Here is a 57,671-nt window from a genome sequence, read left to right on the forward strand (position 1 = left end):
GTCAGCGGCAGGTCGAGCCTGAGATCGTCGTCGCTCGGCGTGAACAGCGCATGGCGGGCCACTCGAATTTCGACGATGGCATCGCCGGTCGCCCCGCCATAATCGCCCGGGTGTCCCTGGCCGCGCAGGCGGATCTTCTCGCCATCGACCGTGCCGGCCGGCACGGAGACGTCCAGCGTCTTGCCGCTGGGCAGGGTCACCCGCGCCTTGCCGTCATGAACGAGCTGTTCGAGGGTGACGCGGGCGATGACATGAGCATCGGCGCCCCGTTTCGGCACGGGTCCTCGCGCGCCAGCACCAGCGCCAGCGCCAGGACCCCGGCCCCCGGCCGTGCGGGCTCGTCCGCCGAACCCGCCGAGAATATCGTTCAGGATATCATCGAAGCCACCGCCGCCGGGTGCGCCCTGGCGAAAGCCGCCGCGCGGGCCGCCGGCGTTGCGGAACAGATCGCTGTCGGCAAACCCGTCGAAGCCATGGGCCTGGAAGCGCGGCTTGCCCTCGGCGTCGATCTCGCCGCGATCGAACTGGCCCCGCTTCTCCTTGTCGCCAAGGATTTCATAGGCCTGGTTTGCCTCCGCAAAGCGCTCTTGCGCCTTGGGGTCTCCGGCATTCTGGTCCGGATGATAGGCTTTTGCGAGTTTACGAAAGGCTCGCTTGATGTCCGCCTCGCTCGCCGATTTATCGACGCCGAGAACGCTGTAGGGATCACGCATCGCTCCGACCGCGTTTGCTTGGGGGTCTTAAGGGTATACACCTGCCAGGTGCTTGAGAGCCATATGGGAATTTTTAGGAATAAAATCCAGATCTCCCGCCCGGGGATTTCGCGGCAGATACCGCTCGCGCGAAGCTCAGGCGTCGCTGTCCGGCGCCGGGGACGTCTTCAGTTCGATCACCGCCCAGTCCTGCATGGCATCGCGGCAGGCAACGCCGTGATAGGCGCGCACGCCGCCAATGGTGTTGGCCGTTGTTTCGAAGCGGGAACAGCCGGTTCCGCCGGTGACCTTGTCCTGCACCAGGGACAGGATCGTGCCGGAATTTCCGGTGATCGGATTGTTCCACGAGAGCGGCGGCGCGGTACGCTCGCCGTCGCTGGCCTCGGCGATGGTCCGGGCGATGATCACCCGGTCTTCCTGGCCGATATCGACATCCGCGGCATTTTGCTGGGCGTCGATGGAGCCTGTCAGGTCGAGCGGGACTTCGACATCGGCGCTGCCGACCGGCATGGAAACGCCGCTGCACGCGCTGGTAAGCAGGGCGCAGGAGATCAGCAGTGCAAGCTGTGGCTGGCGCAACCGGTCAAAAACGGTATATGTCGCTTGCTTGCACTGCATCGGGCAACCGTCCCATACCTGAACTTCGGTGACCTGCCGCCCGGCTCGATTCGCACCGCTTCTGTGAACGGAGACACCATGACGACGTCGAAACAGGATCAAACAGAAGCCTTAACAAAAGGTGACTTCGTTGAGGCAACGGAACCGTTTCAGCTTGTGTCTGAATGGTTTGCCGATGCGCAAGCCTCGGAACCGAACGATCCGAACGCAGGCGCCCTGGCGACGGTCGATCCCGATGGTCTGCCGAATGTGCGCATGGTGCTGGTGCGCGGCCTCGATGCGGGCGAGTTCGTCTTCTACACGAATTACGAAAGCGCCAAGGGGCGCGAGCTCTTGTCCGCCGGTAAGGCCGCCCTGGTCTTCCACTGGAAGTCGCTGCGCCGGCAGGTCCGGGTGCGCGGGCTGGTGGCGCCGGTCCCGGCGGAAGAGGCCGATGCCTATTACCAGTCGCGTCCGCGCGGCAGCCGCATCGGCGCTTGGGCCTCGCAGCAGTCGCGGCCACTGGAAAGCCGCTTTGCCCTTGAGAAGGAGGTGGCCCGCTTCACCGCCAGGTTCGGCATCGGCGAGATTCCCCGTCCCGAGCACTGGTCCGGGTTCCGGCTGACGCCGCTTGAAATCGAGTGCTGGCATGACCGGCCTTTCCGGCTGCATGACCGGGTGGTCTTTCGCCGCGAGGATGCCGCTGCACCCTGGCGCAAGCAGCGTCTTTACCCATGAGTGCGACAGGCGCGGGCGCGGACACGGAAGGCATGGCGAGCAGTGCCGCCATTCCGGAACTGACCACGGCGCGCCTGCGCCTGCGGGCGCACCGGATCGAGGATTTCGAGGAATGCGCGGCGCTCTGGGCCGATCTGGCCGTGGTGCGCCACATCACCGGCGCGCCGTCGACCCGGGAGCAGTCCTGGAACCGGCTGCTGCGCTACGCCGGTCACTGGGCGCATCTGGGCTTTGGCTATTGGGCGATCGAGGAGCGGGCGACGGGCCTTTACGTCGGTGAGGCGGGGTTTGCCGATTACCACCGCGATATCGTTCCCTCGCTGGAGGGCTGTGCCGAGATGGGCTGGCTGATCGCGCCGCGCTGGCAGGGGCGAGGCCTTGCCACCGAAGCGGTCAGCGCCATGCTCGACTGGGGCGACCAGAACCTGCCGCGTGACACCATCGCCTGCATGATTGCGCCGGACAACACGCCATCGGTCCGGGTGGCCGGGCGGGTCGGCTTCATGCCCTGGACTGTGAGCCGCTATCTGGACGAGACGGTCCAGCTGTACCGCAGGCCGCGTTTGCAGCCTGATGGGCTGCCCCCTAAAGCAGCTTCTTCCAGCGGAAATACAGAAACGTCAGCAGCACCGAGCCCAGCATGACGCCGAGCGAGAACGGGTAGCCGTAAAGCCACGACAGCTCCGGCATCTGGGTGAAGTTCATGCCGTAGATCGAGGCGATCAGGGTGGGCGGCATGAAGACCACGGCGAGAACGGAGAAGATCTTGATGATCTGGTTCTGTTCGAGATTGACCAGGCCGACGGTGGCATCCAGCAGGAAGTTCAGTTTGGCATCGAGGGCGCTTGCGTGCTCGCGGACCGAACGGATGTCGCGGCCGAGCGCCTTGCAGATCGCCTTTTGCTGACTGGTAAGCTGCACGAGCCGGGCATGGGTGGTCAGGTAGATGAACAGCCGCTCCAGGGTCGCGCAAGCATCGTGCATGCGCGCCACGGTCAGGCCGATGCGGCCGATCTTCTGGATCGTGCCCTGATATTCGCTGCTCTTGCGGCTGTCGAGCCCGCCGCCGAACACCAGGTTCGAGACCTTGTCGAACTGCGCCGATGCCTCCTCGATCACGTCGGCGGCCCGATCCGCGACCGCGTCCAGAAGCACCAGCAGGGCATCGGCGCCGCTGCGCGCGTTGGCGTTTTCCCCCTGTAGCCGCCGGGCGGCGATGGCGATCGACGATGGCTCGCCGTGACGAATACTGACGAACCGCTCCTTGGTGACAACGAAGGTCATGGAGGAGGCGGTCGGATCGGGATCGCGCGAGACCATCGGCATCAAGGCGGTCATCACCAGCGCGTTGCCTTCCTGATAGAGCCGCTCGGAGGTTTCAATCGCCGCCATCTCGTCGCGGGTCGGCAGATCGACACCGATCCAGCTGGAAACGGCGGCCCGCTCTTCGGCGGTCGGCGCCGCCAGATCCACCCAGATTGCGTCTGGCGGCAGCTGATCGTCCGCGCCGAGAGATGTCTGGACGAGCCGGGTCGGCCTGCGGCAATAAGCTGTGATCATATGCAAGAACCTCCTGATGCTCGCCTACAATGCTTTTGCGACGATCATCTTACAGAACCGCCCGTCCGGCACCCTGAAAGGCGCCGGCGCGAAATGCGCGAGGGAGACGGAAAGGTATGGCCGGTATGCGAATGCCGCCGCAGCCCCTGAACTGCGCATGGGGCAGGGCGATGGGCCCGATTGGGTCGCGCGCCCGCAGAGGTCGGCGCTGGAATGTTGTTTGTCGGGAATAACTGGAGAGGCGCCGCCTACACGGGCCGTTTGCACCGGGAGCGGCGCTGGCTTGCCCCGGGTGCGAAAACCGAGCCGTTCTGAAGCAAGCGGGAAGCCGCGCCGGTGACGGTGCGGCTTCCGGGGCAGCCTATTTGGGGCGGCGCGTTGCGGGCTTGCCGACGCCCTTCTTGCAAAGGGCTGCGGCGGTCACGGCGTTGATGCCCACCGGCTTGTAAAGCTTGTCGAGGTCGGGGCGGGGGGGGGCTTGGGTGGCTTTGTCTGACTTCGCGCTCATGATCACGGTCCAGAAGCAAGGGGCGGTGAGCCGTGGACTCATTTCCTTCGGCTCGTGCACAGTTCGAATGCAATTTGGTCGAAACTAAGGATGGCGCCAACAAATGTCAGAAGGCCAGTCACATTCCTTATCGCCTTGTAACTTTTTGCGAGACTACATTGCCAGCTAGGCTCTTAGAGGCAGGTAGTTTTCCGCCACACGGGCGGCGCGCTGGAACTGAAATCCCGGTCGGCAAGGCGCTGGAGGAGGTTCTCCATCGGCGAGCAACGTCGCGGTGAGCGAATCGGATGGCCTCGTTGGAAGGCGCCGACATGCGGGAAGGGCGCGCCGCCGGCAGGTCTCCGGTTTCCCTCTCCTTCAGTGAGGGTGCTGCGGCAAGCCTTGCTCGAAATTCGAGCGCGCGCTAGGCGCAAAGAGGCAAGTTTCTTCAGTGGGTTATTTGAATATAGATGTAGACTTTTAAGCTGGCTTTGGCGCTGTCGGTGTCGCTACGAACCTTGGGAGCCTTGCCGAAATTTGGGTGGAGGCAGGCGGGGCGGACCGACGGTCGAGGCATCCGACGGGGCAGTCTTGGAAGTATCCGAAGGAGCCTGGGCAGACCAGAGCGGTATAGATACGCTACCCGCCGACCGTTGCGACAAGGCGGGTCGGGGGTAGACAAATCGGACAAGCGGAACGCACGGGCCGCCATGCGGAGTGCGACCTCGCGCCGGACGTTCCCGAAGTCAAGCACACGGATATGTGATGTGCCAGGGCCGCGCTTTGCGTTCTCCGGAAGGGGGGCGGCTCCCTGTCGCCGCCACGCCTCAGTTCGCAGGGGCGCCCGGTGGGACGGCGTCATCCCCCTGGTAGATCTCGCTAAGGTCCTCCGGCAGCTCCTCCAGCCGCGCGGGGTCGGTTCCCGAGCCCGGATCGGCATCCGCTTCGGCGTCCGGTTTGCTGGCGGGCATTGGCGGCGGCCCCTGCCTTCGCGGGGCCTCGCCCGGGGCGAGTAGTGGCAGATCCTCCGGTTCGACGTCATCGTCGACCGGTTCGAGCACGCCATAGGCTTCCAGTAAGGTGGCGTCGAGCCCGTCGAGGAAGGCGCGGATGCGCCGCGCATTGGCGCCCAGGTCATGGCGCCCGTAGCGGGAGGCGGAGCGGATATCGAGACGGGCGCCGACCGGGTCGGGCTGGATTCTCAACGCGATGTCGTCACGAAAGCCGAACAGCAGCGATTTCGCTTCGGCCTGGAACCGGGTTGGCTCGTCCGGCAGCCCTGGTGGCAATTCCGCGGTGATGGTCCAGCCCATCCGCCCGGCAACGTTCAGCGCCGCCGCATGCAATTCGCCCGGCGCGATGCGGAACCGGCGCGAGACAAGGTCCGGATAGGCCTCGGCCTGCAGGGCGCCGGTTTCGAACGGGCGGAGTGCCCCTCCTGGAACGAGCGGGGGCAGGGCGGGCGGTGTCTCGATATCGGTGCTGACATCCGCGAGCAAGGGATGGCGCAGCAGCTCCACGCTTGCCCCGGCGACAGGAGCAAGGGCCACCGCTCCATAGAGCAGCGCGCGGCTGGCATCACGCCAGCCGCTGCCGCCATCGCGCCAAAGGTTGCTGAGGGCGATGCCCGCGCCGATGCAGGCGAAGGCGCCCAGCGAGAAACCGAGCGCCAGCAGAATGAACAGCTGCGGCGTGGTGATCAGCGCTGCGTGATGGGCAAGCGCTGCGATCACCAGCACAGGCACGCCCAGGCGTCCAACCTTGCGGCTGAGGATGGCGAGGCGCGAACTGCGGCGCGGGAGGACTTTATGCATGGCCGGGGTCAGCAATCCCGTTCGATAGACCGACCCCGGACTTAGCATGTCGGTGGCGCAAAGCGAACACCCGCGCGGCGCGCACCAATGCTATTGTGGGAAGGAAAAGTCGGCGAATTGCTCGCGCAAGGTGGTCTTGCGGATCTTGCCCGTCGCCGTATGCGGGATCTCCTCCACGAAGATCACGGCATTCGGCACCCACCATTTCGCCACCCTGCCTTCGAAATAGGCGAGAATATCCGCCTCGCTTGGGCTGTGCCCCTCGCGCGGGACGATCACCAGAAGCGGCCGCTCGTCCCATTTCGGATGAGCGACGCCGATGACGGCGGCCTCCGCCACATCCGGGTGATCGAGCGCCAGGTTTTCCAGGTCGATGGTGGAGATCCACTCGCCGCCGGACTTGATCACATCCTTGGCCCGGTCGGTGATCTGCATGTAGCCGTTTTCATCGATATGCGCGACATCGCCGGTATCGAAATAGCCTTCCGGATCGAGCAGGTCCGAACTGTCTTCCTTGTAATAGGCGGCGGAGACGGCGGGGCCGCGCACCTTGAGCCGGCCGAAGGTTCGCCCGTCCCAGGGGCGTTCGACGCCATCGTCGTCGGTGATCTTCATTTCCACCGTGAAGGGCGTGTGTCCCTGCTTTTCCTGAAGATCGAGCAGGGCCTCGCCGTCAAGATCGGCGACCTCCGGCTTGAGCGAGCAGGCGGTGCCGAGCGGGCTCATTTCCGTCATGCCCCAGGCATGGATCACCCGCACGTCATAGGTGGTCTCGAAGGCCTTGGTGATGGCCCGCGGGCAGGCCGAGCCGCCAATCACCACCCGTTCCAGATGGGGAAGCATCTTGCCGGTTTTTTCCAGATACTGCAGCAAGGCCAGCCAAACGGTCGGCACGGCGGCGGTCAGGGTGACCTTTTCACTGTCGAGCAGCTCCCAGATCGCCTCGCCATCCATGCGCGGTCCCGGCAGGACCATCGCGGCCCCGGAAAGCGGGCAGGAAAACGCCAGCGACCAGCCATTGGCGTGAAACAGCGGCACCACCGGCATCACCCGGTCGCGCGATGCAAGGCCCAGCATGTCTGGCACGGCGGCCGCCATGGCGTGCAGCACGTTGGAGCGGTGCGAATAGACGACACCCTTGGGGTTTCCGGTGGTGCCGGAGGTATAGCACATGCCCGCCGCCGCGTTTTCGTCGAGCGCCTTCCAGGCGAAATCATCGTCGGCCTCCGTCAGCCAGCTTTCATAGGCCACCACCGGCAAACCGGTCTCGGGCAGATGCGCGTCGTCGGTCAGGACGATGACCTGCTCGATCGTCGAAAGCTGTGGCCAGATCTTCTCGACAATCGGCAGGAAGGTGAGGTCGACGAACAGCAGCCGGTCTTCGGCGTGGTTGATGATCCAGGCGATCTGATCGGGAAACAGGCGTGGGTTGATCGTATGATAGATGGCGCCGATGCCCAGAAGCCCGTACCAGGTCTCCATGTGCCGCCAGGTGTTCCAGGCCAGGGTGGCAACCCGGTCGCCTTCCTTCACGCCATAGGCGTCGAGCCGCTTGGCCAGGCGCAGCGCGCGCTGGCGCATCTGCGCGTAAGTCGTGCGGTGGATCGGCCCCTCGACCGAACGGCTGACGATCTCCCGGCGTGGGTGGTTGCGCGCGGCATGGTCAAGAAGTCGGTTACAGGTCAGCGACCAGTCCTGCATCAGACCGGGCATGGCTGGGTTGGGCATGGGCATCTCCTCCTCTGCTGCCTCTTTGAGTTGCAGCATTCTCCGGACCCAATTTTATGACGAGTGGTTCTGCCGCTGTCCAGCGGTTGCTCATTGTCACAAAGGCCAAGATGGCATCTTCCGCCGATCCCGGAAAGGCGTTTCCGTAAAGGAAGTTGCGCTCTCCGGTGGTTGCGTGAAGATCGTCCGCCCGGAGCTGGAGCGAGGAGGGGGAAGGTTCAGGCGGCAGCGTTGACGGTGATCCAGTCGAGTGCCTGCGTCAGCGAGGCGGCAACGTGGTCGGCGTGCGGTGCCAGCACCTCATGACCGACGGTCCCCGTGGTGACCCCTAGGGTGCGCACCCCGGCGGCCCGGCCCGCATGCAGGTCATGCAGGCTGTCGCCGACCATCACGACGGCGCTGGGCTCAAGGTCGGTCTCCCTGCAGAAACCGAGGATCATGCCCGGGTCCGGCTTGGCGCCATAGCCGCTGTCGAAGCCGATAATCTGCGTGAAACGGGCATCGATCCCCAGTGCGGAGAGCTGGGCGCGCGCCGAGGCTTCCGCATCGTTGGTGGCGATGCCGAGGGCCAGGCCGAGGCGGGTAAGCGCATCGAGCACCGGCATCAGGTCATCGAACGGCGTGATATGCGGCAGGCTCATGTCGCCGATGCGGGCATTGATGTCGGCGGCCAGTTCCGCCGGGTCGGACAGGCCGAGGATCTGCGCATAGGCATCGGCCACATCGTCGTTGGAGCCGGCGACCATGATCGAATCCGGGGCGAAACGCTGTTCATGGAGATGATAGCCGCTGACCTCGGCCAGCCGGCCCATGATCCCGTCGTCGCCATCGGCAAGCTGGGCGATCAACGTGTAGAAGGTCGGTCCCCAGGTGCGCTGGAAATCGATCAGCGTGCCGTCCTTGTCGAACAGCACCGCCTTGATCCGGGTTGTCATGTCCGCTCCATAATATCGGTCAGGGCCAGAAGGTCCCGCATGGTGTCGAGAACCACATCCGCGTTCGCCTCCAGATCGGCGCGGCTGGCGGCGCCGGTGGTGACCGCCACGCGGATCATGCCGGCATCGCGGGCCGCGTGCATGTCGTGCAGGCTGTCGCCGACCATGGCGATTTCGCCCGGGGGCAGATCCACGTGCCGGGCAAACGCAAGAAGCTGGCCCGGCGCGGGCTTGCGGCCGAACCCGGAATCATACCCGGCGAGAAAGGCGAAACTGTCGCCGAGGCCGAGTGCGTCCATCTGGCGCCGGGCCGAGGCTTCCGTGCCGTTGGTGGCGATGCCGAGTGGAATATCGGCGCGGGCGAGCCGCTGCAGGGTGTCGACCACCCCATCGAAGGGCGAGACATTGGTGACGCAGCGCTCCAGCAAGGTCGCCTCGATGCGCGCCAGCATGGCATCCGGATCGCTTTCGCCGAGGATCTCCGCCCAGCCGGCGGCGTAGTCGGCCGGAGCCTGCACCTTCAGCACCGAGGGGCCGGTGAAGCAGGCGCGCACTGTATCGAACATGGCAACCTCCTCAAGGGTCGCCAGAATACCGGCATCGCCGGCGGCAAGGTCGCGCAGCACTTCGGCAATGGCCGGGCCCCAGGTCCGGTCGAAATCGGTCAGGGTGCCATCTCGGTCAAACAGAACGGCTTGGATGCGCATCTCGGGTCCCGCGAGGTTTGTCAGGAAACAACAGAAAAGGGCGTGACGGTCTCATGACATGCCCCGGCGCGCGGGTCAAAATATCAACGCTTTTTTGCGAGGGGCGCGCGCTCAGCGGCGGCGATACCGGGTGGAGGGGGCAAGCGGCCCGTCGCCACTGACCTGGTGTTGCTCGACCAGGAATTCAAGCTGGGCGAGAACCGAAAGCGCCGCCGCCGGGCGCAGGCGCGGGTCGAGCCCCCGGTAGATGCGCGCGACCAGCTCGGTGACCGTTTGCGGGCCGTCGGCGAGTTCGGCGAGGATCGCCCGTTCCCGGGTCTGCCGGTGCACCTTCAGCCCGGCAAGATAGGTGGCCGGATCGCGCACCGGCCCGCCATGCCCGGGCAGATACTGGCGGTCGGAACGGGCCTCTAGCTTGTCGAGCGAGGCCATGTAGGCGCTCATCGACCCGTCCGGGGGCGCAACGATGGTGGTCGACCAGGCCATGACATGATCGGCGGAAAACAGAGTGTCGTCGTAGTCGAGGGCAAAGCACAGGTGGTTGGCCGTGTGTCCCGGCGTTGCCACGGCGGTCAGCCGCAAGCCGTCGACCTCGATGGCCTCGCCATCCTTCAGCACCCGGTCGGGATGATAGTCCTCGTCGGAACTGGCATCGAGCGGGTTGATCTCTCCCTCGCCGAGCGGGCGGGCGGGGCGGTGCGGGCCGCAACCGATGATCGGTGCGCCGGTCCGCTCCTTCATGAGCCGCGCCCCGGGTGAGTGATCCTTGTGGGTGTGGCTGACAAGGATGGCGGTCACCGGCGCCGGTCCGGCTTCGGCGAGCAGCAGCTCGACATGCGCTTCATCCATCGGTCCGGGATCGAGCACGGCGACCTCGTCCCGGCCGATCAGGTAGCTGTTGGTGCCGTGCCAGGTGAAGGGATTGGCGTTGCGGGCGGTGATCCGGCGCACCGCATCGGAAATCCGCACCGCCTCGCCATGCTGCGGGTCGAAATCGCGGTCGTGCTTCAGATCGGCCATTTCACGGGTCCTCGCGCCAGCAGGTTGTGCAACCGCTCTAGACGATGTGCGGGGAAACAGGCAAGAGGCCGCCGTCAGCTGCGGTCGGAAGCCTGTCGCGGGGCAAGTCCTTTTGCCGGAAAGGTGTTCGGCAATCTTGCCGGCTAACAAGAGGATTGCGACTTTGGGATTACATGTCTAGGTTTTCCGATCGTGTGGCTGCACGGAGCGCGATCCACCGTCGCCGGCAGGGGAGGTACAGATGCCGGCCGACGGGAGGAATTTGCAATGGGTCGCGCGCTGGTTGTCACATGGCCGTTGTTGAATTCAACTATTGGCCGAGCCAGCGACGCGGGAGGAGAGATTTACCGGTCCGTCGTTGCCTCATGTCCTGCATAAAAAGGGAAGGTCCGTCATGTCCATTTCACGCCGTTCGATGCTGAAGGGCTCCGCCGCAGCATCCACGCTTCTCGCCGCTCCGGCGATTCTCAAGGCGAGCGATGCGCTCGCATCCTCCGGTCAGGTCAATGTGTTTGCCTGGGGTGATTACATCCAGGAGAACATGATCGACAAGTTCACCAAGGACACGGGCATCACCGTGAACCTGTCGACCTACGGCTCCAACGACGAGGCGGTGCAGAAGCTCAAGGCCGCTGGCGGCAAGGGCTTCGACGTTATTTTCCCGTCGGTGACCAACGGGCCGCAGTACTATCCGGACAATCTGTTGAAGCCGCTCGATGAGAGCAAGCTGACCCTCGACAACCTGATTCCGTCGATGTTGCGTGACAGTGTCCAGCTCGGCGGCACCTATCGCGGCAAGCGGATGCTGCTGCCGTTCGACTGGGGCACGGAGGCGGTCACCTTCGACAGCACCGTGTTCCCGATGGACGATGCGGATGTGTCGCTCGGGGCGTTCTGGACACCGGAAGCCGCCGGCAAGGTGACGTTCCGCCAGAAATCGGCGCTGACCGGCGTCGGCCTCTATCTCGACTCCATCGGCCAGGTGAAGTCGAACCGGATGCTCGATGTTTACAAGACCGAGGATGAGGCGCGCCGGGTCTACGGCGCGGTGGCGGCCTTCATCATCGAGAACAAGAAGAACATCGCCGCCTTCTGGAACAACGCCACCGAGGCCACCAACGCCTTCAAGCAGGCCGGTGCGGCGATCGGCCAGACCTGGGACACCACCGGGCTGCTTCTCAACCGCGAGGACGCCAAGTGGAAATACCGGATGCCCAAGGAAGGCGGCATCACCTGGATGGATTCCATGGGCATTCCGACCGGCGCGGAGAATCTCGATCAGGGCTATGCCTTCATCAATGCCATGCTCGACCCGAAGATGGCGGGCCTGTTCGCGGCCAATACCGGCTACAACTCGGCGGTGGCCGGCGCGGCCGATCATGCCAGCGAGAGCTACAAGAAGCAGTTCTCCGAGGTCTACAACGCGGAGAACCTGGCGAACCTGTGGTGGTGGCAGGCCGACCAGCCTTGGACCTCACCGGTGGTCGGCGAATACGTCGACGCGGTTACCAACGCCTGACCGAGTATCAGTGCCTGAAACGGGCAGATGAACCGATGGATTGCGGCTCCGGCCGCAATCCGCTTTTCCCGGAGGAGGGTCCGGGCGGGATTTTGGGGAGGAAGTGCGGGATGCACGGCAAGGACGTTGTGCTGGACGGCGTATCGATGCGGTTCGGGGATTTCACGGCCGTACAGCCGACCGATCTGACCATCGAGGCGGGGGAGTTCTTCTCCATTCTCGGGCCGTCGGGCTGCGGCAAGACCACGATCTTGCGCATCATTTCCGGGTTTCTCGACCCGACCGCCGGCGATGTGCGCATCGGCGGCGACACCATGACCGGCATTCGCCCCAATGCCCGGCCGACCGCGCTGATCTTTCAGAACCTGGCGCTGTTTCCGCTGATGAGCGTGTGGGAAAACGTCGCCTTCGGTCTGGAGGCGCGCGGCATCGCCAAGGGCGCGCGGCGCGAGCGCGCCGAGGAACTGCTGGCGATGGTCGCCCTTGACGGGCAGGGCGAGAAGAAGCCGACCGAACTGTCCGGCGGTCAGCGCCAGCGCGTCGCCATCGCCCGGGCACTGGCGGTGGAGCCCTCGGTGCTGTTGCTGGACGAGCCCTTGTCCGCGCTCGATCTGAAGCTGCGCCAGCACATGCGCGCCGAGCTGAAGGAGCTGCAGCGCAAGACCGGCGTGACCTTCATCTACATCACCCACGATCAGGGCGAGGCGCTGACCATGTCCGACAGGGTGGCGGTGATGAACCGGGGCGTGATCGAACAGGTCGCCTCCTCGGACGATATCTACAGCCAGCCGGCGACCCCGTTCGTCGCCAGTTTCGTTGGCGAGCAGAACGTGTTCCGCGGGCGGCTGACAGCGGTCAACGGTGAGGTGGCGGAGGTCGAAACCGCCCACGGCATCTTGCGCGGCCGGCCACGCAGCGGCGTTGCCGCCGGCGACGAGGTGATGGTCTTCGTCCGGCCCGAACGGGTTGGCCTTTCCCGAAACGGTGGCGAGGCCTCGCGCGACAACCGTCTGACCGCGACCATCGAGCGGCGCGATCTTGAAGGCCCCTTCGTCAATCTCCATTGCCGCGCCGGCGAGACGCCGGTGATGATCCACCTGCCGAACTCCGGCGAGAGCGGACCGGACCTTTCCGGCGATGCGGAACTCGGCTTCCAGATCACCGACGCGGTCGTCATGCCTGCTGGGGATCTTGCTCGTGACTAGCCTGATCCGAAGCTATGGCAAGGGGCTGACGGCGCTGTTTCTCGCCCTGACGGCGGCCTGGATCGTTCTCCTGATCGTCCTGCCGCAACTCAGGATGATCGAGCGCGCCTTCACCTTCACCGATCATGGTGGCGAGGCCGCCACCCTGGCGCAGACTATCGACCGCCACTACACGCGGTTGTTCGCGATCGACACGGATCTGCGCGACTTCAAGGCGCGCAAGGACGCGGCCAGCGCATTGGCCCCGGCGACGCCGGGCCTTGTTCCCAGTCCCTCGCTGGCGCCCAGCCCGTCGCTGACCCCGTCGCCGAGCCTGGTTCCGAGCCCGACCGCACCAAGTCCTTCGCTGACGCCAAGCCCGTCCATGACGCCTTCACCGGGGTTGGTGCCAAGCCCCGGCATGGCGCCATCGGCCGCGAGCGGCCCGTCGCCGGAAGAGTTGGACCGCCGGATCGCCGAGCTGGAGGCGGAGAAGGCGGATTTGCAGCAAAAGCTTGCGGTTCTGGAGGAAGAGGAGCGCAGCAACGACGCTGAAACCGGTTTCAACGAGACCTACTCGCTGAAGAACTTCACGGATATGAGCGAGATCCACCTGAAGATCTTCATCTCCACGCTGTTCTATGCGCTCTGCGTCACCGTGCTGGCGTTTCTCGTGTGCTACCCGGTCGCCTATGCGGTGGCGAGCACGCGCAGTGCCAACAAGCTCGCCTTCCTGATGCTCGGCCTGGTCATTCCCTATGCCATCAACGAGCTGCTGCGGATCTTCTCCTGGGTGATGATCCTGGAAAAGCAGGGCATCCTCAACGGGCTGTTCGATGCGCTCGGGCTGATCGACATGGGCGCGGGCGAGGGGGTGCGGTTCGTCGCCTCCAACGGCGCGGTCTTCACGGTGATGGTCTATGCCTATGTGCTGTTCATGGTGTTTCCGATCTACAACACCATCGACACGCTCGACCGCAACCAGATCGAGGCGGCGCGCGATCTGGGGGCGTCGATCTGGCGGATCCACTGGCGGGTGGTGCTGCCCCATGCCAAGCCGGGCATCGCTGTGGGCGCGATCATGACCTTCATGCTGTCGGCCGGCTCCATCGCCGTGCCGGAGATCGTCGGCCGGGGGCTGCACCCGGACTGGTTCAGCCAGGTGATCTACCGGCGCTTCTTCGAGGCCGATTCCTGGAACCAGGGAGCCGCCTATTCGCTGGCGCTGCTCGTCGCCTGTCTCGTCTTCATTCTGGTCAACATGGCCGTTTTCCGTGTCGGCATCAGGGATATCGCCAAATGAGCCTGTCCGAAGCAAACACACGGGGCGGAGTGTCGCCACAAACCGCCCGCCGGTCGCCGGTCGACTGGTCGGGGGCGATCCTCAACGGCTATCTGGTGCTGTTCTTCGCCTATATGTTCCTGCCACTGCTGTTCATGGTGGTGGCCGCTTTCAATGCCAATCCGACGCCTTCGGTGACGGACTGGCAGGGGTTTTCCCTCCGCTGGTTCACTGAGCTGCCGCAGGACGAGCGCTTCCTGCAAGGGCTTGTGCACTCACTTGCCATCGCCGTCGGGGTGATCGTCATCGCCATTCCGCTGGGACTCGCCGGTGCGCTGGTTCTGACCCGGCTGCAATCGCGCGGCACCACCGTGCTCTATACGGTGCTGGTGTCGCCGATTCTGACCCCCGGCATCGTTCTCGGCGCGACGACCATGATCTTCTGGCGCGACGCCTTCGGCGTTCAGGCCGGGCTTCTGACCGCGACCATCGCCCAGGCGGGGTTCATCGCCTCCTATTGCATGTTGATGTTCATGGCGCGGCTGCAGCGTCAGGACCGGGTGCTGGAGGAGGCGGCGCTGGATCTTGGCGCCTCCTCGGTGTTCGTGTTCCGCCGGATCACCCTGCCGTTTCTGATGCCGACGGTCCTCACCGCCTCGGTGATCTCCTTCCTGCAATCGATCGAGAACTACAACACCACCTTCTTCGCCATCGGGTCGAGCTGGACGCTGGTGACGGAAATCGGCGCGCGGATGCGCTTCGGCCTGTCGCCGGTGGTCAATGTCATCGGCGTGATCTTCGTGGCGATCACCATTGTCGCGGCGACCGCCTGGGTGCTGAGCCGCAGGCGGGCCGGCCCGGCCACCGGTTGACGCTTCCTCCGGGGCGCGGGACCATGCGCCGGATTCGTCGGACCTGAGCTGAAGGAGGAGGGGCGGGGTGGACACGCCATGCAGCTTCACGCGGCATCTGCCGCTGGAACGGGAGGCCGCCTTTGAACTGGTGGTCGACCGGTTCGCCGACTGGTGGCCGCGCGAATACACGTTTTCCGGGGAGGATCTGGAAGACATCGGCATCGAGCCGATGGCCGGCGGCGCCTGCTATGAACAGGCGCGCGGCGGCACGCGGATCGTCTGGGGAACGGTACTCTCGATCGAGCGGCCGCTTTATCTGCGCCTCGCCTGGCAGATCGGTCCGGGGCGGGAGGTGATCGCAGATCCGGCCGCCGCCAGCCGGGTGGTGATCGAGTTTCGCGCCGAGGGAGAGGGCACACGGGTGGAACTGAGCCATGGCGATTTCCTCCGCCACGGCGAGGGCGGTGAACACTACCGCAGCGTGATGGCCTCCGAGGGCGGCTGGCCCTTCTGTCTCGACAAGCTGGTGGAGGCGGCCCGTGCCCGTGCTCATGTCCGCCCCCGCCGCTGATCCGCGCCGGCCTCAGCCGGAGAGCGCGCGATGAAACTTCGCTTCCGCTGCCTGCCGGAGCTTTTCGGGCTTGTGCCGGAACCGGTGCCGGCACGCAGCAGCCTGCCCGAATGGCTGCGGGCCGCGCCGGCAATGATCCCGAGCGAAACCCTCGGCGGGGCCGAGGTGCGCGGCCTCAAGCAGTGCCCGCCGCTGATCGACGCGCTGTCGCTCGGTGTCATGTTCCGCCTTGCGACCGATGTCACTGTGCAGGAGGGGGAGCTTTCCTGGGACTGGGAGCCGCCGGCCAGTCTTGCCGCGCGCCAGACCCGCGCGCCGATTGGCCTGCATGTGCCTGAACAGGCCTCCGGGGTGCCATTCGGACTGCCGCCGGATCAGTTCGTCGTCAAGTTCACCAATTTCTGGACGGTGACCGCGCCGGAAGGCGTGTCGCTGCTGTTCACCCATCCGCTCAACCGCGAAGACCTGCCGTTCCGGACCCTGGCCGGCATGGTCGATTGCGACCGCTTCCGCGACGGCTTCGTGCATTTCCCGGCGATCTGGCGCGATCCGGGGTTCGAAGGCGTGTTGCCGGCGGGAACCCCGGTGGCTCAGGGCTTTCCAATTCGCCGGGAGGCGCTGGAGCTCGACTGCGCGCCGATGAGCCCGGCCGAGCTTGCGGCCCATGGTAAGGTGCAGGACGGCTTGCAGGACGATCCGGGACTTTATCGCAAGAGCTTCCGCGCAACCCGGGCGCAATAGGCGGTCAGACTGGCGCCGGCGGCGCGGTGAGAAGGGCGCCGGCACGCAAGGGAATGCGGCCGCGCGGTCCCTGGCTCATGGACTTCAGGAGGCGCGGGCGCAGCGCCGGATGGTCCCGGTAAAGCTCTTGCAGCGTGGCCGCTCCCTCCGGCTGCCCGAGCCGGAGCTGCGCTTCGGCAAGGCCGATGCGGCTTTCGAGATCGCCACCGGTTAGCGTATCGTGGCGGACAAAGGCCTCCAGCGCCTGCTCTGCCTGATCGAGCCGCAACCGCAGCCGCGCCAGATTGAGCCAGCCGTCGGCGTCCTTCGGGGCCTGCCGGGTATAGGCGTCGAAGGCTTCCGCCGCCTCGCCAAGCCGGCCCAGCTCCAGAAGAACGCTCGCCTGTTCGAACCGGGCATTGGCGTGGTCCGGGGAAAGGTCGAGCGCGCGGGACAGGGCGGCGAGTGCCAGATCATTGGCGCCGAGCCGCCGATGCACCAGGCCGAGATTGTAGCGCAGCGAGGCATTGGCCGGATCGGCGCGCACCAGCACCAGAAGGCACTTGCGGGCTGTGGCCCAGTCTTCATTGGCAAGCGCGGGGGAAAGCCGGCTGGCGGCCTGGCGCGGGGTCATCCTGCTTCCTTCCGAAATGCGGCGGGGAGGGCCCCTTCAAGGCGTCCCGACCGGGTGCGGCGCGTGCACGCCACCTTGGTCGATGCTGAACCGGCGTGACCGTAACATACGATGTGCACTGGTCAATTCCGTCTCGGCCTGGTGTTTCCGGTGGCTGTCTTGGGAATGTCATCTGCACTATGCTATGCCAAATGACGTGCCCTCAAGCGGTGTGTCTTTAACCCTCCAGCGAACGTTACACGGTCGCTGGGGCCAGCGTGATTATATGTCGATGAGCGAAGAAAACATGACCGGTGAGCGGTCGGCACGCCCTGCCGGCTTTCGCTCCGTGCTGCGGACCCGGCTGGCCGCGCAGCGCTGGGTGCTGGTCACCGCGCTGGTCATTGCGGGAGGGGCGCAATATGCGCAGGGCCTGAGGCTTTCCTGGGAGATCTGGATTGCCTTCGCTGTTCTGGTCTCGGCGGCCCTTTTGGCGCCGGGCCGCCGTCCGCTGATGCCTCGGCGTCTGCGCGGGCAACCGCAGGCGGCGATGTGGCCCGATACGGGCATGAAGCATCTGGCCGACGCCCTGCCGGCGCCCTGTTTCATCGTCGATCAGCGCGGGATCGTTCGCTATGCCAACGCTGCGGCCCGCGAGCGGTTCGGCGCTGCCCATCCCGGCGATCCGATTTCCTTCCGGCTGCGGACCCCCGCCCTGCTGGAAGCGCTCGACCGGGTCATCGCGGGCGAGGACGCCCAACGGATCGGCTGGAGCGAGAAGGTGCCGACCGAGCAATGGTTGGAAGCCTATGTGGCGCCGATCGCGCCGCTGGCCTCCGAGGGTCGTGCGCCGCGCCAGCCGGCGGCGCAGCGCTTCATTCTGGTGACGGTGCAGGATCTGTCCGACCAGCACCGGCTGGAGCGGATGCGGGCGGATTTCGTCGCCAATGCCAGCCACGAGCTGCGCACGCCGCTGGCTTCGCTCACCGGTTTTGTCGAGACGCTGATGGGGCCGGCCAAGGACGATCCGCAGGCGCGCGACCGGTTCCTGACGATCATGATGCAGCAGGGCGAGCGGATGCGTCGGCTGATCGACGATCTGTTGTCGCTGTCGCGGGTGGAGCTGAAGGCGCATGTGCAGCCGAACGAGATCGTCGACCTTGCGGCCTTGCTGCGCCACACCTGCGATGCGTTGAAGCCGGTCGCCGATGAACTTGGTGTAACCATCGACCTGAGCTGCCCTGACGGCCCGTGCCAGGTGCGTGGTGATCGCGATGAGCTGATCGAGGTGATCGAGAACCTTGCCGAGAACAGCCTGAAATACGGCGCCAGCGGCAAGCGGGTGGAGATCGATCTGGCCCCGGCCGGCGGCGGCGACGACGGGCCAGCCGCCTGGGTGCTCGGATTTCGCGATCATGGGCCGGGCATTGCGCCGGAGCACGTGCCGCGCCTGACGGAGCGGTTTTACCGGGCGGATATCTCCGCCAGCCGGGAGATGAAGGGTACCGGCCTCGGGCTTGCCATCGTCAAGCACATCCTGACCCGCCACAAGGCGCGGCTGGAGATCGAGAGCGTGCCGGGCGAGGGAGCGTTGTTTTCTGTCAGAATTCCGGCGGCGAGCTCGTCATGAAAATGCTGGACCGCCGGAAAAATCTTTATATAACAGGCGGATGCACTGTCATATAACTGAAACAGGATCTTCATATAAGGATCACGAGGCCGGACTACGGTCTGCCTGACCTTGCAAGGGTAAGCCTGCAAGGGGAATTTCAAATCCTGAAGATCCAGGGAGACGTCAGGTGAAAATCAAGGCTCTTATGAGTGCGACTGCTCTTGCGGTTGCCACCACCGTGTTCGCCGGCGGCGCCATGGCACGCGACCAGATCCAGATCGTCGGTTCGTCGACGGTGTTTCCGTTCTCCACGGCGGTTGCCGAGCAGTTTGGCCAGAAGACCTCGTTCAAGACCCCGGTGGTGGAGTCGACCGGTTCGGGCGGCGGCATGAAGCTGTTCTGTGCCGGTGTCGGCGAAGGCACGCCGGACATGACCAACTCCTCGCGCCGCATCAAGAAGTCCGAGTTCGAGACCTGCACCGCCAATGGCGTGACGCCGGTGGAAGTGAAGATCGGCTTCGACGGCATCGTGCTGGCCAACTCCAAGGCGGGCGCCACGTTCAACCTGACCCTCGCCCAGGTGTTCCTGGCGCTGGCCAAGGAAGTCCCGGTCGACGGCAAGCTGGTCGCCAACCCGTATGTGAACTGGTCGGACATCGATCCGTCCCTGCCGACCACCAAGATCGAAGTGCTCGGCCCGCCGCCGACCTCCGGCACGCGCGACGCCTTCGTCGAGATCGCCATGGAAGGCGGCTGCAAGGCCGTTCCGGGCGCCAAGGATCTCGGCCTGGCCAAGAAGAAGTGCCACGAAATCCGTGAGGATGGTGCCTTCATCGAAGCTGGCGAGAACGACAACCTGATCGTTCAGAAGCTCGAAGCCAACCCGAACGCGGTCGGCATCTTCGGCTTCTCCTTCCTCGACCAGAATGCCGACAAGATCCAGGGCTCGCAGATCGGTGGTGTTGAGCCGACCTTCGAGAACATCGCCGCTGGCGATTATCCGGTCTCCCGTTCGCTTTTCTTCTACATCAAGAAGGAGCATGTCGGCGTGATCCCGGGCATCGAGGAATACGCGGCCGAGTTCACCGCCGACGGTACCTGGGGTGACGAAGGTTACCTGTCGGAAAAGGGGCTGATCCCGCTTCCGACCGCCGATCGTGAAAAGATCGGTGCCGATGTGAAGGCGATGACCCCGCTTTCCATGTAAGACCAAACGGGGCGCGGCCGGCAACTTGCCGGCCGCGTTCTTTCAGCTGACCGGGTCAGCCCGGCCGGACGGCTCCACCGCACAGCGGATGCACCATGTTCACAACATCGCTCCTGCTTCTCGCGGTCGTCCTCGTGGCGGCCTATTTTGTCGGTCGCACCCGCGCGGTGCAGGTGGTCGGCGGGCACGTCTCGGACCTGCACTCGCTGCCCTCCTTTCACGGCGCCTTCCTCGCCATCGTTGCGGTGGTGCCGGCCTTCGTTCTTCTCCTGCTCTGGTCGATCCTGGCGCCGCGCGTTCTCGACACGATGATCCTGTCGACCCATGCCGATGCGGTTGCCGGTCTCGGGACGCCGGAGACGGAAGCCTTTCTGCGTGACGCCCGGGCGATTGCCTTCGGCGGCATTGTCGGCTTCACCGATGCGGCCAAGGAAGCGGCGGCGCAAACCTATGCCTCATTGAGCGCCACCGCCGATCTCATGCTCGGCGCGATAATGACGCTGCTGGCGGTCGGTGGCCTGTTCGGCGGCTATCGGGCGATCGCTCCGCGCTTCCGGGCCCGCCATGTGGTCGAGCGCGTGGTGATGGTGCTTCTGGTGATGTGCTCGGCGGTGGCGATCATCACCACCATCGGCATCGTCCTGTCGCTGATCTTCGAGAGCCTGCGCTTTTTCCAGAAGGTGCCGTTCTTCGACTTCGTCTTCGGCACGCACTGGAGCCCGCAGAGCGCCTTCGAGGGCGCCGGGGCCACGGGCGGCGACACCAACGCTGAGGTGTTCGGAGCCATTCCGCTGCTCGCCGGCACCATGCTGATCACCCTGATCGCCATTCTGGTGGCCGCGCCGATCGGCCTGTTCGCCGCCATCTATCTTTCCGACTATGCCTCCCGGCCGGTGCGGGCGATCGCCAAGCCGGTGCTTGAGGTGCTGGCGGGCATTCCCACCGTGGTCTACGGCTTCTTCGCCGCGCTGACCGTGGCGCCGGCCTTCCGCGGTGCGGGCGAGAGCATTGGCCTTTCGGTCTCCTCCGAATCCGCCCTGGCCGCCGGCGTGGTCATGGGCATCATGATCATCCCCTTCGTCTCTTCCCTGTCGGATGACGTCATCAACTCCGTGCCGCAGTCGCTGCGCGACGGATCGGCCGGTCTTGGCGCCACCAAGTCGGAGACGATCCGCAAGGTGGTGCTGCCGGCGGCGCTGCCGGGCATCGTCTCGGCGCTGATCCTCGCCATTTCCCGCGCCATCGGCGAAACCATGATCGTCGTCATGGCTGCCGGGCTGGCCGCGAACCTGACGGTCAATCCGCTGGAAGCGGTCACCACCGTCACCGTGCAGATCGTCACGCTGCTGGTCGGCGACCAGGAGTTCGACAGCGCCAAGACCCTGGCCGCTTTCGCGCTCGGGCTGCTGCTCTTCTGCGTCACCCTGGCCCTCAACATCTTCGCGCTGCGCGTTGTCCAGAAATACAGGGAACAGTATGACTGACATGGCCGAACGCACCCCGGTCGCCGACATGGCGGACAGTCTTCACACCTCCGAGGCCGCGCGTCGCCGTCTGGCGAAGCGCTATGCCGCCGAGCGGCGCTACAAGCTCTACGGCCTGGCGGCGGTGCTGGCTGCCGGCGCCTTCCTGGTGATCCTTCTGAGCACCATCGTTTCTCAAGGTTGGCCGGCCTTCACCCATTCCTATCTCTCCCTGCCGCTCGATCTCGGCGCGGAGAAGGTCGATCCGCAGGATCCGGGCAAGGCGGACTACAACGCCATCATCCGCGATGGGCTGAAGAGCGAGATGCCGTTTGCCGGCAGCCGCCGCGACCGGCGGGTGCGCAACGGGCTGGTCTCCAGCGGTGCCAACATCATCCTGCGCAACGAGGTGCAGGCGGATCCGGCGATGCTCGGCGCGCAAGGTCCGGTGAAGGTGCCGCTGTCCGATTTCGCCGATCTCTATCTCAAGGGGCTGGTCACGGGCAGCACCACCCGCGCCGGAACGGGCGCGGCCGGGGTGGTGGGCACCTCCGGTACCGTGAAGATCCTGTCCTCCTCCAATGATTTCCGCGGCATCCTGACCGAGATCAAGCAGGATCTGCGTGCTCAGGCGGAGGCGCGGCGCGCCGATGTGGAGGCGCGGCAACGGGGCCTGCGCAGCCTCGAAGCGCGCATTCCGACCCTTGAACAAAGGGTTGCCGATGCTGGTGCGGCGGACCGATCGCGCCTGGAGATGGAACTGTCGAGCGCCCGCAGCGCCCTGCAGTCCGTGACCCGCGAGATCGAGACGCTGGAGGCGGAGATCGCCGCCCTGACCGCCCGTGCCACGGCGGTGGACCAGCCGGAAGCCCTGACGACCGGGCTGGCCTCCTACCTGATCCGCATCAATGGCGGTATCGTCAAGGCGACGCAGGTCTCCTCTACCGTGATCGAGGGGCAAGCTTTCGTGCCGCTGCAAAGCGAAGCGGAGGCGGCACCCGGAAGCTGGCAGATCGAGCGGATCGACACGCCGGAAAGCGCCCGCAAGTTCATCGATCAGGAGATCGCCTACATCGAGTACCTGCGCGACAAGGGGCTGATCGAGCGTCAGATCAACACCATCTTCTTCACCGCCGGCGCCAGCCGCGAGCCGGAGATGGCCGGTGTGTGGGGCGCGGTGGTCGGCTCGTTCTACACCATGGTGGTGACCCTGCTCCTGTCCTTCCCGATCGGCGTTGCCGCCGCGATCTACCTGGAAGAGTTCGCGCCGAAGAACCGGCTGACCCATCTGATCGAGGTGAACATCAACAACCTCGCGGCGGTGCCCTCGATCGTCTTCGGTCTGCTTGGCCTGGCGGTGTTCCTCAATGTCTTCGGCATGCCGCGCTCCGCGCCGCTGGTCGGTGGTATGGTGTTGGCGCTGATGACCTTGCCGACGATCATCATCGCCGCCCGCGCGGCGCTCAAGGCGGTGCCGCCGTCGATCCGCGAAGCGGCGCTCGGCGTGGGGGCCTCGCGTCTTCAGGCGGTGTTCCACCATGTGCTGCCGTTGGCGATGCCGGGCATTTTCACCGGCACGATCATCGGCATGGCCCAGGCGCTTGGCGAGACGGCCCCGCTCTTGATGATCGGCATGGTCGCCTTCATCGTCGATATCCCGGGCGGTCCGCTCGATCCGGCGACGGTGATGCCGGTGCAGATCTACATGTGGGCGGACTTCCCCGAGCCTGCGTTCCAGCAGAAGACCTCGGCGGCCATCATGGTGCTGCTCGGGTTTCTGGTCGTGATGAACGCAATTGCAATTGTCTTGCGCAAGCGGTTTGAGCGGCGCTGGTGATCCGTTCTGGAAAGGACAGAGAAATGTCGATGGAAAAGGTCATGGACGCCAAGACCGATGGCGGGGCCGCAATGCCTGCCGGAGCCGCGATGGTGACCGCCGATGGCGTGCCGGTGAAGATGCGCGGCAGCAATGTCAATGTGTTCTACGGCGAGAAGCAGGCGCTGTTCGACGTGGGGCTGGACGTGCGTGATCGTCATGTAACGGCGCTGATCGGCCCTTCGGGCTGCGGCAAGTCCACCTTCCTGCGCTGCCTCAACCGGATGAACGACACGATCGACGTCTGCCGGGTGACCGGCACGATCCTGCTCGACCGGACCGACGTCTACGATCCGTCGGTGGATGTGGTGGAGCTGCGCGCGCGGGTGGGCATGGTGTTTCAGAAGCCCAACCCGTTCCCCAAGTCGATCTATGAGAACGTGGCCTATGGCCCGCGTATTCATGGCCTGACCCGTAACAAGAGCGAGCTGGACGACGTGGTTGCCACCAGCCTGCAGAAGGCCGGTCTGTACGAAGAGGTCAAGGATCGGCTCGACGAGCCGGGAACGGGCCTCTCCGGTGGTCAGCAGCAGCGTCTGTGCATCGCCCGTGCCATCGCCGTCAGCCCCGAGGTAATCCTGATGGACGAGCCCTGCTCGGCGCTCGATCCGATCGCCACGGCGAAGGTGGAGGAGCTGATCGACGAGCTGCGTGAGAACTACACGATCGTCATCGTCACTCACTCCATGCAGCAGGCGGCCCGCGTGTCGCAGCGCACGGCCTTCTTCCATCTTGGCAACCTCGTCGAGGAAGGCGAGACCAAGGAGATTTTCACCAACCCCCGGGACAAGCGCACCCAGGATTACATCACCGGCCGGTTCGGCTGAGGCCGGGCGCCCCGCCGGGGCGCTTCCGGTTCCCGTGTAAGATGCCGGGCGGCCTCTGGGCGCGCCGGCGTATCCTGCCGGTGGTCCGGCGCGATGGAGAATGACGATGCCACATACCGTGACCCTGTTTGACCAAGAGCTGAAGGCGGTCGCCGGCCGCGTTTCTGAGATGGGCGGCCTGACCGAGGCCATGCTCAGCGATGCCGTCTCGGCACTGACCCGGATGGACAAGGACCTTGCCCGGCGGGTGGTGGCCCAGGACAAGCGGGTCGACGCCCTGCAGTTCGAGGTCGAGGAACAGGCGATCCTGATCATCGCCCGGCGGCAGCCGGTGGCGCAGGACCTGCGCGACGTAATCGCCGCCATGCGCATTTCCAACGATCTGGAGCGGGTCGGCGATCTGGCCAAGAACATCGCCAAGCGGGTGATCGCCATCGACGGAAGCTTCGATTCCAAGAAGTTCGCGCTCGGCGTCGAGCACATGACCGAACTGACCCAGGCCCAGCTCAAGGACGTCCTGGACGCCTATGCCAACCGGGACGAGGAAACCGCCGTCTCCGTGCGCGAGCGCGATGACGAGGTGGATGCGATCTACACCTCGATCTTCCGCGAGCTGCTCACCTACATGATGGAGGATCCGCGCCAGATCTCGATCTGTGCCCATCTGCTGTTCTGCGCCAAGAACATCGAACGGATCGGCGATCACGCCACCAACATCGCCGAGAACGTCATCTACATGGCGACCGGGGTGCAGCCGATGGACGATCGGCAGAAGCAGGACGAGACCGGCGTTGTCGCCGAGCCGACCACCTGATCCCCTGCAACGATATCTGAGACCAGACGAGGTTACCCGGAATGCCGAAGGTTCTGATTGTCGAGGACGAAGAACCTCTGATCATGTTGTTGAAGTACAACCTTGAAGCGGAGGGGTATTCGGTCGACACCTGCATGCGCGGCGACGAGGCGGACATCCGGCTGCGCGAGAGCCAGCCGGACCTTCTGTTGCTGGACTGGATGCTGCCGGGCCTGTCGGGGATCGAGCTGTGCCGGCGTCTGCGGTCGCGGCCGGAAACCGAGCGGCTGCCGGTGATCATGCTGACGGCGCGGGGCGAGGAGTCCGAGCGGATCCGGGGGCTTGCCACCGGCGCCGACGACTACGTGGTCAAGCCGTTTTCGGTGCCGGAACTGATGGCGCGCGTGCGGGCGATGCTGCGCCGCGCCAAGCCCGAGGTGGTGTCCTCGATGCTGCGCGCCGGCGATCTGGAGCTGGATCGGGAAACCCATCGGGTGCGCCGGTCTGGCCGGGAGATCCATCTCGGACCGACAGAATTCCGCCTGCTGGAATTTCTGATGACCTCGCCGGGGCGGGTGTTCTCCCGCGAGCAGTTGCTGGATGGTGTCTGGGGTCACGATGTCTACGTGGACGAGCGCACCGTCGACGTGCATGTCGGCCGACTGCGCAAGGCGATCAATCGCGGCAAGGCGATGGACCCGATCCGCACGGTGCGCGGGGCTGGCTACGCCTTCAACGACCAGTTCGTGGCGGCGGCCTCCTGACGGCCGCCCCATCGCGAAGGCCTGTGTGAGCAGGCCTTCCCACTTGCTGAAACGACCCCCGGGTGCACCCAATGACAAAGCCCTTTCTCGGCGCCCTCAACGCATTGTGGTGAGTTCGTCTCTCATGCGTGCATTGAGGGGGCGATGGCTGGAGTAGCGCAGCCCTTGCCGTTCTTCACGGCGTCATCCCGGCCCCCGAGCCGGGATCGGAGAGCCAGAAGACGCGCGTTTTCAATGGGCTGGAGCCGAGAGGCCTGTGCCTCGCCGATCCCGGGTCGCACTGACGCTTGCCCGGGAAGACGCCCCTGGGGGGAAGCACGTTCACCCCGCCGGTTTCCGGCGGGGTTTTGTCGTTTCAGATGGCAAGCCGTTCGGCCGGATGGCTCCGGCCGGGCAGGATCAGCCGTTGGCGGCGCTCTTGTCGCGGCGACGGTCGCTGGCCGGCTGGTAGGCAACGCGGCAATGGTAGGCGCAATAGGGCACGCCCGGGTTCGACGGGTGGCCGCAGAAGTAAAAGTCTTCCTTGGTCGGATCACCGATCGGCCATTTGCAGGTGCGCTCGGTCAGGGTGAGGATCGTCGCCCGCTTGGCGATCGGCACCAGCTCGGCGACCGGCTGTGCCTTGGGCTCGGGCGCTGCAGCCGGCACGGCCTCCGCCTTGAGCGCGGTGGCGCCGATGCTCTGCGGCGCGCTCGGCGTCGGTGCGCTGGGGGCCTCTTCCACCGCCGTGTTGTCCTGGGTCGGGGCGCTCTTGGCGACCTTCCGGCTCTTCTGCGCGCTGGACGGCGCCTTGGCGCGCCCGGACAGGCCAAGCCGGTGCACCTTGCCGATGACGGCGTTGCGCGTGACGCCCCCCAGCTCTGCCGCGATCTGGCTTGCGCTCAGCCCGTCGGACCAGAGTTTCTTCAGAAGGTCGACACGTTCGCTTGTCCAGGACATGCGGAAACTCCGTCTTGGTTCGGACCGGCTCGGGACACGGAGGTTTGGTTAATACTTCGTTTATGACGCACCATCAGCGCGCCGCCCTCTTGCCGGATTTTGAGGCTTGTGCGAGTCTTATCTACGAGATGTCGTATTTGACTGATCAGACGCTACAATATGACGGGTTTCCTTCGCAAGCGAACCGGGCGATTCACCTGGGGATTGCTCCAGTTTTCCCCAAAAAACCGCCTTTTTGGGCAGGGGGAGGGCAATTGGGCCGCAGCGCCAATATGATTGACACCTGCGCCATGCCAAGGTGTATAACGTCGAGGAAACATCCGTGCCGCCTCATTCGGGCGGCATAGTGTTTTTCGGGCCGGATTTTCACCTCCGGCCGGTGGGCCGGAAACGCCTTGCCGAGGTGGTGAAAAAGATGGACCGGGACGTGCCGCGAAAGGTGTCGGTGCCCCCGCGAACCGGGGATCCGACACCGCCAGGAACCGCTTGCGGCGGCGGTAAATTCACAAAGAGGCGAGCAACGGAACCGGAAAGAGCCGGGGCCGGGGTGTTGGCCGTGGCGGACCCGGACGGGCCGCCGGACGATTGGAGCGAGAAGGACATGGTGGGCTCATCCCTCTATCAAACCTATGCGCGCGCGGACCTGGCGTTCGAACGCGGCGACGGGGTCTGGTTGGAGACGGCCGACGGACGACGCTTTCTCGACTGTGCCGGCGGCATTGCCGTCAATTCGCTGGGCCATTCCCATCCGGCGCTGGTCGCCGCGCTGACGGAACAGGCCGGCAAGCTGTGGCATGTCTCCAACATCTACACCATTCCCGGCCAGCAGACCTTCGCTGACAAGTTGACGGCGGCGACCTTCGCCGACCAGGTGTTCGTCACCAACTCCGGTGCCGAGGCGCTGGAGTGCGCGATCAAGACCGCGCGCCGCTATTTCTACGCCAAGGGCGAGCCGGAGCGGGTGGAGATCATCACCTTCGAGGGCGCGTTCCATGGGCGGACCCTTGCGACCATCGCCGCCGGTGGCCAGGAAAAGTATCTTGAGGGCTTCGGCCCCAAGGCGCCGGGCTTCGTCCAGGTGCCGTTCGACGACAATGCGGCGGTGAAGTCGGCGATCTCAGACCGGACCGCCGCCGTGCTGGTCGAGCCGGTGCAGGGTGAGGGCGGCATTCGCCAGATCCCGACCGAGCATCTGCGCGAGCTGCGCCAGATCTGCGATGACAACGGCATCCTTCTGATCCTCGACGAGGTGCAGACGGGCGTCGGCCGGACCGGCAAGCTGTTCGCTCATGAATGGGCCGGCATCACTCCGGATATCATGGCGATCGCCAAGGGCATCGGCGGCGGCTTCCCGATCGGCGCCTGCCTGGCGACCGAGGAAGTCGGCTCGGCTATGGTCGCCGGCACCCATGGCACCACCTATGGCGGCAACCCGCTGGCCATGGCGGTCGGCAATGCGGTGCTCGATGTGGTGCTTGAGGAGGGTTTCCTTGAGGGGGTCCAGCGCAAGGGGCTGGTGTTCAAGCAGAAGCTCGCCGGTCTCATCGACCGGCACCCGACGGTTTTCGAGGAGCTGCGCGGCAAGGGGCTGATGCTCGGCCTGAAATGCCGGGTGACCAACACCGACCTTCTGGCGCATATGCGTGCGGCGGGCGTGCTGTCGGTTGGCGCTGGCGAAAACGTGCTGCGGATCATGCCGCCGCTGATCATCAGCGAGGAAGAGATCGAGGAAGCGGTGGACCGGATCGAACAGGCGGCGACCGCGATGGAGACCGAGACCGCGAAAGGGGCGGCCGAATAATGAATGCTCAGCCACGTCACTTTCTTGACCTGACCGATGTCGACACCGAGGAACTGCGGTTCATCCTGGACGGCAGCCGCCGCCTCAAGGAGGCGCGCGGACCGGTGCGTATCAATGGCGGCGGGCCGCTGGCCGGCCGCGTCCTTGCCATGGTGTTCGAGCAGCCCTCGACCCGGACCCGCATCTCCTTCGATGTGGGCATGCGGGAACTGGGCGGCGAGACATTGATGCTGACCGGCGCGGAAATGCAGCTTGGCCGCGGCGAGACCATCGCCGACACCGCCCGGGTGCTGTCCCGCTTCGTCGATGCGATCATGATCCGGATTCTTGACCATGACGCCTTGCACGAGCTGGCGGAATACGCCACCGTACCGGTGATCAACGGCCTGACCAAGCGCACCCATCCGTGCCAGATCATGGCCGATGTGCTGACCTTCGAGGAAAAGCGCGGCAGCATCGCCGGCCGCTCGGTGGCCTGGACCGGCGACAGCAACAATGTGCTGGCCTCCTGGGTCCATGCGGCGGAAAAGCTGGACTTCGAGTTGCGGATCGCGACGCCGAAGGAGCTGGCGCCGCCGCCGGAGCTGATTGCGCACGCCCGGGACGCGGGTGCCGAGATCCGCGTCACCGACGATCCCTTCGAGGCGGTCAAGGGCGTGGATTGCGTCATCACCGATTGCTGGCTGTCGATGGGCGATGAGGAAGGTGGCGACCGCCACAACCTCCTGAGCCCCTATCAGGTCAACAGCCGGCTGATGGCCGAGGCCGACCCGCAGGCCCTGTTCATGCATTGCCTTCCCGCCCATCGCGGCGAGGAGGTGACGACCGAGGTGATGGACGGGCCGCAGTCGGTGGTGTTCGACGAGGCGGAAAACCGGCTGCACGCGCAAAAGGGTATTCTCGCCTGGTGTTTTGGAGCCTTGCAGGGCGCATGACGGTACAGGATGAATTGCAGCGGCTCGGCGTCTCCCCCGCCGGGCGGGACGCGGTTCTGCCTTTCGCGGTGGAGCCGCTCGACGTGCGCGGCCGGGCGGTGTTCCTCGGGCCGATGCTCGACGCCATTCTCGACCGGCACCAGTATCCGGTGTCGGTCTCCCGTCTGGTCGCCGAGGCGGCGGCACTGGTGTGCCTGCTTGGCACCTCGCTGAAATTCGACGGCCGCTTTACCTTGCAGACCACCTCCGACGGGCCGGTTTCCATGCTGGTGGTCGATTTCGACACGCCGGACGGCCTGCGCGCCTGTGCCGAGTTCGACGCCGAGGCGGTGGCCGCGGCGGAGGCACGCGGCGAGGCCGATGCGGTGGCGCTTCTGGGGCGGGGCCATTTGGCCATGACCGTCGATCAGGGCGCGAACATGAACCGCTATCAGGGGATCGTCGCGCTCGACGGCCATTCGCTGGAAGAGGTCGCGCATCAGTACTTCGCCCAGTCGGAGCAGATCCCGACCATCGTTCGTCTGGCGGTGGGCGAGATGCTCGATCGCCGCGAGGGCGACAGCCCGCGCCATTCCTGGCTGGCGGGCGGCATTCTGGCGCAGTTCCTGCCCGAAGCGCCGGAGCGGATGCGCCAGCCGGACCTGCACCCCGGGGACGCGCCGGAAGGGGTGGAGCCGCACGAACTGGACGAGGATGACGCCTGGCTGGAGGCGCGTGCGCTGGTCGGCACCGTGCGCGACGACGAGCTCGGCGATCCGGAAATGACCGCCGAACGGCTGTTGTTCCGGCTGTTTCATGAGCGCGGCGTGCGCATTTTTACGCCGCAGCCGCTGACCGACCGCTGCCGCTGCTCCGATGCGCGCATTCGCAAGATGCTCGCCGGGTTCTCGGCGGATGATCTCGATCACATGACCGTGGATGGCCGCATCGAGGTCACCTGCCGGTTCTGCAACACCCGCTACGATTACGAGGCGGGCGAGATCGTGCCGGGTGGGTCCGGAACCGACTGACCCGCCGCACGCACTGCCGATTTTCAGCCGCCGTCCGAGTGCCTTGCAAGGCGCTCGGGCGGCTTTCGTCTGTCATGTGCTGTGACAGGCGCTTCTCTTGCAACAAATTGATACAATATACCGGTTGCGCGCTGGCGGAGCCGCCCCAATAGTTCGCACGAACCAGACCCATGGCGGTGTCCTTGCGGACCGGCGCCCCCGCCGATCCGGATGGCCGTCGCCTGCGTAGGCATGCTGACGGTCCGGAGCCGACCGGGCGCGCGACGGCGTGAGAGAAGGGCGGATGTTGAAGGCACTCGACGAAGTCACCAGGAAGACCGTTGGCGAGATTTCCTTTCGCCGGGATGCGCCACAGGGGCAGGGATCGGCCCTGCTCCTGGGCCGGATCCTGCTGCAGGCGGCGCTCGCCGGCGCGATCCTGTTCGGCGCCTATCAGGGCATGACCTATCTGATCCTCAGCAAGGACGAGGTGCCGACCCGGGCCGCCCGCGAGACCGTCTACACGGTCGAGACCATGCCGGTCGAAATCCGCGATCATACCCCGATCCTGCGCCTTTACGGTGAGGTGGTGGCTGCCCGCACGGTCGATTTGCGCGTGCTCGTCGCCGGTGAGATCATTCGCGTCAACCCGGACCTGAAGGCCGGCGGCACGGTCGATGCGGGCGCCGAACTGATGGCCATCGATCCGTTCGCCTATGAAGGGGCGATCACCGAGGCCCGGGCCAATCTCGCCGAGGCCCGCGCGCGGCTGGCGGAAAGCCGGGGCGGTGTCGCGGCGGAGACCGCCAATGTGGAGCGGGCGCGCGAGCAGCTTGCCTTCGCCGAGCGCGATCTGGAACGCGCTTCCCAGCTTCTGTCCAGCGGTGCGGTGACCGAACGCACGCTCGATGAACGCCGCCTGCTTGTCTCCCAGCGGGAGCAGGCGCTGGAACAGCGGCGCAATGCGCTTCTGGTCGAGGAGGCACGGGTGGCGCAGCAGGAAGCGGCCATCGACCGGCTCCAGTGGCGTCTGGCGGAAGCGGAGAAGAACCTGGCCGACACGGTGCTGAAGGCGCCGTTCGATGCGGTGGTGAGCGCGGAAACCGCCGCCGCCGGCCGCCTCGTCAACGTCAATGATGTGGTGGCGACGCTCTATGACCGCGATGCGCTGGAAGTGCGCCTGACCCTGTCCGACAATCAATATGGGCGGATCCTGTCCGACGGCGGCAAGGTGATCGGCCGCCCGGTCGAGGTGCTCTGGTATATCGGCGGCGAGCCGGTTCGCTACACCGGCGAGATCGTCCGTCTCGGTGCGGAAGTGGCGCTGGCGCGCGGCGGCGTCGATGTCTATGCCCGGGTCGCGGTCGCGCCGGAGCAGATCGCACTGCGCCCCGGCGCCTTCGTCGAGATCCGCCTGGCCGATCGGACCTATCCCGGTACGGCGCGAATCCCCGAAGGGGCGCTTTACGGCACCGATCACGTCTATGTAGTGGTGGAGGGACGTACGGTGCGCCGTGCGGTGCGTCCGCTCGCTTTCGATGGCACCGACCTGATCGTGGAAGGCGAGCTTGCCGATGGCGATACGCTGGTCGCCACGCGCCTTGATGAGGCCGGCGAGGGGGTCAAGGTGACCGACCCGGCCCGGCCCGAGGTGGCTTCCGGCAAGGCCGCAGGTACGGCACCGGCGGCGAAGGGACAATAGCCATGCGCACGCCGGACTTCGTTCCTCGCAGCTGGATCGGTCATTTCCTGCGGCATCCCAACGCGGCCAATCTGGTGATGGCGCTGATGATCCTGTTCGGGGTGTTCGGGCTGGCCAAGCTCAACACCGAGTTCTTCCCGCAGATCGTCGTCAACAACATCAATATCTCCGTGTCCTGGCCGGGGGCGAGCGCGGAGGATGTGGAGAAGAACATCCTCCAGGCGATCGAGCCGGAGCTGCGGTTCATCGACAATGTCGATGAGATGATCTCCTACGCCCGGGAGGGCACGGCGACGATCCGCCTTGAATTCCTCGAAGGTGCCGACATGCAGAAGGCGCTGTCGGATGTGGATCAGGCCATCGCCGGGGTGACCACCCTGCCGGAGGACAGCGAAACCCCGACGGTCTCCCTGTCGAACTGGTTCGACCGGGTGGCGCGGGTCGCCCTGCGCGGTCCGTTCTCCGAGGATGCGCTGAAGAGCTACGCGCGCGGTATCCGCGACGATCTGATCGAGCGCGGCATCGACAAGGTGACCTTCTCCGGCTTCCGGGACACCGAATACGTGGTGCGCCTGCCGGAGCGGGAGCTGCGGCGCCTCGACATGACCATCGCCGATGTGTCGCAAAAGGTCGCCGAGAACACCCGCGATCTTCCCTCCGGCGATCTGAGCGGCGGGGTCGAACGGCAGATCCGCGCGGTGGCCGACACCACCTCGCCGGCGGCCATCGGCCGGATTACGGTCAAGTCCTTCCCCACCGGCGAGAAGGTGCAACTGCAGGACGTCGCCCGCGTCACCAAGGAGTTCGATGACGATCAGGTGATCGGCTATTCCGACGGCGTGCGCGCGGTGGAACTGACCGTGCAGCGCTCGGCCAAGGCCGACCAGCTCAAGGTCAACCGCATCCTTGACGAATATCTGACCGAAATCGCCCCGCAGCTGCCCCGCTCGCTGGAGCTGGTGAAATACGAGGTGCGCGCGGATTCGCTCAATCAGCGGATCATGATCCTGATCGAGAATGGCCTGTCCGGGCTGGTGATCGTCGTGATCGTGCTGTTCGCCTTCCTCAACGCCCGCATTGCCCTTTGGGTTGCCGCCGGCATTCCGGTGGCGATCCTGGCCACCATCGGCATCATGTGGGTGTCGGGTCAGACCATCAACATGATCTCGCTGTTCGCCCTGATCATGACCCTTGGCGTCATCGTCGATGATGCCATCGTTGTCGGCGAGCACACCGCGACCCGCTTTTCCATGGGCGATGGCCCGTATCAGGCGGCCGAGGAGGGGGCTGGGCGGATGCTCTGGCCGATCGTCGCCGCCAGCACCACCACCATCGCCGCCTTCCTGCCGATCATGCTGATCCAGGACACCATCGGCCAGATCATGGGCGCGCTGCCGCTGGTGGTGGTCGCGGTGGTGATCGCCAGCATCGTCGAATGCTTCTGGGTGCTGCCGGGGCATCTGGCCCATTCCCTGTCGCGCGCGCCGTCCTGGAGCTGGTGGCGGGTGGTGCTTCTGGCCGGCATGCCGGCGCTGTTCGTCATCGCGCTGGCGGGACGGGCCGATATCAGCGTGCCGCCCTGGCTCGACTGGCTCGCAGTGCCGGCGCGCGAGGGGCGGGCGTTCTTCGGCGTGGTGTTGTTCGATGCGGTGGTGCTGGTGCTGGCCTTCGTCGTCGCGGCGGCGCTGGAGTTCCTGTTCCTGGTGCTGCGGCGCATGCGCCAGCGCAGCCCCTTCGACGAACAGCCGGGCTGGTTCCGGCGCTCCTTCGATGCCGGTTTCGGCTGGGTCCGCGACGTGCCGTTCCGGGCCATCCTCCGGCTTGCCTATACCTGGCGCTATGTGACGATCGCCGTGGCGGTCGCCACCTTGCTGCTCGCCGTCGGCATGGTGCGGGGCGACCGGGTCGGCTTCCGCTTCTTCCCCTCGCCTGAGGCGGAGAACATCCGCGCCACCGTCGATTTCAGCGCCGGCATTTCGCTGGCCGACTCCGAGGCTGCCCTGTTGCGGATCGAGGAAGCGCTGCGCGCGACCGAACGCCAGCTTGTCGGCGACAGCGGGCAGAAGCTGGTGGTCGCCTCCTACGCGACCCTTGGCCAGTCCGGGTTCAACCGGGGGCGCAACGTCGCCAGCATCGATGTGCAGCTGACGCCGTCCGAGGACCGGGACATCCGCACTGCCGACATCGTCAAGGCCTGGCGCAAGGCCTTGCCGGAAATCCCCCGGACCAAGCGGGTTGCCGTCTACGAGCGGCGCGGCGGGCCTCCCGGTCGTGATCTCGACATTCGCCTGAAGGGCGAGGATCCGGTGGCGCTGAAGGCGGCGGCGCTGGAAATGCAGGAGCTCCTGACCGGCTATCCCGGGGTCGATGGCGTCGCCGACGATTTCCCCTATGGCAAGCCGGAACTGGTGATTGCACTCAGTCCGCGCGGCGAGGCGCTGGGCTTCACCGTGGACAATGCCGCAAGGCAGATCCGCAGCGTGTTCGAGGGCAGCATTCCGCGCCGCTTCGCGCGCGGCGAAGAGGAGATCACCATCCGCGTGGCGCAGGAACTGATCGGCGATGGCGGGGGCGGGGCCTTGCGCGATCTGTCGTTGAAGGCGCCCGGCGGTGAATATGTGCCGCTGCTGGAGGTGGTGACGCTTTCCGAACGCCAGGGCTTTTCGGTGATCCAGCGGCGGGATGGGCGCATCACCGTCAGCGTGTCCGCCGAGGTCGATCCGGAGGTTTCCTCCAGCATCAAGATCATCGAGGATCTCAGCGACGGCAAGATCCAGGCGATCGCCGACCGCCATGGCGTCGATTTCCGCTTCTCCGGCCGCGAGGAGGAGCGCAAAGGCGCCTTCGGCGATCTGCAACTGGGCACGATTGCCGCGCTGGCGATGATCTATCTGATCCTGGCGGCGATCTTCGCCAGCTACTTCAAGCCACTGGCAGTCATGGCGATCATCCCCTTCGGCGCCGTCGGCACCATCGTCGGCCATTACCTGATGGGCTTCGACCTGACGATCCTGAGCTATATCGGCTTGCTTGGCCTGTCCGGCATCCTGGTCAACAACTCGATCATCCTGGTCGCCCGTTTCGACGAACGCCGCAAGGAGGGCGAGAGCGTGGCCGAGGCGGCGGTCGCCTCCGGGCAGGACCGCCTGCGCGCGGTGCTTCTGACCTCGCTGACCACCATCGGTGGGTTGCTGCCGCTCTTGTTCGAGAAGAGCCTGCAGGCCCAGTTCCTGATGCCGATGACCATCACCATCGTTTTCGGCCTGTCGACCGCGACGGTTCTGGTGCTGGTGCTGGTGCCGGCGCTGATGGGGATCGGCGCCGATATCGCCAACCTGTTCCGCATCTCCCCGCCGGAAGACCGGGAGCCACCCGAGCCGATCCGCAACGTGCCGGCGGAATAGACCCGCCGGCCTTAGTGTCCGCTCAGCCTGCGGAAAGCAGGTCCCGGGCGAAGCGGGCAGCGCCAGCGGCGGCAGCGGTCAGGTTGCCGCTCCAGGTAGCGGGCGAGGCACCGCGCGGAGCAAGGTCGTGGTTGCCGTCGGGTAGCCACTCAAGGCGCACATGGTCGGGCAGGTCGATGCCGTCGAGCTCGGCGGCCGAGCCGAAGGGGTCGCGCTCGCCCTGGGCGATGAAGATCGGGCGGTGGCTCTCGCGCAGCGGCTCCAGTCGCCACACCTGCTCCTTGTTCTGGCCCGAGCCCTTGGTGTGGAACGGATAGCCGAGGCAGACGACACCGGCAATGCGCCGGGGCAGGGAGCCGCCACCGGCCAGCATGGCCGCGACCCGCCCGCCCATCGACTTGCCGCCGATCAGAAGCGGGGTGTCGCTGCTGTCGAGCACCTCCTGGGCGACCTTCTGGTATTCGCCGACCAGCTTGTCGGCGCGCGGGGGCGGACGCTTCGGCCCGCCATTGCGCCTTGCGGCCATATAGGCGAATTCGAACCGGGCCACCGCCAGCCCCTCGGCAGCGGCGCAGTCGGCGAACCGCGTCATGAAGCCGCTGTCCATCGCCGCGCCGGCGCCATGGGCGAGCAGCAGCGTCGCGATGGCGGGATCCTTGGGATGGGTCCAGAGCAGGTCGGTCATCTCTTGGCCTTTTCTCACGAAGGTTTGACGCAGTGTCCCGCTCGCCTATGTCACGTTCAACAACTATCTTTCAAGCTCCGAATGACGCGGGGGCCGAACGAGGCGGGGAAACGACTTGAGCGAAGCAACCATCCGGCTGATGATTTTTCTCGGCATCCTCCTGGGCATGGCTGTGTTCGAGGTGCTGGCTCCGCGTCGGGCCTTGCGCTTCGGCCGGCAGAGGCGCTGGGTCACCAATCTGGCGATCGTCGCCACCGACACGCTTCTCCTGCGGGTGGTGTTCCCGGCGGCGGCGGTGGGCGTCGCCATGTGGGCAGCGGCCAACGGCTATGGTCTGTTCGCCCTCGTGGACGCGCCGGTCTGGCTGGCTGCGGTCCTGGGCTTTGTCCTGCTCGACTTCGCGGTGTGGTTCGAGCATTGGGCCTCGCACAAGATCCCGCTGCTGTGGCGCATCCACAAGATGCACCATGCGGATCCGGATTTCGACGTGACGACGGCGCTGCGCTTTCATCCGCTGGAGATCATCGTGTCGATGCTGTGGAAGGCGCTGATCGTCGTCGCCTTCGGCATTCCGGTGACCGCCGTCCTGGTGTTCGAGGTGGTGCTGAACGGCGCGGCCATGTTCAACCATGCCAATGTGCGCCTGCCCGGCTGGCTGGACCGGGCGCTGCGGCTGGTGATCGTCACCCCGGACATGCACCGGGTGCATCATTCGGTGGTGGTGCGGGAGACGGATTCCAACTACGGCTTCAACCTGTCGCTCTGGGACCGGCTGTTCCGCACCTATACGCCGCAGCCAGAGGCCGGCCATGACGGCATGACCATCGGTCTGTCGGAGTATCAGTCGGATGCGCCCACCGGCTTTGCCTGGTGTCTGGCTCTGCCGTTCCGCAAGGCGGTGTCCGGATCGGCTGTCACAACGGCGGCGCCGGCGGACCCGGGATCAGTAAAAGCTGACAGGGAAATAGCGTAGATAGAGTTCGGAGTAGACGCCGCGCGCCTGCAACCGGCTCAGCGCATGGTTGACCGCCTGCTGGCGCAGACTGTCGTCGCCGCGAAAGGCGATGGTCAGCGCATGGTCGAAATACCCCGGCTCCAGCCACGGCCCCCCGGCGAAGGTGCAGCATTCGCTTGAGGTCTTGCCGTTCAGCCAGAAGGAGAGGGACAGCCCGTCGCCGAAATGGGCGATGGCCTCTTCCGTGCCGATGGCGGCCCGCGCCTCGGTCGGATCGCCAAAGGCGATGACCTCCGAGTCGGGGAAATAGGTCTTCAGGAAAGCTTCATGGGCGCTGCCCGCGACAACGGAAATCCGCTTGCCGGCGAGGGCCTCCGGGGTCACTTCCAGCTCGACCCCGCGCAGCACCACGAACCGGGCCGGCAGGCGCAGATAAGGATCGGAAAACCGCAATGTGCGCGCGTTTTCCGGAGTGGTTGCCAGTCCGGCGATGATGGCATCGCCTTCCTCGCGCACCAGCGCCGGCACCAGCGCATCGAACGGCTTGATGCGCAAGGAACAGGCGGCCTTCATCTCCTCGCACAAGGCCCGCGCCAGATCGATGTTGAAGCCGGTGAGCCGGCCAGATCCGTCGCGGAAGGAAAAGGGCGGGAAGTCGTCGCTGGCGAGAAAGCGGATCGTCTCCGGGGTGGTCGCCGGGCGGTCGCCGGTGCCGCGCGGATCCCAGAAGTTCGGCGTCACCACAGCATCGGCGGGATCTTGCGGCGATGCGGTTTGGGCAGGTGCGGGCGCTGTCGCCAGCAGTGTCGCGGCGATCATCAGAAAACCGAGGGTTGCAATCAGTGGGTGTCTGCGATCAAACTGCATGGCGTTTCTTGATAGTGCTTTTTGACATGAGGATGCCCCGCCTGACCTTGTCCTGCTCTGGCTGATTTAACACCCTGTAAATTTCACCATTTATCCGATCTTTCGGGGAAGCCAAGAGACGCGGGACAGAAGGATGCGGTTTGCCTCTGGATTGGAGGGTCCGTGCGACATGATGTGATCGAGGCATCTGCCCGGATCCGTAGTCTAGCACAAGAGCGCGCCCTGCCGTCCAGCGGTTCACCGTTGGCGCGGCGGGTGGTTCGTCCACGGTCGGCCGTCAAGCGGGACTGGCCGGAGGAGGTGGCGCTGCTGTGCGACAGGGGGCTGGCCGAGGCGGCGCTTGTGCCGCTGGCCCGGGAGGCGCGACGCCGCGCGATACCGCTCGGGCGGTTGTTGCTGCAGCGCGGCCTGGTGTCCAGCGATGCCTATTACTGCGCCTTTGCCGAGGTCTGCGGCGTTCCCTTCCTGTGCCGGGGCAGCTTTCGGGCGCGGCATGACCCAGCCTTCCCGCCGCCGCCCGCTTTCGCCGGGCCGCTGCCGATCGGCCGCACGGCACGCGGCGAGACGGTCGTCGCGGTGGCGCCTCCCGCCGGCGGTACCGCTGCCTTTCTGGATTTGCTGCGGCGGTTCCCGGACTTGCGCGCCCGGGTGCGCATCACCACACCGGAGGCGCTTGCCGAGGCGGTGGCCATCGCCGATCCGGGAGCGCGGCTGTCGCTGCTGCGGCCCGAGGTCTCTGCTCGCCGTCTGTTGACCCCCGGGCAGATGGCAACGGGCGTGGCGTTGTTGCTGGCGCTGCTTCTGGGAATGTTGCTGCCGCTTTCCGTGCTGCTCATTCTGGTCTCGCTGATGGTGACCGTTGCCGGCATGGCGCTTGGCGGCATCCGTCTCCTGGCCGGGGTCGGCGCGCGCGAAAGCCCGCGCCCGGGCCATGTGCTGGCGAATGTGGATCTGCCATTTTACACCGTGCTGGTGCCGCTTTACCGCGAGGCGCGGGTGGTCGAGCAATTGGTGGAGAGCCTCGCCGCATTGGACTATCCCACCGCTCGCATGGAAGTCCTGTTCCTGCTGGAAGTGGAGGATCGGGAGACCCGCGCGGTGCTGCTCCCGCTGCTTCATCCCCATATGCGTTGCATCGAGGTGCCGGAGGGCAGCCCGCGCACCAAGCCGCGCGCCCTTGCCCATGGGCTGGAGCTGGCACGCGGCGAACTTGTCACCGTGTTCGACGGGGAGGACCGCCCGGAACCGGCGCAACTGCGTCTGGCCGCCTCGCGGTTTGCCGAACTGCCCGACACCGTGGCAGCGCTGCAGGCGCATCTGGCGGTCGATCATCTCAGCCGCAATCTCTTTGCCCGGCAGTTCCTCTTGGAATACGCCGGGTTGTTCGACTGCCTGCTGCCTTTCCTGTCGGCGCAGGGCTTTCCCTTTCCGCTCGGCGGCACCTCCAATCATTTTCGCCGCGAGGCACTGGAGGAAGTCGGCGGCTGGGATCCGTACAATGTCACCGAGGATGCGGATCTGGCGGTACGGCTTTGCCGCGCCGGCTACGACCTGAGAATGCTGGGCAGCACCACCTTTGAGGAAGCGCCGATCGGCTGGCGGGCCTGGCACGGCCAGCGCACCCGGTGGCTGAAGGGCTGGCTGCAGACCCTGCTGGTGGCGGCGCGCGAGCCGCACGCGCTGGTCCGCGATCTGCGCGGCACGCTGCTGCCCATCCTCGGTCTTTATGTGCTGGCGATGGTGACGACGCTGGCCGCTCATCCGGTGTTCGTCGTGTTTCTGTTGCTCTACGGTCTGGATGCGGCGCCGATCCCGCTGGCCGGCACCCTGACGGGAGACTGCATCGCCGTGCTCGCCGGGGTCAGCGTAGTCCTGTGCTACGCCAGCATGACGGTGGTGACCCTGCGCGGCGCGGCCATGCGCCGCTGGCCGGTGCGGCTTCTCGATCTGATGGTGATCCCGTTCTACTGGCTGGTCCAGAGCCTGGCCTTCTATGCGGCGGTGGTCGATCTGCTGCGCCGCCCGCATGCCTGGTGCAAGACCGAACACGGGGTGGCGAAGCGGCCCGCGCACGGGCGGCCGCACACATGAGGCACGGGGACTTGCCGGCGGAGGGGAAATGTTGTGGATGGGGTCTGACACCCTGCGGCGAGCGCGGCAGGCGCGGGAGGCGGGGTCACGCTACACGCGGCGTCAGTCTTTTCAGAAGCTTCCGCCGGATTATGCTACCCATACCGGATTGATGACACGCGGTCCCTCCGCCCGATGACAGGATTGCCCTTTGCCTTCTTCCTTCCGCTTCGTCCATGCCGCCGATCTGCACCTGGGCAGCCCGTTCAAGGGCCTGTCCGCCCGCGATCCGGAGCTTGCCCGCCGGTTCGCCGAGGCAACGCGCAAGGCCTTCACCACGCTGGTGTCGCGCACGCTGGAGCTTGAGGCCGAATTCATGGTGATCGCCGGCGATGTCTACGACGGGGAGTGGCAGGACAACGCAGTCGGCCTGTTCTTCAACCGCGAGATCGCCCGGCTGGAGCGTGCCGGTATTCCGGTCTTCGTGCTGCGGGGCAATCACGATGCGGAGAGCGTCGTCACCCGCAGCATTTCCATGCCGGCGAATGTGCGCGGCTTCGACACCCGCAAGCCGCAGACCCACCTGCTTGAGCCGTTGCGCGTCGCGCTGCATGGCCAGAGCTTCGCGGACCGGTCGCAGGGCGACAATCTGGCCCGGAGCTATCCGGCGCCGGAGCCCGGCTGGTTCAACATCGGCGTGTTGCACACTTCGCTGACCGGGCGCCCGCCCCATGCCGACTACGCCCCCTGTTCGGTGGATGACCTGCGCGCGCGCGGCTACGACTATTGGGCGCTGGGGCATGTGCATGATCATGAGGTGATCGACACCGACCCGCATATCGTCTTTCCCGGCAATCTTCAGGGCCGCAGCATTCGCGAGACCGGAGCCAAGGGCGCGGTGCTGGTAACCGTCACCGATGGCCGGGTGACCGGCTGCGAGCGCATGATCGTCGATGAAGCGCGCTGGGCGCTCTTAGAGCTGGATATCTCCGGACTCGCCGATCTTGATGCCATTCTCTCCGCGCTTGAAGAGGCGCTGCGCCCGCATGTTCAGGCGGCGGAGGGCCGCGCCCTTGCCGTGCGGCTGCGGCTTGCCGGCGAAAACCCGCTGCGCGCCTGGCTCTTGGCCAACCGGGCGTTGCTGCGGGACGAGGCGCAGGCGGCCGCTGCCCGGGTGGATGCGGATGTCTCGCTGGAAAAGCTGGTGCTCGATGTGACCGGCGGCGAGGCGCCGACGCCCGGCACGGAAAGCGGCGATCCGCTGATCGACCTGGGCGGCATGCTCGCCGCGCTGCGGCACGATCCCGAGGTGCTTGCGGCGGTGGAAGAGGTCGTCGGCCAGGTGACGGCTAAGATGCCGCATGGCCTGGGCGCGGACCTCGACACCGGACCAGAGGCCCTTGCTGTCCTGATCGAGGAGGCGGGTGAGGTTCTGCTGCAGAAGGTCGGGGGCAAGGACTGATCCCATGCGTTTCGACCGGCTCGACATCCTGCGCTTCGGCGCGCTTACCGACCGCCAATTCACCTTCCGGGAGGGCGCCCGGCTGCATCTGGTCTATGGCGCCAACGAGGCGGGCAAGACCTCGCTGCTGGCGGCCATTTCCGATTTGCTCTTCGGCTTTTCCGAACAGCGCAAGGGCGTGCCCCGCTACGATTTCCTGCATGACGGGCCGAGCCTTCGGGTCGGCGCGACCATTCGCAACAGCGCCGGCGACAGCCTGTCGTTCCGGCGCCGGCGCGGGCGCAAGAACACGCTTCTGAGTCATGACGAGGCGGAAACGCCCTTGCGCGACGATGCGCTTCACCCCTTTCTCGGCGGGCTTGGGCGCGATGTGTTCCAGCGGGCCTTCGGTCTCGATTCCGCCCGGTTGCGGCTGGGCGCCGAGGCGATGTTGGCCGGCGAGGGCGATGTCGGCGGATCGCTGTTCGCTGCCGCCTCCGGCTTGCACGGGCTGGCTGGGGTCAAGGCCGGGCTGGAGGCGGAGGCGGGCGCCCTGTTCGCCCCTCGCAAGGCGAGGGACCGGCGGTTCTATCAGGTGCTGGAGCGCTACACCGACGCCCGTGCCCGGGAGCGGGACCGGCAGCTCAAGCAGAACGACTGGAAGGCGCTGAATGCCGCCATCGCCGAGGCCGAGGCGGGGCTGGAGGAGGCGCGCGACGATCTGACGGCCACCCGGCGCCGGCGCGCCCGGCTGCAACTCTTGAGCCGGATCAAACCGCTGCTTGCCGATATCGACGCGGTGGACCACGCGCTCTCCGCCTTTGCGGATCTGGCCGAGGTGCCGGAGGGCGTGGCCGCAACCCTTCAGGCCGCGCACGAGCGGGCCGAACGCAAGGACGCGGCGGCGCGGGAGGCGGCGGCGCGGGCGGCAGCGGCGCGGCAAGCCCATGCGCGTATTTCGGTCGATGCGGATGTGCTCGCCCGGGCCGAGGAGATCACCGCGCTGTTCGGAGAAACCGGCGCCTATCAGTCACGGCGGCAGGACCTGCCGCGCATTGAGGCGGAGCGTGATGGCTATGCCGCCGAGCTGCGCCAGCACCTGCTTCGGCTGGGGCTGACGGGTGAGGATGGAACGGCGCTGGAAACCGGTCTTGAAGCGCGCCAGCCGACCGATGCGGCGTTGGCCAGCTTGCGCGAACTGACCCGGGAGGGGCGCCGGCTGAATGAGGCGCTCGCCGGTTTCGATCGGGCCTTGCAGGAAGAGCGCGACGGGCTCGAGCGGATGTCGGCGGAAGGGCAGGGCGCTGCAACGGTCGAAGATCCGGCACCGCTGGTCTTGCGTCTGGAGGCAGTTGCACCGGACCTGCAGGCGCTGGACGCGCTGGCCGAACTGGAGCCCCGGCATCGGCGAGCCTTGCGCGAAGCGGAAGCCATGGCCGCCCGTCTGGTTCCGCCCTTGTCGAAGACGCAAAGCGCGGTGGAGGTGCCGTTGCCGGCACGCGAGGTGATCGCCGAGCATGGCCGGCGGCGGCGTGAGACCGCCGACGCCCTTGCCGCCTGCCGCGACAAGCTGGCGGCGGACAGGGCTGAGCGGGAGCGGTTGCAGGCGGAGATCACGGACGCGGAACGGCGCGGACCGGTGCCTTCGCGCGAAGCGATTGCTGAGGCGCGCGGCGCCCGCGATGCCCGCTTCGCCCGGCTTGCCGAGGGATTGACCGGCGGCGCCGAGGCGCTGGCGGCGCTTGGCGAGCGGGTGCTGGGCTACAGCACCCTTGTGGCGGAGGCGGATCGGCTGGCCGATGCGGCGCTGGCCGATGCCGACCGGGTGGCCCGGCATGCGGCCGCCGTAACCCGGCTTGCCGTCCTTGATGCGCAAGGGGCTGTGCGTGAGAAGGGGCTGGCCGACCTCGAAGCCCGGCGGGCCGAAGAGGAAGCCGCCTGGCGGGCGCTGTACGGGCCCATCGGCGTTCTGCCCGAAGCACCGGAGCGAATGCTCGACTGGGGCCGCGAGGTGGAGCAGCTTGCCAGGGCCGAGGCCGAGGCGGCCCAGCTTCAGGATCAGATCGACCGGCTGCACCGGCTTGCGGAGGGCGTGCGGCCGGAACTTTTGGGCATCGCTCGCGCAGGCAAGTTGGCGGATGTCGAAGACCTGCCGACCGCCGGTCTGGCCCGGGCGCTGTCCCAACATCTGCGCCAGAGGGCCGATGCCTGGACCGCTGGCCGCACTCTGGCCGGGCGCCGCGTGGATGCCGAAGACCGGCTGCAGCGCCGGCAGGAGGAGCGGGCGCGGGTCGCCGGGGGACGGGAGCGCTGGCAGGAGGCGTTTGCCCGTGCCCTGCCGGGAATTGGGCTCGCCGCCGATGCCTCGATTGCCGCTGCGGAGGCGGCGGTCTCCTTGTGGCAGGACATCCCGCGCATTCGTCAGGATCGGGATCGCAGCGCCCGCCGGGTTGCGGGGATGCAGCGCGACAATGAAGCTTTCGCGGCGCGGGTCAGGACGCTGGCGGCGGCGGTCGCGCCGGATCTGGAGGCGGATGCACCGGAGCGGATGGCCGATGCGCTGCGCCGGCGGCTTGAGGCGGCGCGCGAGGCAAATGCCCGTGAGCGCGACGCGCGCGGTGCGGTCGAGGCCGCCGAGACCCAGTTGAAGGCGGCACAAGAGGAAGCCCGGGCGGCCAGCGCGGCGCTGGCCGAGATCCGCGACGGCCTGCCTGCGACCCTTGACCCGGCGACGCAGGATCCGGCGGCGCTGGCCCGCCGGCTGCATGACCGGGACGAGAAGCTGGGTGAATTGGCCCGCCTCACCAGCCTGTTCGACAAGCAGACGCAAGGCGAGGACCGTGACCATCTGCGGCAGGAGCTTGCCGAGTTCGATCTTGAGGCGGCCTCGGTCGATCTGGAGCTGCTGGAGCGGGAGGAAATCCGCCGGCAGGATCACCTTGCCACGGTCTCGGCCGAACTGAAGACCCGCGAGGCCCGGCGCGAGGAATGGAAGACGAGCGAGGGGGCGGAGGGCGCCGCCTTCGACCGGATGGCAGCGGAAACGGAGCTGGCGGAGGTGGCGCGGGAATGGAGCGTCCTCAAGGTCGCGGCGCTGCTGCTCGGCGAGGCGATGGAGCGTCACCGGCAACAGGAGAGCGACCCGTTGCTGGAGCGGGCCGGGGACCTCTTCTCGGCGATCACCGGCGGTGCCTTCGCGGCGCTGCGTCAGGATTTCGGCGATGACGATCATCCGCATCTGGTGGCGCTGCGCCCTGAAGGGGAGACGGTCGCTATTGACGGTCTGAGCGAGGGCAGCCGGGACCAGCTTTACCTTGCCCTGCGGCTGGCGTTTCTCGCCGACTACGCCACCCGCTCCGAAGTCGCGCCGTTCATTTGCGACGACCTGTTCCAGACCTTCGACGACCAGCGCACCGCCAGCGGGCTGGAGGCGCTTGCCAAGGTCTCCGGTACCGTGCAGCCGATCCTGTTTACCCACCATAAAAGCGTGGTTGCCGCCGCCGAGCGGGTGCTCGGCGATGGCCTGGACCTTTTGGAGTTGTGATTATGCTGTTTTCTTACCTCAAGATATTTGCCTTCGCGCCCGCAACGCCGCGCCGACCGGGGATGAGGATGGCGGCCGCCGTGCTCTGCGCGGCCGTGCTCGCCGGACCAGTGGCGGCCGAGGCGGCAGACCCGACCGCGTCCACTGAGCGGCAGGAGCGGATCAAGGCGGCAATCGACGGGCTGGATGGGCTGGCGCAGCGCACCCTGGCGGAGTTCAAGCTTCCCGGCCTTGCCATTGCCGTTGTGCATGAGGGCAAGACCGTGTTTGCCCGGGGCTATGGCGTTCGCGAACTCGGCAAGGACGGCGCGGTCGACGCGGATACGGTGTTTCAGATCGCCTCCCTGTCCAAATCGGTGGCGGCCAGCGTTGTCGCGCAGCAGGTCGGGGAAGGGAAGGTTGCATGGGACACGCCGGTCAGCCAGCACCTTCCCTGGTTCACCCTGTCCGATCCCTGGGTCGGCGCGCATGTCACCATTGGCGATCTGTTCGCCCATCGCTCGGGCCTTCCCGATCATGCGGGCGACGATCTGGAACTTCTCGGCTATTCCCGGCGCGAGATCCTGGAACGGTTGGACCAATTGCCGCTGAATGCCTACCGCGACAGCTACGCCTACACGAACTTCGGCCTGACGACGGCAGCTGAAGCCGTTTCGGTTGCCGCAGGCACCGATTGGGCGAGCCTTTCCGAAAAGGTGCTCTATGAGCCGCTGGGGATGACACGGACCAGCTCCCGCTTCGAGGATTATCTGGCCCGAGACAATCGGGCGGTCGGTCATGCCTTCGCCGACGGCGTGTTTCGCGACCTGCAGCGGCGCAAGCCCGATGCCCAGTCGCCGGCGGGGGGCGTCAGCAGCACCGCGCGCGACATGGCGCGCTGGATGGCGATGGTGCTGGCCAATGGCCGGCATGGGGATGGGGAAGTCATCAAGGAAGCTGCGCTTCTGCCCGCCCTCTCGCCGCAGGTTGTCTCAAGCCGCTCCGAGACGGCGGACCGCCTGCCGTCCTTCTACGGGTTCGGCGTGGGCGTCGGCACCTCCGGCGACGGCAGTGTCATGCTCAGCCATTCGGGCATGTTCGTGCTCGGCACCGGAACCAACTACATGATGTCGCCGGCTCTTGATCTGGGCATTGTCGTTCTGTCCAACGGCGCCGGCGTCGGCGCGGTCGAGGCGGTCAGCGCCGAATTCATGGATCTGGCGATCAATGGCAAGGTGACCCGCGACTGGGCCGGTGGCTATCGCGGTCTGTTCGAGGCGCAAAGGCTGAACGCTCCGGCCGGCAGCACCGTCGGCAAGACGCCGCCTTTGACGCCCGAGCCGTCCGATGAGCTCGGCGATTTCGTCGGCTCTTACGTCAGTGCCTATTTCGGCGAGGCGCGGGTGGAGTTGGCGGAAGACAGGCTGGTTCTCATCCTCGGTCCGGACGAGCAGCGCTTCGAGCTGACCCACTGGTCGGGTAACAGCTTCGTCTTTCCGGTGTTCAACGAGGAGCAGCCCTATGGTTCGCGCTCGACCGTGACCTTCGAGCTGACCGAACAGGATCCGTCCATGCGGGTCGAATTCCTCGATGAAAACGGCCTTGGCCTGTTTACCCGCACCGTGCGGTAGCGCGAAAACACCGCACCCGCCCGGCATCGCCCGGGCGGGCGGAACGCACAGGTGCGACACACGCGGGCGTTCTTGCCGGCGGCGCTGGGCATCTTGCGATTTCAGGGAGATTTTGGAGCGGGTGAAGGGAATCGAACCCTCGTCGTAAGCTTGGGAAGCTTCTGCTCTACCATTGAGCTACACCCGCCTCGGCTGCCTATATCGTCTTGCCACCCGCACCCTGTCAAGGGCATAGGTGTCTGTCTCTCCCGCACCGGGCAGGAGTTGTCCCCGGGAAGTTTGCGGGGCGGCATTCGGCAAGCCCGGTTTGTGGGGCAAGGCGCTTGAATTCAGGCGCCGGATCGCCACCTTTGGCAGCGCCGGGACGCCTCGGCAAAATTGATCGACCCCTCGCGTGGCAACGGAGAAAAGGCAGAATGCGGGAACGGCTGACGGAACTGGTGCAGTCCAGGCGCTGGGAAGCGACGATCATCGCGTTGATCGTCATCAATGCCGTTACCCTCGGCTTCGAGACCAGCACCCAGGCGATGGCGGCCGCCGGGCCGGTGCTCGTTCTGCTCGACCGGCTGGTGCTGGCGATCTTCACCATTGAGATTGCCCTTCGCATCTATGCCCATCGGCTGGCCTTTTTCCGCGATCCCTGGAGCCTGTTCGATTTCGCGGTGGTCGCCGTCGCGCTGATGCCGGCCAGCGGCGCCTTCTCGGTGCTGCGGGCCTTGCGGATCCTGCGGGTGCTGCGGCTGATTTCCGTGGTGCCGTCGCTGCGCCGGGTCGTCGGCGGGCTGGTGGCCGCACTGCCCGGCATGGGCTCGATCGTGTTGCTCTTGTCGCTGGTGTTCTATGTCTTCGCGGTGATGACCACCAAGCTTTACGGCGCCAGCTTCCCGGACTGGTTCGGCACCATCGGCCGCTCGCTCTACACCCTATTCCAGATCATGACGCTGGAAAGCTGGTCGATGGGCATCGTCCGGCCGGTGATGGAGGTCTACCCGCTGTCCTGGCTTCTGTTCGTGCCGTTCATTCTGTGCACCGCCTTCACGGTCCTGAACCTCTTTATCGGTGTCATCGTCTCGGCGATGCAGCAGGAGCATGAACACACGGCGGAGGCGGATCGGCAGGCGATCCATGACGAGACCGGGCTGGTGCTCGATGAGGTCAAGGCGCTGAGGGCCGAGGTCCGCGCCTTGCGCTCCGAGCTCGCGCGGCCCGTCGCCGGACAGGGGGACTGAAGCGCGGCCCGGCACCGGTCCGGGCGACTGAGGCAGCGGTCAGGCGTCCAGCCGGGCCAGATCCTCTTCCGGGCCTTCCAGCGTCAGCGTCACGCCGGCTTGCGTAAAATCGCGTGCCGCGACCGTCAGGCCGAGTTGTTCGACCTGGCGTTCCAGCTCTGAGCTCGATGCGAAATCGGCGCTGACCTGCTTCAGGGCAACCCGCTGGAAGGGGATCGGCCTGGCGTTGGCGATCGCGTCCTGCGCGGCACCTGAATAGGCGCGTGCCAAGCCGCCACCGCCCAGCTTGACGCCGCCGAAATACCGCACGATCAGCACGGCGCAATTGATCAGCTCCGCGCCCTGAAGCACGCGCAGGACCGGCATGCCGGAGGTGCCCGCCGGTTCGCCGTCGTCCTTGCCGCTTTCCTCGATGCGGTCGTCGTCGAGAAGCCGGCGATGCGCGGTGACGATGTGGTTGGCCTTGCGGTGTTGCTTGCGCAAGTCCTCGAGTCGCTGCTCGAAAAGCGCCACCGGCACCAGATGCGCCAGAAACCGGGACTTGCGATCCTCCAGATACCCCTCATGTTCGCGGGTGATTGTCATGAGGGGCATGGTGCTATCTCGTGGTTTTCGCCGAAGCGGGAAGGGCGGCGGTCCCCTTTGGGGTCAACGCATAGACACCGCGTTCAACCCGTTCAAACCAGCCATAGTGATCGTCAGCCATCAATCTTGTTGCGTGGGCAACGCCGGTCGCCCTGGCCACCTCCGCTCCCCGGCTGGGGCCATTGGCGTCAAGATGTGCGGCGCAGCGCAGCGCGTCTTGCCGATAGGCTGTCACCAGCCTGACCCTTGTCGAGCCGCCGGTGTTCGGGTCGCCCACCCTGCGGGCGAATTCCCTGAGCAACCGGTCCTTGCGCGGCTTCGACTTGCGCGGGCTGAACGGGCCCGGATCCAGATGCACTTCAACCAACGCATCTGACAGTCGAACCGTGATCAGGCCGAGGCCGAGACGGCGGGCGAGTTTGAGATTGTTCTTCAGCGCCTGTTGAAATCGGCGGCCCGCCATTCGGGGGACTGCCACATAGACAGCATCGGTGATCGATTGCCGTGCAATCGCCTGATGGAAAAGACCTAGCGTGAAACCTGTTTTCAATTCCACGATCACGGGATCTTCCCCGCCTCGGCAGGCGACGACATCGGCGGCACCGACTTCGGCCTTGACCTCGTAGCCCTGCGCCGTGAGAAAGGCCTTTATCGGAGGGTAGAGTTCTGTTTCCAGAATGCGGGCCATATGTGAACTCGCACCCTAGGCACTCGCCTTGAAGTGCTTCGACAGCTTCAGCGCCTGGCCCTGGTAGTTGGAGCCGATCCCCTCGCCATAAAGGCTTTCGGGCCGCTCCTGCATGTGCTCATAAACGAGCCGGCCGACGGTCTGGCCATGCTCGACGATGAACGGCACCTCATGCGAGCGCACCTCCAGCACGGCGCGCGAGCCGCCGCCGCCGATCTCCGCATGGCCGAAGCCCGGATCGAAGAAGCCGGCGTAATGGACGCGGAACTCGCCGACCAGCGGATCGAACGGCACCATTTCGGCGGCGAACAGCGGCGGCACATGCACCGCTTCGCGCGAGACCAGAATGTAGAATTCATTGGGGTCGAGAATGAGATCGCCAGCGCCGCGATGGATGATCGGCTCCCAGAAGTCGAGCGGGTCCTGCGCCGCCTTGGCATCCATGTCGATCACGCCGGTGTGCCGCTTGCCGCGATAACCGATCAGGCTGCCCGGTCCGTCGCCGCACAGGTCGATGGTCAGTTGCACGCCGCCGCCGATCGCTTCCTGGCCGCCGGTGACCAGCCGCTGATCGGCGTGGATGGCGGCAAGGGCGGTGTCGTCGACGGTGGGGGCGCCGGAGCGAAAGCGGATCTGCGACAGGCGCGAGCCCTCGCGCACCAGCACCGGGAAGGTGCGCGGGCTGATTTCCGCGTAGAGCGGCCCGCGATAGCCGGCGGGCACCGTGTCGAAGGCACGTCCGTCGTCGGTGATCACCCGGGTGAAGACGTCGAGCCGGCCGGTGGAGCTTTTCGGGTTGGTGGTCGCCGAGACGTGTTCGGGCAGGTCGAGGCTCTCCAGCAGCGGCACGATGTAGACGCAGCCGGTTTCCAGCACCGCTCCGCGCGTCAGGTCGAAGGCATGCAGCTTCAGCCGGTCGAGCTTTTCCACCACCCGGGCGCCGGGGCCGGGCAGGAAGCTGGCGCGAACCCGATAGGCGAGCGGCCCGAGCCGTAGGTCGAGGCTGGCCGGCTGGACCTGATCCGGATCGGGTTTGCGCGGCGCCAGGATGGTGCCGGTGTCGAGCATTGCCCTGATTGCCTGTGCCGGCAGGATTCCTTCAGCGTGTGCCGTCATTTTGCTCCCCGAATGCGGTGTTCCGCCGTGCTTAGCGCAGGTTGGAGCGCTTGGCCACGCCGATATCCCGTTTCCGCGCGCGAAGTGGTCTCATAAGGGCTTTTCCTCAAGTTGACGCTGCGCGATTGTTGCCTTATCACAAGCGCTCCCGTGGTGATTTGAGCCGGCCGGCTTGCAGCCACGTTAAACAAGTAGCTAAAAAGGCCGGGTTGCAAAAACCCTGGCCCGTCGGCCGGGGTTTTTGCATTTGGAGGCAGGAATGACGACGGAAAAGACAAACTGGCGCCCGGCGACCGCGCTGGTGCATGGGGGAACCACCCGCTCCGCTTTTGGCGAGACATCGGAAGCGATGTTCCTGACACAAGGGTTTGTCTATGACAGCGCGGAAGCGGCCGAGGCGCGCTTCAACGGCGACGATCCGGGTTTCGTCTATTCCCGCTATGCCAATCCGACCGTGGCGATGTTCGAGGCGCGGATCGCCGCGCTGGAAGGGGCCGAGGCCGCCCGGGCGACCGCCAGCGGCATGGCTGCCGTCAACCTGGCGATGCTGGCCTCCTGCAAGGCCGGCGATCACGTGGTCGCCGCCCGGGCGCTGTTCGGCTCCTGCCGCTATATCGTCGAGACCCTGCTGCCGCGCTTTGGCGTGTCCTCCACCCTGGTCGATGGCACGGATCTCGATGCCTGGAAGGCCGCGATCCGGCCGGAAACCGTCGCCTGTTTCCTGGAAAGCCCGACCAATCCGACGCTTGAGGTGATCGACATCGCCGCCGTGGCCGAGATGGCCCATGCGGTCGGCGCCCGGCTGATCGTCGATAACGTCTTCGCCACGCCGATCTGGCAATCGCCGCTGAAGCTTGGCGCCGATGTGGTGGTCTATTCCGCCACCAAGCACATCGACGGGCAGGGACGCTGCCTTGGCGGGGTGGTGCTGTCGGACGAGGAATGGATCGCCGACGAGGTGATGCCGTTGATGAAGCACACCGGGCCGGCGCTCAGCCCGTTCAATGCCTGGGTCCTGCTGAAGGGACTTGAGACCCTGCCGGTGCGGGTCGAGCGGCAGACGCAGAGCGCGGCGCGACTGGCCGATCTTCTGGCCGATCATCCGGCGGTGCAGCGGCTGATCTATCCGGGCCGCGACGACCACCCGCAGGCGGAGCTGGCGCGGCGGCAGATGGGGGCAGGCTCGACCATGATCGCCTTCGAGCTGGCGGCGGGCAAGGAGGCGGCGTTCCGCTTCGCCAATGCGCTGCGCATCGTGCAACTGTCGAACAACCTCGGCGATGCCAAGAGCCTCGTCACCCATCCGGCGACCACCACCCATCAGAGCCTGACCGACGAGGCGCGGGCGGAACTGGGCATCTCCGACGGGCTGCTCCGCTTCTCCGTCGGTCTGGAGGATGTGGAGGATCTCGCCGAGGATCTGGCCGGGGCACTCGCCCGGGTATGACGGCGGCTTGTCTCAGTCGTCGAGCATCTGCATGACCATCGCCACCCGGGCCAGTGCGGAGATGGTGCACAGCAGGGCAAAGCCATAGGCAAGGGCGGGAAACCAGCCGGGAAACAGGCACATGGCGGCGAACACCGCGATGGTTTCCCCGCCTTCGGCGAGGCCGCCGAGATAATAGAGCGACTTGCGTCCTTGCGCCTCGGTGCTCAGCCGGCGTTTTTCCGCCATGATGGCAAAGGCAAGAAAGCTGGCGCCATTCATGTAAAAGGCGAGCAGAAGCGCGGCCGCCGCAAGCCCGTTCGCCTGCGGCGCGGCGAGGGCGAAGGCGAAGGGCACCGCGCCGTAGAAGAAGAAATCGAGGACGATGTCCAGGTATCCGCCCCGGTCGGTCTGTCGCCCGGCCCGGGCGAGCGCGCCATCGAGGCCGTCGGCCAGCCGGTTGAGGAGGATCAGCGCCAGCGCGATCCACCCGTGGCCGAAGACGATGGCGGCAGCGCCGCCAAGCCCCACGGCGAAGCCGGCAAGGGTGACCGTATCGGCATGAAGGCCGGAGGCGGCGAGCCTGCGCCCGGCTGCATTGAGCGGCGGATCGACAAGACGGCGCAGGATGGGATCGAACAACGGGACCTCCGGCAAGACAGCTCTGTTTCTCATGACCGAGACGGGTACGGCGCGCAAGCCACGAGGGTGTCACTTCCCTGTCAACGGCCCGTGCCGCCTTGGAGGCAACGTTTCGTCAAGGGTGGCGGGGCAGGATACCGGGCAAGGAACAACAGCCCGTTTTCGGCTATCGGCGGGAACGCCCGATCCGGGCTTGGAGGGGAAAAGACGTGACACAGACACCCTATCAGGCCGTGACCCGCGACATCCGCATCTCGGTCGAGCCGTTTTATCTGCGCGAGAAATCGGACCCGGAGCGGGGCTACCATTTCTGGGCCTATACCGTTGCCATCGAGAACCTTGGAATGGAAACGGTCCATCTGCGCTCCCGGTACTGGCGGATCATCGACGCCACCGGGCATGTGGAGGAGGTGCGCGGCGCGGGGGTCGTCGGCGAGCAACCGGTGATCGCGCCTGGCGAGCGGTTCGACTACACGTCGGGCTGTCCCTTGCGTACGTCATCCGGAATGATGATCGGTTCGTATCATCTTGAGGTTGTCGGCGGAGAGGCGTTCGACGCGGTGGTTCCGACCTTCTCCCTGGATGTGCCGGATGATGTTCGGAAGGTGAATTGAACAATCGCTCCGCACCCAAAACACATTAGACTGTTACAAATACGGAGAGGAAATTCAACTATTCATTGCAAAATGTATCGAGATGTTACTTTCAAATTTTCTTGAGTTCGGAGGGCTCTCGTTCGAATCTTTAGTATCTATTATGTTTTTTATAATACCTGAGGTTTAGTATGAGCGGTGATCTCTAGGGGTCGAGGGAGGGGTTGCAACCTGAGTGGTGAGCCGTCGATGGTGAGGACAGTGAACGTTGCCCAGTGCGACCGCGGCACGCGGCCGGACCAGCCCGATCTGGCGTTCGAGACGGCTTTCAACCGTTCGCCTGTCCGCATGTTGTGCTGCGACCGCGACTACATCATTCGTCACATCAACGATGCCTTTCTGCGGCATGAGTCCTTTTTGCGCGAGGAGACCGTAGGCCGCAGCATTGCGAAGGTGTTCGGCGAGGCTTTCTTTCGCTCCCGTAAACCGGCTCTCGATGTCACGCTGGCCGGCCAGCCCCAGTCGATGCTGGAATGGGGGACACGCCGGGCGAGCCGTGGCCGGCTTTTGCGGATCCGGCAGGAACCGGTGGTCGCCCCCGATGGTGATGTGACCGGCGTGTTGCTGATGATCGAGGACACCACCGCCCTGCACGATCTGACCAGCCGGGTCTCGATGCATGACGAGGTGTTCCGGCAAAGCTCCGAATGCATGGCGGTCATCGGCTCTGACTTCCGCTACCTTTGGTCCAATCCGGCCAATGCCGCCTCCTGGGGGCTGACCCATGAGGAGATTATCGGCCGGGACCTGGTGTCGGTGATCGGTGAGAGGCATTTTGCCGAACTTGCGCGGGAGAAACTGTCCGCCTGTTTCGGCGGAGAAACGCTGCAATACGAGTATGAGCACATCGACCCGACCGGCAAGCGGATCTTCTATGAGGTCCGATTGCAGCCGTTTCGCGAGGCCGATGGCAAGATCAAGGGGGCGGTGGTCAGCAAGCGGGACGTGACCCGCGCGACCATGATGGCCCGGCAACTCCGGCGCCAGGCCAGCGAGGATTTTCTCACCGGTCTGGCCAACCGCTATGCCCTTGAGGAGGAGTTGCGCGCCCGGCTCAAGAAGTGTCTGGCGAAGGGAGATGACGACTGGACCTGCATGCCGGCGCTGATCCTTGTGGATCTCGATGACTTCAAGGCGGTCAACGATCTGGGCGGGCATAGCGCCGGCGATGCGCTGCTGAGACAGGTCGCCGGGTTGCTGCGCGCGGCGGCGGGCGAGCGAGCCTGCGTGGCCCGGGTTGGCGGCGATGAATTCGCGCTCGTGCTCAGCGTTTCCGGCAGGGCGGAGGCGATTGCCATCGGCAACCGGATCGTGTCGATGATCGACATGGCCGGATTCAACTGGGAGGGAACCTATTACGCCGTTGGTGCCAGCGTGGGCATTGCCATGCTGGACAAGGACATGACCCGTCCGCTCACCCCCACCGTGTTCGATGTCATCAACTGGGCGGACAAGGCCTGTCTGGTGGCCAAGGAAAAGGGCGGCGCGCGGGTGTCGTTCTACCATCCCGACGACAGCGAGATGGTGGCGCGGCTGGAGGATGCGGGCAATCTTCGGGTCGTGCAGAAAGCCTTGCAGGAGGACAGCTTTGAGTTGTTCACCATGCCGGTGATGCCGATCGACGGACGCAGCCTGCCATCGCGGGAGGTGCTGTTGCGGATCGTCGGCGAAGATGGTGCGGTGCTGTCGCCCGCCTCCTTCATCGCTTCCGCCGAGCGACACGGGATGATGAGCCGCGTCGATCGCTGGGTGGTGACGACCGTGCTCCGGCGGCTGCGCTACTATCGCGAGCGGGTGCGGTTCAGCGTCAATCTGTCCGGTCAGTCGGTCGGCGATCCCCGCTTCAAGGCCTTCCTTCTCGATGCGCTGGATGCGGAGGGCGTCGGCATCGATCGGCTCTCCTTCGAGATCACCGAGACGGCGGCGGTCCGGTCCATGGAAACGGCCCAGTCCCTGATCAAGGCGCTGCGCGCGCGCGGCTGCGGCATCATTCTCGACGATTTCGGCTCGGGTCTGTCCTCCTTTGGCTATCTGCGTCAGTTTCAGGTCGACATGTTGAAGATTGACGGCGCGATCATCGGCGAAATCGTCGAGGACCGGGTGCAGCAGACCATTGTCGCCGGGATTGTCGCGGTTGCCGAGGCGATGAATGTCAGTGTCATTGCCGAGTATGTGGACAGCGAGGAGGCGATGATGATTTTGCAGGGTCTCGGCGTGCACTTCGTTCAGGGCTATCATATCGGCAAGCCGGAGATCTGGGAGGAGGACCCCGGGGGATGAGCGGGGTGGGGACAGCGGCAGGAACCAGGCGCAGGGCGGGGAGGGGCTGACCGTGACGGAGCGTTTTTCGGCGCCGGGTTCCATGCCGGAGGCTGCACAAGGTGCGGCCGGGCCGACGTTGGGAAAGGAAGCCCGGCTCGAAGACGTTCCGCCCATTTCTTGCGCGCAGACCCGGGGCGCTCCCGCGCAGGAGGTCGGCGGCGGACCTCTGGTCCAGCCGTTTTCCAGTGATGTGGCCGCCGAGGAGCCGGTTCCGGACTGGCCGCTGAGCATCGACCGGCAGACCTTGCGCAGCGCCATCATCGACCTGACCCGGGATGGCATTTTCGTCTGTGACCGGCAGTACCGCATCTGGGAAATCGACGATGCATTTGTCGGCGTTGCCGGTCGGACGCGCGCCGAGATCCTTGGTCATACGGTCGAGGAGGTGCTCGGCAAGGATGTATTCGAGCTGCGCAAGCCGTCGATTGACGCGGCTTTCGCCGGCCGGGCCTCGCAGGTGCGCGGCAATGGTCTGCGTCCGCCAACCATGGGCCGGGTCTGGGAAGTCTACCATCAGCCGGTGTTTTCGCCCGGCGGGCGCATCGAATGCGTGCTGATATCCGTTCGTGACGTCACCCGGTATCAGCGGCTCGATGATCGGCTGACCATGTATGAAGAGATCGTGCGCCAGACCTCCGATCGGGTGTCGGTGATCGGTCTCGACTACCGCTACAAGCTGACCAATATGGCCAACGCCCGGTTCTACAAGCGCAAGGTCAGCGAAATCGTCGGCTGTCACGTGCGCGACCTGATCGGCGCGGAGCGCTTCGAGGGTCGGGCGAAGGCCAATCTCGATGCCTGTTTTTCCGGGCAGTCGATGGAGTACGAGCACTCGCTCGCCTCGGCAGACGATAAGGTGACCTACCTGCATGTGCGCATGGAGCCCTACCGGGAGCGGGACGGAACCATCTCCGGTGCGGTGGTGGTGTTGCGCGATGTAACCGCCGCCAGCCTGCTGGCGCGCAAGCTGCGCCGCCAGGCGCGTGAGGATGCGCTGACCGGGCTGGCCAATCGCTACGCCCTGCTGGAGACCCTCGAAGGCTGCCTGGAGCGGGTTCAGTCCAGCGGTGGCAGCGCCGCTCTGATCAGCATCGACCTGGATGGCTTCAAGATCATCAACGACCGCGCCGGACACAGTGCCGGAGATGCGCTGCTCTGCCAGATCGCCGACATGCTGCGCACCTTCGCCGAGGAGGAGGGCATCAGCCCGGCCCGTCTGGGCGGCGACGAATTCGCGGTGGTGCTGAAGCGCGCCACGCGGGCCGGGGCGCTCGATCTGGGCAACCGGATCCTGGCCAACCTTGTTGCCATGCAGTTCATCTGGCAGGGTGAGCGCTATTCCGTCAGCGCCAGCGCCGGCATCGCCATGATAGAACGGCGGCAGGCCGAGGAGGGCCCGATCTCGGTGTTCGATGTGCTCAACCGGGCCGATCAGGCGTGTCTGTTCGCCAAGGAGGTCGGCGGTGCCCGGGCAATCGTCTACCGCCCGGACGCCTCGGAGATGGTGGCCCAACGGGTCGATATCGGCAATCTGCAGGTGATCAAGCAGGCGCTCGAACAGGACGCGCTTCAGCTCTACACCATGCCGATCAGGCCGGTGGTGGACGGCGGGCGCGCCTTTCGGGAGGTGCTCTTGCGCTTCGTTGACGAGGATGGGCGGGTGGTTGCTCCGGCGGCGCTGATCTCCTCGGCGGAACGCCATGGGCTGATGCCGAGGATCGATCGCTGGGTGGTGACCACGGCGCTGCGCCATATCGATCAGGTCGAGGCGGGTGTCACCTTGACCATCAACCTGTCAGGTCAGTCGATTGGCGACCCGGATTTCAAGGATTTCCTGGTCGCCGCGCTGGACGAACGGCCGGAGGTCGCCCGGCGGCTGGCGTTCGAGATCACCGAGACGGCGGCGGTGCGCAGCATGTCGACGGCTCAGAGCCTGATTGGCGCGCTACGGACGCGCGGCTGCGGCGTCATTCTTGACGACTTCGGCTCCGGCCTGTCGTCCTTCGTTTATCTGCGCCAGTTCCCGATCGACAGTCTGAAGATCGATGGCGCGATCATCGGTTCGGTGGCCGAGGACGAGGTGCAGCAGACCATCGTCGCCGGCATCGTTGCGGTGGCCCGCAAGATCGGCGTCGAGGTCATCGCCGAATATGTCGAGGATGCGCGGATGCTGGAGACCCTGCGGCGCCTCGGCGTGACGGCGGTGCAAGGATACCACATCGGCCGGCCCGAGCCCTGGGTGGCGGGCTCAGGCGCCATGAACCCGGCGCCGGCTCTCCGGAAGGAGCACGCGGACAACGCCGGGGGGCAGGATGCGCTGGAACGCGGGTCTCAGGCGGCGCGGTAGCGCGCCTGTGCGCCGCGCTCGATGGCGGCGACGGTCAGCTTGTCGAGATCAAGTGCATCGCGCAGCATCTGCAACAGCCGCAGCTCTTCCTGCTTGACCATCAGATCGGCGACGGCCACCTCGACCGCGACCGCATA

Annotated in this window: 47 protein-coding genes, 1 tRNA gene, 2 pseudogenes and 1 riboswitch (2 of these 51 only partly in view); of the genes and pseudogenes, 31 read left to right on the plus strand and 19 right to left on the minus strand. The window is 65.9% G+C overall.

Translation table 11 applies throughout. The features are described from left to right. Together LC062_RS05935 and LC062_RS05940 are read right to left on the minus strand one after the other, a co-directional pair. Positions 1–713: the 5' portion of a DnaJ C-terminal domain-containing protein gene (locus LC062_RS05935; protein ID WP_224910109.1), read on the minus strand. 265 nt of this gene lie to the left of the window's left edge; 713 of the gene's 978 nt are visible here — the first part of the coding sequence; it begins with the start codon at positions 711–713; its stop codon lies off the left edge, out of view. Positions 714–848: 135 nt separating this feature from the next. Further along, positions 849–1,331, minus strand: coding sequence for an RT0821/Lpp0805 family surface protein (locus tag LC062_RS05940; RefSeq protein WP_224910110.1), 483 nt, complete (start codon positions 1,329–1,331; stop codon positions 849–851). Between the two features lie 78 nt (positions 1,332–1,409). Here LC062_RS05940 and pdxH point away from each other — a divergent pair, with 78 nt between their 5' ends. Both pdxH and LC062_RS05950 read left to right on the plus strand, forming a co-directional pair. Further along, positions 1,410–2,048, plus strand: coding sequence for a pyridoxamine 5'-phosphate oxidase (gene pdxH, locus LC062_RS05945; protein ID WP_224910111.1), 639 nt, complete (start codon positions 1,410–1,412; stop codon positions 2,046–2,048). A gap of 32 nt (positions 2,049–2,080) precedes the next feature. After that, positions 2,081–2,692, plus strand: a complete 612-nt coding sequence (locus LC062_RS05950; protein ID WP_224910112.1) for a GNAT family N-acetyltransferase — start codon at positions 2,081–2,083, stop codon at positions 2,690–2,692. On the opposite strand, the gene LC062_RS05955 is transcribed toward LC062_RS05950, so the two are convergent. From LC062_RS05955 to LC062_RS05985, 7 genes are all read right to left on the minus strand, one after another. Beyond that, a complete protein-coding gene (locus LC062_RS05955) occupies positions 2,634–3,608 on the minus strand; it encodes a magnesium transporter CorA family protein (protein ID WP_224910113.1) in 975 nt (324 codons plus the stop codon). The genes LC062_RS05950 and LC062_RS05955 overlap by 59 nt on opposite strands. A gap of 361 nt (positions 3,609–3,969) precedes the next feature. Next, entirely contained in the window at positions 3,970–4,116 is a 147-nt protein-coding gene (locus tag LC062_RS05960) for a hypothetical protein (RefSeq protein WP_224910114.1), read from the minus strand. A gap of 806 nt (positions 4,117–4,922) precedes the next feature. Further along, on the minus strand, positions 4,923–5,909 hold the full coding sequence (locus LC062_RS05965) for a DUF1499 domain-containing protein (RefSeq protein ID WP_224910115.1): 987 nt from the start codon (positions 5,907–5,909) through the stop codon (positions 4,923–4,925). A gap of 90 nt (positions 5,910–5,999) precedes the next feature. Further along, positions 6,000–7,622, minus strand: a complete 1,623-nt coding sequence (locus LC062_RS05970; protein ID WP_224910330.1) for a long-chain-fatty-acid--CoA ligase — start codon at positions 7,620–7,622, stop codon at positions 6,000–6,002. 233 nt (positions 7,623–7,855) lie between these two features. Further along, positions 7,856–8,572, minus strand: coding sequence for an HAD family hydrolase (locus tag LC062_RS05975; protein WP_224910116.1), 717 nt, complete (start codon positions 8,570–8,572; stop codon positions 7,856–7,858). Continuing rightward, the gene (locus tag LC062_RS05980) at positions 8,569–9,279 is read right to left on the minus strand and encodes an HAD family hydrolase (RefSeq protein WP_224910117.1); all 711 of its coding nucleotides are present in this window, start codon (positions 9,277–9,279) and stop codon (positions 8,569–8,571) included. Before LC062_RS05980 ends, LC062_RS05975 begins: the two co-directional genes overlap by 4 nt. Before the next feature lie 111 nt (positions 9,280–9,390). Continuing rightward, positions 9,391–10,299 (minus strand): MBL fold metallo-hydrolase, encoded by a 909-nt coding sequence (locus LC062_RS05985; RefSeq protein ID WP_224910118.1) that lies wholly within the window; start codon positions 10,297–10,299, stop codon positions 9,391–9,393. 394 nt (positions 10,300–10,693) lie between these two features. On the opposite strand from LC062_RS05985, the gene LC062_RS05990 reads away from it, so the two are divergent. The 6 genes from LC062_RS05990 to LC062_RS06015 all read left to right on the plus strand — a co-directional run bounded on the left by LC062_RS05990 (position 10,694) and on the right by LC062_RS06015 (position 16,450). Further along, entirely contained in the window at positions 10,694–11,818 is a 1,125-nt protein-coding gene (locus LC062_RS05990) for an extracellular solute-binding protein (protein ID WP_224910119.1), read from the plus strand. Between the two features lie 110 nt (positions 11,819–11,928). Next, positions 11,929–13,023, plus strand: coding sequence for an ABC transporter ATP-binding protein (locus tag LC062_RS05995; protein ID WP_224910120.1), 1,095 nt, complete (start codon positions 11,929–11,931; stop codon positions 13,021–13,023). Continuing rightward, positions 13,016–14,305, plus strand: a complete 1,290-nt coding sequence (locus LC062_RS06000) for an ABC transporter permease subunit (RefSeq protein WP_224910121.1) — start codon at positions 13,016–13,018, stop codon at positions 14,303–14,305. The genes LC062_RS05995 and LC062_RS06000 overlap by 8 nt, the downstream gene beginning before the upstream one ends. A 29-nt stretch (positions 14,306–14,334) precedes the next feature. Beyond that, positions 14,335–15,156 carry an ABC transporter permease gene (locus LC062_RS06005; RefSeq protein ID WP_224910122.1) on the plus strand — a complete coding sequence of 274 codons (822 nt, stop codon included), beginning with the start codon at positions 14,335–14,337 and terminating at the stop codon, positions 15,154–15,156. Between the two features lie 67 nt (positions 15,157–15,223). After that, a complete protein-coding gene (locus LC062_RS06010) occupies positions 15,224–15,709 on the plus strand; it encodes an SRPBCC family protein (RefSeq protein WP_224910123.1) in 486 nt (161 codons plus the stop codon). A gap of 30 nt (positions 15,710–15,739) precedes the next feature. Continuing rightward, on the plus strand, positions 15,740–16,450 hold the full coding sequence (locus LC062_RS06015) for a hypothetical protein (protein WP_224910124.1): 711 nt from the start codon (positions 15,740–15,742) through the stop codon (positions 16,448–16,450). Positions 16,451–16,454: 4 nt separating this feature from the next. Here LC062_RS06015 and LC062_RS06020 read toward each other — a convergent pair whose 3' ends face one another. Beyond that, positions 16,455–17,063 carry a tetratricopeptide repeat protein gene (locus LC062_RS06020; RefSeq protein ID WP_224910125.1) on the minus strand — a complete coding sequence of 203 codons (609 nt, stop codon included), beginning with the start codon at positions 17,061–17,063 and terminating at the stop codon, positions 16,455–16,457. Positions 17,064–17,334: 271 nt separating this feature from the next. Here LC062_RS06020 and LC062_RS06025 point away from each other — a divergent pair, with 271 nt between their 5' ends. From LC062_RS06025 to phoB, 8 genes and pseudogenes are all read left to right on the plus strand, one after another. Then, complete coding sequence (locus LC062_RS06025; RefSeq protein WP_224910126.1) at positions 17,335–18,672, plus strand: ATP-binding protein; 1,338 nt, start codon at positions 17,335–17,337, stop codon at positions 18,670–18,672. 187 nt (positions 18,673–18,859) lie between these two features. Next, entirely contained in the window at positions 18,860–19,861 is a 1,002-nt protein-coding gene (locus LC062_RS06030; RefSeq protein ID WP_224910127.1) for a PstS family phosphate ABC transporter substrate-binding protein, read from the plus strand. Positions 19,862–19,956: 95 nt separating this feature from the next. After that, positions 19,957–21,345, plus strand: coding sequence for a phosphate ABC transporter permease subunit PstC (gene pstC / locus LC062_RS06035; protein ID WP_224910128.1), 1,389 nt, complete (start codon positions 19,957–19,959; stop codon positions 21,343–21,345). Positions 21,346–21,373: 28 nt separating this feature from the next. Beyond that, positions 21,374–21,820: pseudogene (locus LC062_RS21540) on the plus strand (DUF3333 domain-containing protein); the annotation flags it as partial. Between the two features lie 537 nt (positions 21,821–22,357). Further along, positions 22,358–23,161, plus strand: a pseudogene (gene pstA / locus LC062_RS21545) (phosphate ABC transporter permease PstA); the annotation flags it as partial. A gap of 71 nt (positions 23,162–23,232) precedes the next feature. Beyond that, entirely contained in the window at positions 23,233–24,027 is a 795-nt protein-coding gene (gene pstB / locus LC062_RS06045) for a phosphate ABC transporter ATP-binding protein PstB (RefSeq protein ID WP_224910331.1), read from the plus strand. A gap of 100 nt (positions 24,028–24,127) precedes the next feature. Beyond that, a complete protein-coding gene (gene phoU / locus LC062_RS06050) occupies positions 24,128–24,841 on the plus strand; it encodes a phosphate signaling complex protein PhoU (protein ID WP_224910130.1) in 714 nt (237 codons plus the stop codon). A 41-nt stretch (positions 24,842–24,882) separates the two neighbouring features. Then, positions 24,883–25,584, plus strand: a complete 702-nt coding sequence (gene phoB / locus LC062_RS06055) for a phosphate regulon transcriptional regulator PhoB (RefSeq protein ID WP_181760390.1) — start codon at positions 24,883–24,885, stop codon at positions 25,582–25,584. A gap of 399 nt (positions 25,585–25,983) precedes the next feature. On the opposite strand, the gene LC062_RS06060 is transcribed toward phoB, so the two are convergent. After that, the gene (locus tag LC062_RS06060) at positions 25,984–26,523 is read right to left on the minus strand and encodes a GcrA family cell cycle regulator (protein WP_224910131.1); all 540 of its coding nucleotides are present in this window, start codon (positions 26,521–26,523) and stop codon (positions 25,984–25,986) included. Between the two features lie 601 nt (positions 26,524–27,124). On the opposite strand from LC062_RS06060, the gene LC062_RS06065 reads away from it, so the two are divergent. The 5 genes from LC062_RS06065 (at position 27,125) to LC062_RS06085 (ending at position 35,354) form a co-directional block, all read left to right on the plus strand. After that, entirely contained in the window at positions 27,125–28,324 is a 1,200-nt protein-coding gene (locus LC062_RS06065) for an aspartate aminotransferase family protein (RefSeq protein WP_224910132.1), read from the plus strand. After that, complete coding sequence (gene argF, locus LC062_RS06070) at positions 28,324–29,259, plus strand: ornithine carbamoyltransferase (RefSeq protein ID WP_224910133.1); 936 nt, start codon at positions 28,324–28,326, stop codon at positions 29,257–29,259. The genes LC062_RS06065 and argF overlap by 1 nt, the downstream gene beginning before the upstream one ends. Next, on the plus strand, positions 29,256–30,269 hold the full coding sequence (locus tag LC062_RS06075) for an Hsp33 family molecular chaperone (protein WP_224910134.1): 1,014 nt from the start codon (positions 29,256–29,258) through the stop codon (positions 30,267–30,269). Before argF ends, LC062_RS06075 begins: the two co-directional genes overlap by 4 nt. A gap of 283 nt (positions 30,270–30,552) precedes the next feature. Further along, positions 30,553–31,950 carry an efflux RND transporter periplasmic adaptor subunit gene (locus tag LC062_RS06080; protein ID WP_224910135.1) on the plus strand — a complete coding sequence of 466 codons (1,398 nt, stop codon included), beginning with the start codon at positions 30,553–30,555 and terminating at the stop codon, positions 31,948–31,950. Positions 31,951–31,952: 2 nt separating this feature from the next. After that, a complete protein-coding gene (locus LC062_RS06085; protein WP_224910136.1) occupies positions 31,953–35,354 on the plus strand; it encodes an efflux RND transporter permease subunit in 3,402 nt (1,133 codons plus the stop codon). Positions 35,355–35,376: 22 nt separating this feature from the next. On the opposite strand, the gene LC062_RS06090 is transcribed toward LC062_RS06085, so the two are convergent. Continuing rightward, positions 35,377–36,039: an alpha/beta family hydrolase gene (locus LC062_RS06090; RefSeq protein ID WP_224910137.1), complete on the minus strand. Its 663-nt coding sequence runs from the start codon at positions 36,037–36,039 to the stop codon at positions 35,377–35,379. Between the two features lie 166 nt (positions 36,040–36,205). Between LC062_RS06090 and LC062_RS06095 the strand changes: the two genes are divergently transcribed. Then, positions 36,206–37,012 carry a sterol desaturase family protein gene (locus tag LC062_RS06095; RefSeq protein WP_224910332.1) on the plus strand — a complete coding sequence of 269 codons (807 nt, stop codon included), beginning with the start codon at positions 36,206–36,208 and terminating at the stop codon, positions 37,010–37,012. On the opposite strand, the gene LC062_RS06100 is transcribed toward LC062_RS06095, so the two are convergent. Continuing rightward, positions 36,983–37,861: a transporter substrate-binding domain-containing protein gene (locus LC062_RS06100; RefSeq protein ID WP_224910138.1), complete on the minus strand. Its 879-nt coding sequence runs from the start codon at positions 37,859–37,861 to the stop codon at positions 36,983–36,985. The genes LC062_RS06095 and LC062_RS06100 overlap by 30 nt on opposite strands. 255 nt (positions 37,862–38,116) lie before the next feature. On the opposite strand from LC062_RS06100, the gene LC062_RS06105 reads away from it, so the two are divergent. The 4 genes from LC062_RS06105 to LC062_RS06120 all read left to right on the plus strand — a co-directional run bounded on the left by LC062_RS06105 (position 38,117) and on the right by LC062_RS06120 (position 46,526). After that, positions 38,117–39,952: a glycosyltransferase family 2 protein gene (locus tag LC062_RS06105; RefSeq protein WP_224910139.1), complete on the plus strand. Its 1,836-nt coding sequence runs from the start codon at positions 38,117–38,119 to the stop codon at positions 39,950–39,952. 190 nt (positions 39,953–40,142) lie between these two features. Further along, positions 40,143–41,393, plus strand: a complete 1,251-nt coding sequence (locus LC062_RS06110) for a metallophosphoesterase family protein (protein ID WP_224910140.1) — start codon at positions 40,143–40,145, stop codon at positions 41,391–41,393. A 4-nt stretch (positions 41,394–41,397) separates the two neighbouring features. Beyond that, positions 41,398–44,916, plus strand: coding sequence for a YhaN family protein (locus LC062_RS06115; RefSeq protein ID WP_224910141.1), 3,519 nt, complete (start codon positions 41,398–41,400; stop codon positions 44,914–44,916). A gap of 68 nt (positions 44,917–44,984) precedes the next feature. Beyond that, complete coding sequence (locus tag LC062_RS06120; RefSeq protein ID WP_224910142.1) at positions 44,985–46,526, plus strand: serine hydrolase; 1,542 nt, start codon at positions 44,985–44,987, stop codon at positions 46,524–46,526. A gap of 113 nt (positions 46,527–46,639) precedes the next feature. Here the strand turns inward: LC062_RS06120 and LC062_RS06125 are convergent. After that, positions 46,640–46,713 (minus strand) — tRNA-Gly (locus LC062_RS06125). 229 nt (positions 46,714–46,942) lie between these two features. On the opposite strand from LC062_RS06125, the gene LC062_RS06130 reads away from it, so the two are divergent. Continuing rightward, positions 46,943–47,755, plus strand: coding sequence for an ion transporter (locus LC062_RS06130; RefSeq protein ID WP_224910143.1), 813 nt, complete (start codon positions 46,943–46,945; stop codon positions 47,753–47,755). A 39-nt stretch (positions 47,756–47,794) separates the two neighbouring features. On the opposite strand, the gene LC062_RS06135 is transcribed toward LC062_RS06130, so the two are convergent. The 3 genes from LC062_RS06135 to LC062_RS06145 are packed head-to-tail and all read right to left on the minus strand — an operon-like array spanning position 47,795 to position 50,144. Continuing rightward, positions 47,795–48,349, minus strand: a complete 555-nt coding sequence (locus tag LC062_RS06135; RefSeq protein WP_224910144.1) for an IMPACT family protein — start codon at positions 48,347–48,349, stop codon at positions 47,795–47,797. Between the two features lie 4 nt (positions 48,350–48,353). Next, the gene (locus tag LC062_RS06140) at positions 48,354–49,028 is read right to left on the minus strand and encodes a DUF2161 domain-containing phosphodiesterase (protein WP_224910145.1); all 675 of its coding nucleotides are present in this window, start codon (positions 49,026–49,028) and stop codon (positions 48,354–48,356) included. Positions 49,029–49,043: 15 nt separating this feature from the next. Next, positions 49,044–50,144, minus strand: coding sequence for a 2'-deoxycytidine 5'-triphosphate deaminase (locus LC062_RS06145; RefSeq protein ID WP_224910146.1), 1,101 nt, complete (start codon positions 50,142–50,144; stop codon positions 49,044–49,046). Between the two features lie 140 nt (positions 50,145–50,284). Continuing rightward, a riboswitch (SAM riboswitch) is annotated at positions 50,285–50,364 on the plus strand. Between the two features lie 39 nt (positions 50,365–50,403). Here LC062_RS06145 and LC062_RS06150 point away from each other — a divergent pair. After that, the gene (locus tag LC062_RS06150; protein WP_224910147.1) at positions 50,404–51,591 is read left to right on the plus strand and encodes an O-succinylhomoserine sulfhydrylase; all 1,188 of its coding nucleotides are present in this window, start codon (positions 50,404–50,406) and stop codon (positions 51,589–51,591) included. A gap of 12 nt (positions 51,592–51,603) precedes the next feature. On the opposite strand, the gene LC062_RS06155 is transcribed toward LC062_RS06150, so the two are convergent. Next, complete coding sequence (locus LC062_RS06155) at positions 51,604–52,212, minus strand: CDP-alcohol phosphatidyltransferase family protein (RefSeq protein ID WP_224910148.1); 609 nt, start codon at positions 52,210–52,212, stop codon at positions 51,604–51,606. Between the two features lie 209 nt (positions 52,213–52,421). Here LC062_RS06155 and apaG point away from each other — a divergent pair, with 209 nt between their 5' ends. The 3 genes from apaG (at position 52,422) to LC062_RS06170 (ending at position 57,534) form a co-directional block, all read left to right on the plus strand. After that, positions 52,422–52,826, plus strand: a complete 405-nt coding sequence (gene apaG / locus LC062_RS06160) for a Co2+/Mg2+ efflux protein ApaG (protein ID WP_224910149.1) — start codon at positions 52,422–52,424, stop codon at positions 52,824–52,826. 228 nt (positions 52,827–53,054) lie between these two features. Continuing rightward, positions 53,055–55,145, plus strand: a complete 2,091-nt coding sequence (locus tag LC062_RS06165; RefSeq protein WP_224910150.1) for a putative bifunctional diguanylate cyclase/phosphodiesterase — start codon at positions 53,055–53,057, stop codon at positions 55,143–55,145. 52 nt (positions 55,146–55,197) lie between these two features. Further along, entirely contained in the window at positions 55,198–57,534 is a 2,337-nt protein-coding gene (locus LC062_RS06170; protein WP_224910151.1) for a bifunctional diguanylate cyclase/phosphodiesterase, read from the plus strand. On the opposite strand, the gene LC062_RS06175 is transcribed toward LC062_RS06170, so the two are convergent. Continuing rightward, positions 57,519–57,671 carry the end of a tellurite resistance TerB family protein gene (locus tag LC062_RS06175; protein ID WP_224910152.1) on the minus strand. Its footprint extends 261 nt past the window's final position, so only the last 153 of its 414 coding nucleotides appear in the window; its start codon lies beyond the right edge, outside the window; its stop codon occupies positions 57,519–57,521. The genes LC062_RS06170 and LC062_RS06175 overlap by 16 nt on opposite strands.

It is taken from the genome of Stappia indica (assembly GCF_020177335.1).
Classification (GTDB): domain Bacteria; phylum Pseudomonadota; class Alphaproteobacteria; order Rhizobiales; family Stappiaceae; genus Stappia; species Stappia indica_B.

Excerpts from the sequence above, each read along its gene's own strand:
- LC062_RS05970 (WP_224910330.1), bottom strand. The coding sequence starts at position 7,622 with ATGCCCGGTCTGATGCAGGACTGGTCGCTGACCTGTAACCGACTTCTT.
- LC062_RS06020 (WP_224910125.1), bottom strand. The coding sequence starts at position 17,063 with ATGACCCCGCGCCAGGCCGCCAGCCGGCTTTCCCCCGCGCTTGCCAAT.
- LC062_RS06135 (WP_224910144.1), bottom strand. The coding sequence starts at position 48,349 with ATGCCCCTCATGACAATCACCCGCGAACATGAGGGGTATCTGGAGGAT.
- LC062_RS05960 (WP_224910114.1), bottom strand. The coding sequence starts at position 4,116 with ATGAGCGCGAAGTCAGACAAAGCCACCCAAGCCCCCCCCCGCCCCGAC.
- LC062_RS06085 (WP_224910136.1), top strand. The coding sequence starts at position 31,953 with ATGCGCACGCCGGACTTCGTTCCTCGCAGCTGGATCGGTCATTTCCTG.
- pstC (WP_224910128.1), top strand. The coding sequence starts at position 19,957 with ATGTTCACAACATCGCTCCTGCTTCTCGCGGTCGTCCTCGTGGCGGCC.
- LC062_RS05940 (WP_224910110.1), bottom strand. The coding sequence starts at position 1,331 with ATGCAGTGCAAGCAAGCGACATATACCGTTTTTGACCGGTTGCGCCAG.
- LC062_RS06025 (WP_224910126.1), top strand. The coding sequence starts at position 17,335 with ATGAGCGAAGAAAACATGACCGGTGAGCGGTCGGCACGCCCTGCCGGC.
- pstB (WP_224910331.1), top strand. The coding sequence starts at position 23,233 with ATGCCTGCCGGAGCCGCGATGGTGACCGCCGATGGCGTGCCGGTGAAG.
- LC062_RS05985 (WP_224910118.1), bottom strand. The coding sequence starts at position 10,299 with ATGGCCGATCTGAAGCACGACCGCGATTTCGACCCGCAGCATGGCGAG.
- LC062_RS06015 (WP_224910124.1), top strand. The coding sequence starts at position 15,740 with ATGAAACTTCGCTTCCGCTGCCTGCCGGAGCTTTTCGGGCTTGTGCCG.
- LC062_RS06080 (WP_224910135.1), top strand. The coding sequence starts at position 30,553 with ATGTTGAAGGCACTCGACGAAGTCACCAGGAAGACCGTTGGCGAGATT.
- LC062_RS06140 (WP_224910145.1), bottom strand. The coding sequence starts at position 49,028 with ATGGCCCGCATTCTGGAAACAGAACTCTACCCTCCGATAAAGGCCTTT.
- LC062_RS06075 (WP_224910134.1), top strand. The coding sequence starts at position 29,256 with ATGACGGTACAGGATGAATTGCAGCGGCTCGGCGTCTCCCCCGCCGGG.
- LC062_RS06145 (WP_224910146.1), bottom strand. The coding sequence starts at position 50,144 with ATGACGGCACACGCTGAAGGAATCCTGCCGGCACAGGCAATCAGGGCA.
- argF (WP_224910133.1), top strand. The coding sequence starts at position 28,324 with ATGAATGCTCAGCCACGTCACTTTCTTGACCTGACCGATGTCGACACC.
- LC062_RS05995 (WP_224910120.1), top strand. The coding sequence starts at position 11,929 with ATGCACGGCAAGGACGTTGTGCTGGACGGCGTATCGATGCGGTTCGGG.
- LC062_RS06100 (WP_224910138.1), bottom strand. The coding sequence starts at position 37,861 with ATGCAGTTTGATCGCAGACACCCACTGATTGCAACCCTCGGTTTTCTG.
- LC062_RS06130 (WP_224910143.1), top strand. The coding sequence starts at position 46,943 with ATGCGGGAACGGCTGACGGAACTGGTGCAGTCCAGGCGCTGGGAAGCG.
- LC062_RS06090 (WP_224910137.1), bottom strand. The coding sequence starts at position 36,039 with ATGACCGACCTGCTCTGGACCCATCCCAAGGATCCCGCCATCGCGACG.
- LC062_RS06165 (WP_224910150.1), top strand. The coding sequence starts at position 53,055 with ATGGTGAGGACAGTGAACGTTGCCCAGTGCGACCGCGGCACGCGGCCG.
- LC062_RS05975 (WP_224910116.1), bottom strand. The coding sequence starts at position 8,572 with ATGACAACCCGGATCAAGGCGGTGCTGTTCGACAAGGACGGCACGCTG.
- LC062_RS06150 (WP_224910147.1), top strand. The coding sequence starts at position 50,404 with ATGACGACGGAAAAGACAAACTGGCGCCCGGCGACCGCGCTGGTGCAT.
- LC062_RS05980 (WP_224910117.1), bottom strand. The coding sequence starts at position 9,279 with ATGCGCATCCAAGCCGTTCTGTTTGACCGAGATGGCACCCTGACCGAT.
- pdxH (WP_224910111.1), top strand. The coding sequence starts at position 1,410 with ATGACGACGTCGAAACAGGATCAAACAGAAGCCTTAACAAAAGGTGAC.
- LC062_RS05950 (WP_224910112.1), top strand. The coding sequence starts at position 2,081 with ATGGCGAGCAGTGCCGCCATTCCGGAACTGACCACGGCGCGCCTGCGC.
- LC062_RS06030 (WP_224910127.1), top strand. The coding sequence starts at position 18,860 with ATGAGTGCGACTGCTCTTGCGGTTGCCACCACCGTGTTCGCCGGCGGC.
- LC062_RS06120 (WP_224910142.1), top strand. The coding sequence starts at position 44,985 with ATGGCGGCCGCCGTGCTCTGCGCGGCCGTGCTCGCCGGACCAGTGGCG.
- phoB (WP_181760390.1), top strand. The coding sequence starts at position 24,883 with ATGCCGAAGGTTCTGATTGTCGAGGACGAAGAACCTCTGATCATGTTG.
- LC062_RS06065 (WP_224910132.1), top strand. The coding sequence starts at position 27,125 with ATGGTGGGCTCATCCCTCTATCAAACCTATGCGCGCGCGGACCTGGCG.
- LC062_RS05990 (WP_224910119.1), top strand. The coding sequence starts at position 10,694 with ATGTCCATTTCACGCCGTTCGATGCTGAAGGGCTCCGCCGCAGCATCC.
- LC062_RS06060 (WP_224910131.1), bottom strand. The coding sequence starts at position 26,523 with ATGTCCTGGACAAGCGAACGTGTCGACCTTCTGAAGAAACTCTGGTCC.
- phoU (WP_224910130.1), top strand. The coding sequence starts at position 24,128 with ATGACGATGCCACATACCGTGACCCTGTTTGACCAAGAGCTGAAGGCG.
- LC062_RS05965 (WP_224910115.1), bottom strand. The coding sequence starts at position 5,909 with ATGCATAAAGTCCTCCCGCGCCGCAGTTCGCGCCTCGCCATCCTCAGC.
- LC062_RS06115 (WP_224910141.1), top strand. The coding sequence starts at position 41,398 with ATGCGTTTCGACCGGCTCGACATCCTGCGCTTCGGCGCGCTTACCGAC.
- LC062_RS06095 (WP_224910332.1), top strand. The coding sequence starts at position 36,206 with ATGGCTGTGTTCGAGGTGCTGGCTCCGCGTCGGGCCTTGCGCTTCGGC.
- LC062_RS05955 (WP_224910113.1), bottom strand. The coding sequence starts at position 3,608 with ATGATCACAGCTTATTGCCGCAGGCCGACCCGGCTCGTCCAGACATCT.